The sequence below is a fragment of the Paenibacillus sp. ACRRX genome, from assembly GCF_022346885.1.
In the GTDB taxonomy this organism is placed as follows: Bacteria; Bacillota; Bacilli; order Paenibacillales; family Paenibacillaceae; genus Paenibacillus_B.
Genome location: NZ_JAKRNK010000015.1, coordinates 1 through 55,839, shown reverse-complemented (window position 1 = coordinate 55,839; position 55,839 = coordinate 1). Strand labels below are relative to the sequence as shown.

19 protein-coding genes and 8 tRNA genes are annotated in these 55,839 nt (G+C 39.9%); all 27 read right to left on the bottom strand.

All coding sequences use genetic code 11. From position 1 onward, the window contains the following. A partial coding sequence (locus MH117_RS25900) for an ATP-binding protein (protein WP_239333926.1) occupies nt 1-761 on the bottom strand: 761 nt, incomplete at its 3' end. Between the two features lie 13 nt (nt 762-774). Continuing rightward, a complete protein-coding gene (locus MH117_RS25895; RefSeq protein WP_239333924.1) occupies nt 775-2,031 on the bottom strand; it encodes a DNA methyltransferase in 1,257 nt (418 codons plus the stop codon). Between the two features lie 363 nt (nt 2,032-2,394). After that, nucleotides 2,395-3,939 (bottom strand): Tn7-like element transposition protein TnsE, encoded by a 1,545-nt coding sequence (locus MH117_RS25890; protein ID WP_239333922.1) that lies wholly within the window; start codon nt 3,937-3,939, stop codon nt 2,395-2,397. Next, entirely contained in the window at nt 3,929-5,677 is a 1,749-nt protein-coding gene (locus tag MH117_RS25885) for a TnsD family Tn7-like transposition protein (RefSeq protein ID WP_239333920.1), read from the bottom strand. Before MH117_RS25885 ends, MH117_RS25890 begins: the two co-directional genes overlap by 11 nt. Before the next feature lie 74 nt (nt 5,678-5,751). Continuing rightward, a complete protein-coding gene (locus tag MH117_RS25880; RefSeq protein ID WP_239333918.1) occupies nt 5,752-7,443 on the bottom strand; it encodes an ATP-binding protein in 1,692 nt (563 codons plus the stop codon). Next, nucleotides 7,421-9,589 (bottom strand): Mu transposase C-terminal domain-containing protein, encoded by a 2,169-nt coding sequence (locus tag MH117_RS25875; RefSeq protein WP_239333916.1) that lies wholly within the window; start codon nt 9,587-9,589, stop codon nt 7,421-7,423. Before MH117_RS25875 ends, MH117_RS25880 begins: the two co-directional genes overlap by 23 nt. After that, nucleotides 9,586-10,422, bottom strand: coding sequence for a TnsA endonuclease N-terminal domain-containing protein (locus MH117_RS25870; RefSeq protein WP_239333914.1), 837 nt, complete (start codon nt 10,420-10,422; stop codon nt 9,586-9,588). Before MH117_RS25870 ends, MH117_RS25875 begins: the two co-directional genes overlap by 4 nt. Nucleotides 10,423-10,600: 178 nt before the next feature. Next, entirely contained in the window at nt 10,601-12,436 is a 1,836-nt protein-coding gene (gene glmS, locus MH117_RS25865; protein ID WP_239333912.1) for a glutamine--fructose-6-phosphate transaminase (isomerizing), read from the bottom strand. 886 nt (nt 12,437-13,322) lie between these two features. Then, entirely contained in the window at nt 13,323-14,663 is a 1,341-nt protein-coding gene (gene glmM / locus MH117_RS25860) for a phosphoglucosamine mutase (protein WP_239333910.1), read from the bottom strand. A 166-nt stretch (nt 14,664-14,829) separates the two neighbouring features. Next, entirely contained in the window at nt 14,830-16,218 is a 1,389-nt protein-coding gene (locus MH117_RS25855; protein WP_239333930.1) for a CdaR family protein, read from the bottom strand. Next, on the bottom strand, nt 16,211-17,035 hold the full coding sequence (gene cdaA / locus MH117_RS25850) for a diadenylate cyclase CdaA (RefSeq protein WP_239333908.1): 825 nt from the start codon (nt 17,033-17,035) through the stop codon (nt 16,211-16,213). The genes MH117_RS25855 and cdaA overlap by 8 nt, the downstream gene beginning before the upstream one ends. Nucleotides 17,036-17,196: 161 nt before the next feature. After that, nucleotides 17,197-17,814, bottom strand: coding sequence for a polymer-forming cytoskeletal protein (locus MH117_RS25845; protein ID WP_028543349.1), 618 nt, complete (start codon nt 17,812-17,814; stop codon nt 17,197-17,199). A 149-nt stretch (nt 17,815-17,963) separates the two neighbouring features. Next, entirely contained in the window at nt 17,964-18,560 is a 597-nt protein-coding gene (gene sigW, locus MH117_RS25840) for an RNA polymerase sigma factor SigW (protein WP_275444859.1), read from the bottom strand. Then, a complete protein-coding gene (locus MH117_RS25835; protein ID WP_239333906.1) occupies nt 18,550-19,470 on the bottom strand; it encodes an EamA family transporter in 921 nt (306 codons plus the stop codon). The genes sigW and MH117_RS25835 overlap by 11 nt, the downstream gene beginning before the upstream one ends. Nucleotides 19,471-19,618: 148 nt before the next feature. Continuing rightward, entirely contained in the window at nt 19,619-22,411 is a 2,793-nt protein-coding gene (gene ppc / locus MH117_RS25830) for a phosphoenolpyruvate carboxylase (protein ID WP_239333904.1), read from the bottom strand. Nucleotides 22,412-23,001: 590 nt separating this feature from the next. Next, a tRNA-Gly gene (locus MH117_RS25825) sits at nt 23,002-23,075 on the bottom strand. A gap of 7 nt (nt 23,076-23,082) precedes the next feature. Then, nucleotides 23,083-23,159, bottom strand: a tRNA-Pro gene (locus tag MH117_RS25820). A 15-nt stretch (nt 23,160-23,174) separates the two neighbouring features. Continuing rightward, a tRNA-Arg gene (locus MH117_RS25815) sits at nt 23,175-23,251 on the bottom strand. An 8-nt stretch (nt 23,252-23,259) separates the two neighbouring features. Then, nucleotides 23,260-23,334 (bottom strand) — tRNA-Gly (locus MH117_RS25810). Between the two features lie 87 nt (nt 23,335-23,421). Next, nucleotides 23,422-23,495 (bottom strand) — tRNA-Gly (locus tag MH117_RS25805). A gap of 7 nt (nt 23,496-23,502) precedes the next feature. Next, a tRNA-Pro gene (locus MH117_RS25800) sits at nt 23,503-23,579 on the bottom strand. A gap of 15 nt (nt 23,580-23,594) precedes the next feature. Beyond that, nucleotides 23,595-23,671, bottom strand: a tRNA-Arg gene (locus MH117_RS25795). A gap of 8 nt (nt 23,672-23,679) precedes the next feature. Then, nucleotides 23,680-23,754 (bottom strand) — tRNA-Gly (locus MH117_RS25790). A 221-nt stretch (nt 23,755-23,975) separates the two neighbouring features. Beyond that, the gene (locus MH117_RS25785; protein WP_239333902.1) at nt 23,976-40,571 is read right to left on the bottom strand and encodes a non-ribosomal peptide synthase/polyketide synthase; all 16,596 of its coding nucleotides are present in this window, start codon (nt 40,569-40,571) and stop codon (nt 23,976-23,978) included. Next, on the bottom strand, nt 40,568-48,280 hold the full coding sequence (locus tag MH117_RS25780) for a non-ribosomal peptide synthetase (RefSeq protein WP_239333900.1): 7,713 nt from the start codon (nt 48,278-48,280) through the stop codon (nt 40,568-40,570). The genes MH117_RS25785 and MH117_RS25780 overlap by 4 nt, the downstream gene beginning before the upstream one ends. An 8-nt stretch (nt 48,281-48,288) precedes the next feature. Further along, nucleotides 48,289-53,571, bottom strand: coding sequence for a non-ribosomal peptide synthetase (locus MH117_RS25775; protein ID WP_239333898.1), 5,283 nt, complete (start codon nt 53,569-53,571; stop codon nt 48,289-48,291). Between the two features lie 53 nt (nt 53,572-53,624). Further along, complete coding sequence (locus tag MH117_RS25770; protein ID WP_239333928.1) at nt 53,625-55,631, bottom strand: non-ribosomal peptide synthetase; 2,007 nt, start codon at nt 55,629-55,631, stop codon at nt 53,625-53,627. Nucleotides 55,632-55,839: the final 208 nt, after the last annotated feature.

The window sequence follows — 55,839 nt, the reverse complement described above, 5'->3', positions numbered from 1 at the left end:
TCCTTAATATTTGTACTATCCGAAAGTTTAAATACAATTTTTTCTTTTGATATACGTGGATCATCAACTTCATATTTATACTCTAAAACGTTATTCTTTCTGTTATAAACAAAACTTACTTTCGCTGTAAAGTCTTCGCTAAAATCTTCAATATTTTTCATTTCCATATCTATATATTGTGAATCTTTAATCAATATCACCTTAGGTATACTTGAATTTTTTTTAAAGTTTCTAATTGAAATATGTTTTAGTTTTCTTAATTCTTTTTCTGATGATAATAACAACATCTCACTAAAATTAATTCCTGATATTGAAACCTCTGTCCCTTCTGAAATATTGCTGGCATCTATTTCATCATAGGAAAATTCTTTTCCCGACCTGATCCAATCAATTTTATATGCTTTATTTTCTGTATTTTTAGTTATAATTTTAACTTCATTTCCTAAAGAGAATGCTGAAAAAATGGCGAGCCCCTTACTTCCTAAAAGCATTTCTCCATCAGGATTTCTAAAATTCCCTTCCCTTTTCTTTCGCGATTCACTAGCAGTTCCTAAATCGGTAATTTCTTCTACTGTAAAGCCCTTTCCATCATCAATTATTTTAACTTCACCAAGAGTAGTATCAATTATTACGGTAACAGCATTCGCCCCCGCGTCAACACCATTTTTTAGCAATTCCGAAACAACTACGAATGGGCTTGTGACATTCCCTAAAACACTTGTTAGATTTTCAGCAGGCAAATTAACTGTGACAGTAGGCATTATTGTTCTCCCCTTATTTTTTTCGTAATATTAATACTGTTTCAGTATTCATTGATGACACTGCACCAAGATTCCCAACCTTGGAAATTCTCCTTGGTATTCTTTTATATGGTATCTCTCTTTTCAGTTTTGCTTCAAGAGTCATATTATTAGAAAGTGTGAATTCACTTGTAATTTCATCTAACTTTATTTCCTTATAATCAACTCGCCTATTTCCTAAAGTTAATATCATTAAATGATTACTCTTTAAAACTCTAATCATTTCTTCTAGTGCTTTAAAATAATCATTAAAAAAAGTGATTACTTTCATTTTTTTCGAATCACTAATACTGTTTAAATACCTACTTAATGTAGGCGTACTACAAATCAATTCTTCTTTTTTTCTACCACCTAAACTCAAATTATCAATAGCAGAATAATTACTTAATAAAGCGTCATCAGATATAGATAAATCAGATCTATCTATCCAAAATAAGCTCAATATCGAAAACTGTCCGTAGGTTACAGTGGTACCGTTATCTCCATATGGTGGGGAAGTACATATTAAATCAATGCTATTAGAATCAATTTTACGCATTTCAAATAAAGAATCTCCTTGAATTATTTTTTTATTAGTAGAAGATTCTGGATGTAAATCATGATGTCTTTCTTTTATGATTTTTATAAAATCACTAATTACCGTATTCTGCATTAAGTTAATTTTTTCTTGTTCTTTTATGTGTAATTTAAAAGTAGAGCTACGGGTGTTACTAAACTTTCTAACAATATCCGAAAAACATGACCAAAAATATAATCTGTTTTTTTCATTTTTTTCTAGTACTATGCTTTCTCTAATTATGGTTAGATCCTTAATAATGTCTTCCCTAAACCATTTGTTAATATTAGGGAAATTCATCGGTTCTATATCTATATTGGTAAATTTATTTATGTTTTTTATGACTTTCTCGATACTGTTATAAATAGTATTGAAGTTTACACCATATAACTTAACCTTAGTTATTAAGTTTGCAAGTGGATTAATATCTATTCCTACAAGATCCATGCCAAACTTATCTCCCTCAACCAGTGTGGTACCCGAACCATGGAAAGGGTCAAATATATTGTCTATATTCCCTTCGAATTCATACAAATCTTCAATCAATTTATGTTGCATGGGTGCCACCATCATTGCAGGGTAATTTGCTATTTTGTGTATTCCATTTGTTTTAAAGTTCTCAAAATCCCAAAAATTCCCTCCGTAACTGTCAAGTTTGTTTTGTATAACGCTCATAAAGGCCCTCCCAATAATCTGAATTAATCAGCAGTAACATCTTTTATCCAGGATAAAACCGTATACATACTTTGTAATGTCTGCATACGTTTTTTTGTACTTGACTTTCTACTCTCAGTATAAACAATATTTAATGAACAGAATTGCTCAATAATCGTCAGTGTATTGGTGATCCCTATTGCTCATAAATCAGTCCAATTTTTATCTGAATTTCATACGAAATCTCCTATTGGCATATTTCGTGTCCAATCTTTCATCTATTGAAACAAAATAAAAGTGATCTTAAGCTAAGATAAAACTATCTATATATATATTACCATAATTCCGATAATAAGTAGTCCAAATTTACTATATAGCTATAACCTACACAATAAGCATGATGTGTTTAATAATAGTGCTTGATCTATTCTCAGGCTTATTTAAGCCGTGCTTTAGTTTAGATATTTGTATTCCCATATCTCGAATAGAGTTCAAGGACTTAGACAACCAACTTCCTTGATCATGAATGAGATTAGCTAATATCTTCTGAATTACACTTTTATATTCTGAAATGCTCTCAGAGTGAATGAACAAAGTTGATAAAGAATATAGTTCTCTTTCTATTTCCAACACATTTATAAGCTTACCATTATGCAAAACAACTTCTGCCCATACATATCGCCTTCTAGTAACACCATCATTTAAATACTTAAATTTTCTTTCACCGCCAGTAGCGGGCAAGATATCTACATGTGCACGTACAGACTTAATATTTTGAACTTTTTCCAATAATTGCAGAGCTTGTATGAATTCATCTAATTCGCCCTGTACTTTTATCTCATGAAGTGGTTTGTGCTCTAGAGCACGCGCTATCTGATGACCACCAATATCTGCAGTAGAACGTTTACCTTCATCGTCTAAGTAATATACTTTGGTATTCTCATCTTCAAATGAACGTTGCTTATCAACATTTTTACGGATTCTTGTAATTTTAGGCTGTAAAGTGTACTCATGACTTTGGTTCTCCATATCTACAATATCAAAATCACTTGTTGTCCCATCGAATTCTTCACTGAGTTCAACTTCCTCATTTTCAGCATATTTACTTTTATTTTTCAGAATGTACTTTTTAGGCTCATTTGAACGTTGATGATTATTTAACTTCGGATGTGTGAATGTAATTTCCTTAAACGGCAATTGCTTATTCAATACACTTAGTATACGTAGAATGGTATATCCATAGGAGTTAGGCTTTACTAATGCTTTCACGGTTATAGACTGTTGAAATGCCCAGTCAAACATCAACTTACCGTTGTTCATATAACAGGGTTTTATACTCTCGAACACTTGCATAATATCAGGATGCGAAACTAACCAAGCTAGATGTAGTAAAAATTCTGGTCGAGTGTATTTGAATTCATAGAGTGAAGTAAATTGGAAATGTATTGTCTGGTCTTCAATTTTGTGATGGAAATATAGCGGAAAGGAATTTGGTTCAAAGATCTGATACAACAAAAATCGATTAGGTGCCAAAATACTTCGGATTACCTCAATTAAAGGGAGTGTATACTTTTCCCCTTCACATGTAACGGTAAAAGATTGTGAAACATCTTCGTCTCTAGCCCCTTGGATTCTCCATTCTTTCTCTGAATAACGCACCGATTGAGGGTTTATCGTAACTTCAATAATTTCGGAATCATCAGGTGAGAAAGCCTTCATTAGATTTCCATCTTGATAATAATGCTGTATAGCTAATAAAGGAAGAGTTCCCCAGTCAACTTCTATACACTTGGTAACTCCGTTAGCTCTAAAGTATGCTCTTATCATCTGCTTGCCATTTCTCTGAATTGGAGAACGAATCCAAATTAATTGCGCCAATTCTCCTTTGAAGAAAGGCCAGTTACCTTGCTTAACTGTTCTATAGCTCATCGGTGCACCATCCTTGTCTTATGTGTGTATATCTTTCAAGAAGTGGTTTTATTTGATGAAAATGATGGGTTTTTATGCCTCCAATTCTTTGAACTTTCCAAAGTAGAACCGGTTCCTGCTGAAGGATTATTTGATCAATAATCCTTTTACATCTTCTAATTTGAAACTGTTGAACACTTTCCGTAATTTCAGCGAGTAATTGTTTCGTCCGTGGCAGGTTATCTAATTTAAGGTTAAGCATTGTTGATTTTCCAAGTTTCCTTGCTAGAATGGATTTGGATATTCGAATAGAAGGGTGATGGTGAAGCAAATAGTTATACAACTCTGTTATCCTTTCAAAATACTCTTCATCCCGCAAATTCCAATTGACTCGATAAGTCTTTTGTGAGTTTATTATATTCTTCTTATTAGATTCCGTCGGGCTGGATCGGTCTGGTTCTGTATTAATAATTTCTTTATCCTTGTTGAAAAATACTTTCTCTTGAGATACATATTTCAATACAGTTTTACTATCTACACCCAACGTTCGCGCAATTGCTCTAATACTCATGGAGGTCGCTCTTAACTGCTGCAACTTATCCATCCATACTGATCCAAATTTTTTAACTCGTCCAATTCGATATCGATTTTGTTCGTTATGGTCAGGACCTTTGCGGGAATATACAAACCCACACGAACATGAGAACGTACCGATGGGATCGCCCGTTTTGTAATCTCTTGAAATTTGAATCTGCGTTATGACGTCATCACTATAATGAGCTGCTGCCTTATTCAAGCAGGGCCAGGGTTCCTGACCAAATATACCCTCTAAACTTCTAATATTCAGTAAACCCTCTACATCCTGACTAAGAAAAGACAACATGAGTAAATGTCGTAAAGGATGGACATGACGCTCACATTTTCTTGTAAGGATCCGAAGCCAATTGTATTCATAATTCATGTCAATTTCAGACTCAAGCTTCTTTAGCAGTGTTAATGGCATCTTTGAAATAAACATATGATGTAACTTCTTCTGTCTGATTGACATAGATGCTGTTACTAAATTTCGCTCCCTTAATAAAAGCAAAAATTTAGTACGTATTTTATCCCGATCCAGCACATCAATTGGTACTTTCATTAGCTGGTCTGCCATTCGCGCAAGTTCAAGTTCGGCCTTAATATCAGGTTCAGAATTATCTGTTGGGTTAATGCTCAAATCCATTACAGTGTGATTAAAGCGAATGAGCGCAATTCGACTACCAGTAGACCATGAAAGAGGGTACTTTCGTAACGCAAATGAATGTTTAGCACAATAGGAAATTCCCTCAAGCTGATGTTGTCGATGGATATACGTTTCTCCATACACTGCAACGTCATCTTGCACACATGCTGGACAATAAAACAAACCTACCTTTTTACAAATGCCACCTGCAACAACTCCTAGCCTTGTATACAGTCCTTGACCTTGACCAGCAACATCACATACAATAAGCTGCTGCTTTTCTCTAGATAAAAAAGGTGCATAGTACGGGTATATTGTATGCTTCTGTAATATCTCTCCAATTGTATAACTATTTCCAATTCGATTTATAAATCCTTCTAAATGAGTGCTTATTCCGGCACTCGGAATAACATTTCTTGATCCGAATACTTCCTCCAACGTATCTTTCAAATCTAGATTTCCAATATAGTAATGATATCTAGCTACTGCTGAGTATAATAATTCATCGGGATAAGGATTGGTAAAGAACGTAAGCAACCTGTTCACTCCTAGCAACTTTAGATTTATTACCATTTTTTCTAAAGTTGCTAGGTTTTAATCGATCTTCAACATCAACTTCCTACTTGATGAAAAAATTCAACTAATGGATCTTTTATATAATACTTTGCCTTAAGTACTTCATATGGGTGCTCCTTCTTTTTCAATGCCTGTTCATATATATTGAGTAAGGGGAGAATAGGTACTTTCACTTTTACTTTGTGTTGCATTTCTTTATAACACTTTGATAGCTCTTCTAAGCATTCCATCTTAAGAAGATCGTAGTTCGTATCAATCGGGTTACGTTCAACTATTTTCTTAACAATGATTTGAATTTCATTTGACTTAAGCGATGAAAACAAGCCTGCTGCAGCTAACTCAACAGCAATGCGTTCACTAATATCCTTCTGTTTATATTCAACAGTGTTAATTCTCTCTTTAAGAGCGTTTCTTACTTTTCCTTCATATTCAATTCCTTGTTTATGCTGGAGCATAAGATCATCCAAATTAACCATTATGTCTTCATATCGAATCATATCTCTAACGTTATTTGTACGAATTGCCTTGATCATCGGCTGAATAATTTTCATATCAACTTTCGCTGTAGTACGTATGTCCAACGGAGTGATCACTTCATTCGGATTATTTTCGTCAAACAACACTCTTTCCTGAGTAAGAATGAACAAGTTAACAGCTATAGCAGTAATCCCTTGGCATTCGTAGTAAAATGTTTTCTTAATTTCATCTGTCAACTCCGTACGCGACTTCAAACATTGAAGCTCCCAAAGTGTCTCAATGAAAAACTCCCATTCTGCACTTTCTTCACTCATTCGATCCCAAACAATAGACCCATCACTTCCTGCGCGACGAGCTTGTCTAAAATTCCCCTTAAATAATTGTTGTGCTTTAGAAGTACCTATTAGTACCGTTGGGATTCCGACAGTATTAGACAGTGTAACAAAAAAGTTTAACATCTCTTCTTGATCATTCTTAGAATTCAATAGGTGTTGAATTTCATCAATAACAAGTACTCCAATGCCATACAAACTCGCTAAAGACGTCATGTGCAATAGCATCGAGGATGTAACTCTCGTCAAATACCCAAACTTATCTAGATATCTAGTACCTAAGATACGATCAATCTCTTCAAAAAAGCTTTTGCATAAAGTTGATAGGTTCCCATCATAAGGACAATCGATTTTCAGCCAAACAATCTGTGTTCGATTCAGAGGTATATCACGATAAAATTCATGCTTTATAACCTGTGGGTACATCTGTAATAATCGTTCTATTGCCGTTGTTTTACCTATTCCAGATATTCCAATAATCGATAAACTATCTGCTGTTGAGCCTATGTAAGTTAATCGATCTTTCATATACAAATGTCCTTGATCTTTCTCATCACGCATCTCTGCAAGAACTCTTAATCGTTCGAGAAAATTAATGTTTAAAGGATTTCTAGCCAAGTATCCTCTACGTATTAACGTGGACAATCTCCGTTCGACTAAAAAGTGAATAGGCAATGGCTGAATAAAACTCTTTACTCGCTTTAGTACATGATAGCGAAGGTTTTCTGGTGATAATCGATCAGAATCAGAAATAATCGGAGTATACATAAAGTGCTCTAACACTTCATCTTCACTAAATATAGGTGGCAGTGCCTCGATAAATGGATTATTTGTATAGTCCTCTAATTCTTGCTCCTTGTACACAGCACGTTCCGCTACAATTTGATAAAGATAGTTATCGTTTTCCAAATTGTTCATCTCGCTTTTTCTTTAGTTTTTCCATTAAACGTGCATTATTAGAACTAGGTACCGATTGTTCGTCCGCTTGTACTCGTTTGCTTAATTTAATAACTTCAGCAGGCTTTTCTCTTATTGAATTTTTTGGTAGCAAATCGAACTTTTCGCGGGATCTTTGAAGTTCCTTTTCGACTTTACGGTTAACTCTAATACCTTTTAGCTTAGAAGCCTTGCTCAATAATCCATTATCATCCTGCTTTTTTTCTGATTCTGCTTGTCTGATTATAGTGGAAATTGCAATGTCCGTATTAATTGTCACTTCACTCTGCTTCGCTTGATCTGCTAACTTTGCCTCCTGAAGCAACTCTCGATAGAACTCTACTTCTTCTAATGCATCTCCTTTATACTCCTCATTTTTCGCCAGTAAATAGCACATATCATATGTTCGACCATTCTGATGAAGAATATATATTTGAGATACATCTCTAGGATCGTAAGCAATTTCTATACTTTTATTTTTTACTTTTAAGTACCACTGCTCCTGAATAGCCTTGTCAGAACTATAGGATAAACCTTTGAACTTAATGCCTGCTCGTGTAATACGAGCATTTCCCTTAGGCAGTAGATTAAGTCGATACACGTTTGGATCGGTAACTATTTGTAATCGACCTTTTTTGTTTTCTTTTCCCCAGTTCCATAAGTGAATAGGAGTTGCGGTCAATCCACTTGTAATCATCCCTTTTTCAAGTGGATATTTCTCAATGATAGTTTGATTATGCTCCAACACTATGTGAATCACTATCTTAGTGAATTCCTTTAAATTAAGCGTAGCATCTAAACGATAATCTCGATCGCCTCTTTGTCTAAACTCTTTCTGGATAGCGCCAGGAGAAGTTCGTTTAATTCTCCCATTCATTGTGCGAAAATGACGTTCAATGATTCCTTTAAGGTCACCTCGATAAGCAGAAGTATTTTCAATTTTAATTCTTAAATTATTTATCAACCCTTCAACTGCGTAGCCCTCAAACTCACCTCGATCAGCTAGTATAATATCTGGTAAGTGTTTTGCTGGCCATTGTGTTTCGTTAATAGGAATCTCATACTTTGAACAATACTCAACTTTATCTGTTATCATATTATCCAGTGCCATCATCGCTCCAACCCATGAAGGACCCTCTAGTCCTACATAAATTCCTGTTACCATTCGTGAGTATACATCAATGACACCGTAAACCACTGGTCGACCAATGATTAATGAACGATCAAACGAACTAACCAAATAGATATCAGCAATTGTCGCATCAACCTGATAACGAGCTCCAGGGCCATCAACTTCACTTAAGGAGTTACTCAGTAAAGGTCTTTTATTTGATTCAAAGTATTTTGTACTTTCTCGAAATAAAATATCTGCTTTATCGTCCTTATTTTTGTTATACCAATAATAAAACTGATGGTATGTAGGTATTCTTGTTCTATCCCATACCTTGAATTTTTTAACACCATTCTCGTAATAAACATCAGAATAAAAATCTCTCAAAAGAAGGTCATAAGTGTCTGCTAAAGATTGTTTTTCCTTTTGTCTGTAATATTTCTTTATAACATGGAAAAACTGAAGTTTAACCTCTTCAGTAATATTGATACCTTGATTACCATCTTGAGATCCGTATTTCCTTGGCCTGCCAACTTTAACATCAGTCAGAACCCTTGTTTTTCCTTTACCGCCAGAGTAAATATAATCTGGTAACAAAGCATTTTTCACTAGACCTCTTTGCCAAAAACGTGTAAAGATACGCTTGATCTTTAACTTATTTGTGTTATGTTGAACAGCTAATTGTTCGATTATTGCTTCTCTTTTCTGCTTTGTTAACAACTCAGATCTATAAGTATTCCAGCCATAACTAACAATATCCCATTCTGAATCACGCTTCATAACGATAGTGGAGGATAAATTTCGGTCATCATAGTTCCTTGCATAAGGATCTGGAATAGGCAGCAAAGTTTCAGCCATAATTTCAGTATCTAGAACAGATATCTCAACTTGTTTTGGCATAGAAGTATCACTGTCCAGATCTACAATATATGCATACGGTGAATTAAGCTCCACAATACGAAATCGATTATTTTTCTCAATATTTATGTACTGGTATACATGATTGAAATAAATCACATCGCGTCCTCCTTACTTGAGTAATCTCGAACAACAGCAAGAATAGAAACAATCTTTCTGATATCAATAGCTTCTTTTAAATCTACCTGAATACATTTTCGAACTAATAGATGCTTGTACAATGAGAATGCCATTCCGATCCTTAATCCAAAGTCTTCTTCAACTTGGTTAAATACTTCCTTTAGTGATAGTGTCTCTCTAAGTAAAAGGTTGATCATATGAATGCTCATATCTATGATTTCAATTTCCTCAAATTCTTGAAACCCTTCTATGTCTTTTAATTCATAGTAACGATGAATCAATGCGATATTTTGAGCTAAATTCTTAGGAATTTCCTCTTCCGTAACGATTCCCCAGTCAATACCTTGACGTTCCCAATACCGTCGCTCAATCTCAAACTTCTCTAAAACACGCTTATCAGCTAAGTCATTCTTATACTTTAAGGTTCTTGCAGTATGAAGTATTTGATCATTTCTTTCTGTGGTCACAATAAAGTCAGTCGTCATAATTATTGGTTCCTGTGTCTTAGGGTGTTTAGGATGGTCAAGGCTAAGTTCCTCTGCAATTAATAATGTATCCTCACCATTCAACGGGTACTGTTCTCGAATATCGACAACATAATCAGAAAACTCTAATATATAAAAATAGTTCCTTTCTAAATCTGAAAGAAACTCATATTGCCGTGGGACTTTGATACCTTTCAAGCGTGTAGAACGACCAAGTGATGATACATCTTGAATCTTTAGCCATGGTTTATAATCGATTCCCTGACCTTGACCCCGACCATCCTTAATTTTCTTTTCAATCGACTCTGTTCTTTTTCGCTTAGCCATTGTAATCACCCCACAAAACAAAATAAAAAAATAGCCCTCAAGGATAATATATCCTCAAGAGCTATTATTATCAAACATTATTATAAATAATCAAACTTTGTTCTAAATTATCAATACTTAATATAAATTATCAAACATTATTTTAAAGCTACAACAATTCTATTACAAGCCCCTTAACCTACTCAACCGTCACACTTTTCGCCAAGTTCCGCGGCTTATCTACGTCGTTGCCGCGAGCTAGCGATGCATAATATGAGATCAGTTGCAACGGAATAACCGACAATGCCGGGCTTAAATGTGAAAGTGTTGTCGGCAGCACAAACGTGCCATCTACCGCTTTCGACACAAGCTCAGCGTGAGCTTTGTCGGTTACGGCGTATACAACACCGCCCCTTGCTTTCACTTCCTTGATGTTGCTAATCATCTTCTCCACCAACGAAGATTGAGTGACCAACGCGATCACCGGAATCCCCTCTTCAATCAACGCAAGTGTACCATGCTTTAACTCACCAGCAGCGTAAGCCTCAGAGTGTATATAGGATATCTCCTTCAGCTTCAATGAGCCTTCCATGGCTACCGCATAATCAACGCCGCGACCGATAAAGAACATATTATCGTGTGTGGCCATTTCTTCCGCGACCCGCTTCAGCTCATCAGCTTGAGCAAGGATACTTTCTACCTGTTCAGGCAGTGCTTCAATCGCAGCAAGCTGATGGCGCAGTTCAGCAGTTTCTATGCGCCCTGTCGCCTCTGCCCAATACAAGCTCAACAGCATAAACGCAATCAATTGTGACGTATATGCTTTCGTAGACGCAACCGCAATCTCCGGTCCTGCCCACGTCACAATGGTGTCATCTGCTTCACGCGCGACAGAGCTGCCAACTACGTTCGTGATCGCAAGCACCGCAGCACCGCAGCGCTTCGCTTCACGGAGTGCAGCAAGCGTATCTGCTGTCTCGCCAGACTGGCTGACCACGATAACTAGCGTCTCTGGCGTAATGATCGGATTCCGATAACGGTACTCGGATGCAACATCCGTCTCTACTGGAATCCGGATCGCTTGCTCGATCAATGTGCGTCCGACCAAGCCCGCGTGATAAGCCGTTCCGCAAGCGACAATATGCACGTTACGAATTTCCCGCAGGCGTTCATTTGTCAGCACCTTCAGCTCCGTCAATTTGACACCGTTCAAACCTTCCTGCAAACGACCACGCATTGTGTCGCGATATGCCTTCGGCTGTTCGTGAATTTCCTTCAGCATGAAGTGGTCATATCCGCTCTTTTCCGCAGTCATCGAATCCCAATCGACAACAATCATTTCCCGAGAAATACTGTTGCCTTCAATCGTCATCAATTCGACAGCTTCCCTAGTCAATACAGCCATCTCATTGTCGTTTAATATATACACGCGGCGTGTATATTGTAAAATGGCCGGTATATCCGAACCAATAAAATTCTCGCCCTCTCCGATCCCAATAACAAGCGGGCTGGCACAACGAACTGCCACAAGTCGATCCGGCTCATACTCGGTAAGCACACCCAGTGCAAATGCCCCACGAATGTGAGTAATTGCGCGCTGTACCGCCTTAACGATATCACCATCGTATTCACGGGCAATCAGGTGAGAAATGACCTCCGTATCCGTCTCTGATATGAAGGGCACGCCTTGTGCCATCAATTCCTCTTTCAGTTCCATATAGTTCTCAATAATGCCATTATGAACAACTGAAAATTTCATTGTCGCATCTGTATGGGGATGTGAGTTCTCATCCGATGGTTTGCCATGTGTCGCCCAACGCGTATGACCAATACCAACTCCACCTGCAAGTGGCTCATCCTCTAAGCGCGTCGCGAGATTCGCCAATCTTCCTTGCGCCTTACGAATCTGTAGTCCTTCATTGGTAAACACGGCAATACCAGCCGAATCATAACCACGGTACTCCAACTTGCTTAATCCATCCAACAGTACTTCCTGCGAATTACGAGTTCCAATATATCCGACAATACCACACATAGTAAATAGCCTCCGATTATGTGTCTGCGCTCAGCAGCGCAATCGAATCGTTAGCCTGTCTGTTGGTCCTTATCCATCCAGATTAATGGCGCTCCATCAGACTGGAATCCTTATGCTGTTATCTTTATTACTCATGACCAAATAAAGCACTTGTCATGCTCAAAGGTCAACCTTCATCTGTTCCAGTCTGACAAAAACGAACATGGACACCGGAACCTGTCATATAGGCATATTTAAATATAGCGTCATCGACTGACACATTCGCCCTTTACACATCGTCCACCTGTTCCACCACTAAGGCATAGACAGCACCACCAAACAGAACGGCCCTTCCCCACAGGAAGTCCGCTTCGATTCATATTAGGCGCGTTTATGCAAGGCAGACCATTTAGTTTAGTAAATTATTAATCCTATATAAATGATTCCTTCGCGTATATGTGAACATACTTAATCACCAAGATCGAGCGCGTTGTCCAACAAGTTGCCTCATTGATTTCCGCTATCTCGTTACGGTGCCGGTGGCACACCGGGAGGTCCCCGCCGAACAGGTTCGAACACCTCCACCTCGTCCACTTGTCGCTGGTTGCCGTCCGTAGCGTACAAGTGCTGGCGCTTATATGGCAAAGCTTATCCTGCGATAAGCCTTCTAATATGCAGTACAACCCTACCTTTCTATAAATGAATAGGTATTACTTACTCCGACCATCGTCCGGCTTCTTGACTTGGAACAAGGCTGACACGGCAGTTCATCTCATGCTCCCGATAGGCGGAATATGCTCTATTATATGCAACCCGCTCCCGAATGGCAATACACAAGCTAAAAAAGCTGTATCCCTCTTAGCACTACAACCAAGAGAAATACAGCTTTTCAAATAATAATGATAAATTATTGCAATTCGTTAATGACTACATCTGCAATCCGTTTCACGTAAGCTTCCACGACATCCGCCTCAGGTCCCTCTGCCATAACGCGGATGAGTGATTCCGTACCAGATGGGCGTACCAATACACGGCCGTTATCTCCTAGCTCTGCTTCTACAGCGGCAATAGCCTCTTCGATAGCGGCGTTGCCCGCATACTTACTCTTGTCACCTACGCGGACATTAACAAGCACCTGAGGATACTTACGCATCATAGACTTCGCTTGAGACAACGATCTGCTACTGCTCACTAATGTATCGACCAATTGAATGCCGGATAACATACCGTCTCCAGTCGTTCCGTGATCAAGGAAGATGATATGGCCGGATTGTTCACCACCAAGCGTGTAACCACCGCGTCGCATCTCCTCCATGACATACCGGTCGCCAACTGCCGTCTTGGCAGACCTTAATTCATACTTTTCCGTCGCTTTGTAGAAGCCAATATTACTCATGACCGTAGAGACAATTGTGCTTGCAGGAAGGCGACCTTCACGGTTCATCGCATCACCGCAGATCAACAATAGGTGGTCTCCGTCCACTTCCTCACCCAATTCATCAATCGCAATCAGGCGATCAGCATCACCGTCAAACGCCAAGCCAAGATTCGCCTTATGGCGAACCACTTCCTCACGCAAGCGCTCAGGGTGCGTCGAACCACAGTGGTCGTTGATATTTAACCCATTCGGCTCTGCGGCTATTGTAATGATCTCTGCTCCTAAATCACGGAACAACTGCGGTGCAAGCTCGTATGCTGCACCATGTGCACAATCCAGCACAATTCGGAGTCCTTCGAATGAATTTTTGACTGTTGTCTTCAAATACTTCGAATACTCCCACTTCAAGTCTGTATTCACGGTAACTGTGCCTAATCCTTCACCAACAGGGCGAGGCAGCTCATCTGCTGCCGCATCAATCAGCGCTTCAATCTCCAGTTCCGTCTCATCAAGAAGCTTGAAACCATCGCGTCCAAAGAACTTAATGCCATTGTCCTCAACAGGGTTGTGGGAGGCCGAGATCATAACCCCTGCATCCACACCCAGTGTGCGCGTTAAGTATGCAACAGCTGGCGTTGACAGTACCCCCAACTGAATAACATCTGCACCTATTGAGAGCAGACCTGCTGTTAAGGAAGCCTCCAACATACGTCCGGAGATGCGTGTATCCATCCCAATTAACACCTTAGGTTTCGTTACTTCCTTTGTTAGCACATATCCTCCGCAGCGGCCGATCTTATAGGCTAACTCTGCGGTTAATTCTTTATTTGCAACGCCACGAACGCCGTCTGTACCAAAATATTTCCCCATATGGATAATCCCCTTCTAATTCATACTATTCTGACCCAAGATGCTTAACATATTTAACGCAAATCAAACCTGCATGGTGCCTGATCTTTTTATCTGTCTGTATATCTGTCTTTTTAAATATCTTTTTCTGTCTTATATATTAAATTCCATCACGTATATCTGGATGTCAGCCTTCTGGATGATCTTGTCCACCAGAATGCTCATTCTCATGGTTGTCTGTTTCCCTGACACTTCCCCCTGGCGTTGGGCGATCTCCCTCCGGCTGTTGGCCATCGGTTGTCGGATTAGGCGGCGTTACCGGATCAGTCGTGGTCGGTACATCCTTATCCTTAATCTCAATTGTCGCCGTATATCTCTCTCCATCCGCCAGACGGACAAATCGCGGCAGATTAACCTGCAACGTGACCGCATGCTTACCTGGAGGCAAATCATTGATGTTGGCAATCAGTTGAATGTCCTCCACTGTCAATGCGTCCACTACGCTTGGTGAGCCAACTACTGTTACGTTGAACTTACGGGAAGCCGGTTCCGTAATATTAGTAATCAGCTTATCGTTGACGCCAGTAAGTGCGATCGGTACGTCTCCGATGACCCGCTTCTTATCTTGAGCAATGGTCACCTTAACAAGTATCGTACTTGGCTCCATTTTCTCAATGTTTGGCGGCGACGTCAACTTGACATTTACGTTATAGGTACCCGGTGCCGCGAAGGTTGAGACATCCAATTGCGGAACATCATAGAACTCAATGGAGTCGAGCGCAGCTTGAGGTCCATATAAAGTAACCTGATTCACGTTAGGTTCCAGCGCAGCAACCGACAATCCAGCAGGCAAGTTTCCTCTGACGTTCAACTGGAGTGGAACGGTCTTAAACGGCTTCGTAATCGGGATCTCAACCTCTACGACTGATGGCGTGATAATCGCATTCTTGACCTCACGTCCCGCTGCATCAAAAGCCGTCAGCTTTACTTGTTTATGGAGAACCGACTCGTTAGCCTTGTGAATATCAACTATGGCACTGACTGACTTGATCTCCTGCATGCGGGAAGTAGGCAGCGTCACATGAACGCGGTTGGATGGCCTTACAATCGGTGTTCCTGCCTTGTAACCGTCCGCTGGTTTGCCCTCCGTCTTAATCAATACTTCATACTGCTTCGTCTGTACCTCTTCCAACACCACCGTAACGGAAGAAGGCTGCATAGAACGCATGTCTACTCCAAGCGGCACTTCATATTTCAAAGGGATACTATGCTTGCCAGGACCGTATCCTGTCAGATCAAGCACTACTTTATAATCTTCAGGCAGTGCGGAAGCGATGGTTGTACGCTTTCCGCTTACTTGAATGCGGACATCGCTAGGACTCATGCTGCGCATCGCCAACTGTTGATCATCTAATCCAATCGTATTTATTTTAACAGAATCAATCCAGCGGGTTTCAAATAAAGATTGCTGTGTCACCGTGTTCGGATCTTCCTTATGTACAACAGCAAACAACAATACTCCGAGCACAAGTGCGATAATCTTGGCTGCTGTATTGTTCATCAGCCACTTATCCATTTTGCTCACCCTTCCGCTTCCAGAACATACGCAGTTCTTTCTTTACTTTCGGCTTCAGTTCTCCGAACAGCTTCGAAATGAGCGATTCTTCCTTGATATCGCGAACTACCTGTCCGTTTAACGCCAGTGATACTTGTCCCGTCTCTTCCGAGACAATGATGGAAATGGCGTCTCCGACCTCACTTATGCCGATCCCGGCCCTGTGCCTTGTACCCAGTTCTTTGCTAATAAAAGGATTCTCCGATAACGGCAAATAGCAGGCGGCTGCAGCAATCGTATCACCACGAACTATAACAGCCCCATCATGAAGTGGTGTATTTGGAATAAAGATATTAATGAGCAGCTCCGAGCTCATTTGAGAGTGCATCGCAATACCGGACTCAATATATTCATTTAGACCTGTATTACGTTCAAACACAATTAATGCCCCTATTTTTCGACGTGACATATAATTGACTGCCTTAATTAACTCTCCAATAACACGCCCAGTCTCATCCAGCTCAGAATTGGAGCGGCCGCCAAATAACTTGCCTCGCCCGAGCTGCTCCAGCGCTCTGCGCAGCTCCGGCTGAAATATAATAACAATTGCCAATACCCCAAAGGTAAACATCTGGTTCATCAGCCACTTCAGTGTATACAAATCAAACCAGGTACTGATTGCCCAGGTTAATACAAGCACAAATATACCCTTGAGCAATTGTACCGCCCGTGTTCCACGGATTAGAACAAGTAATTTATAAATTACGTAACTAACGATTACAATGTCAATGACGTCCTTGATAGCGTCTTTCCAACTCATGTCTGCGAAATAATTCATGAAGGTACCCCCGGAGTTCCCTATAAGATCAGCCTTCTCTATATGTATAACTATAACCTTTTCGTCAGCTGGACGCAAAATTCCTGCTCTGTACACAAAAAACTCTCCCGCCAAAAACACGAGAGAGCAGTCATAAACTTTTAACCTCAATCCGCTCCACCTTACGGTGCAGTTGCATTACCTGGGAACAGACTTGAGATTTGATACCAGATCCAGCTCATAGCTTCATCTATTTGCTGTACCGATCCGGTGATGTGCGCCGTAGACGCCTGATATACTTTACCGTCAACAACAGTCACATTCCCTTCCACTTCACCATAAACCTCAGCGAGGCCATTATGAATGGTTAGGTCTCCTTTAACCACTTTGCCGTTCGGAACGATGACCTTGTTATCTTGAATGACAACTCCGTCGAGTTGTTGGCCTTTCACGAGCAATTGCTTATCAGCATTCCACATGCTTAGCGCACTCGTCATCATCACAAGTACGAAAACAGCGGCAACGGTTATGGCCGGATGGCGTCTCACCCACTTAAACATCGCGCTTTGCTTCTTAGGCTTCGGGATCACGCTCATAATACGTTCGGTCAATTCATCCGTTGTCGGCTGCAAACGATGATTGAATCCGTACAGCAGCTGTTCCGTTTCTTCCAACTGACGGAACCGCTCACGGCAAGCCGGGCATGCAAGCATGTGCTCTTTCAAGTCTAATGCGCATGATCGCTCCAGATCGTCATCCAGTAAGTTGTGCATCAATGAGACGGCTTGTTTGCAATCCATTTGAGCCAAATCCTTTCATCAGGTGTTCAAACGAAAGTTCAAGCTCACCTTGTCCGGATGTCCGCACAAAGACACAGCAAAGAACTTTTGTTGTTATACGATACGTCACGCACATCAAATCGTTTCAAAGTTTTAACCTGTTATTTATTTCATATTTTGCGTTCGAGCTTCTTACGCAAAAATTCGCGCCCACGATGTACTCGTGTTTTGATAGTCGTGACCGGCATATTCAACACATCACTTATCTCTTGAAGGGACATATCCTGCAAATACCTCAGGACCATAACCGACTTGTATTTGGCAGGCAGGCTGTCAATCGCTTCATGGATCATTCGCTGCGTCTCACTGACAAGCAAATATGTCTCTGGCGTCCTGTCATCGCTAGGAATCATGGAATAGCCATCAACACCCTCTTGGTCGTTCATTTCTGCATCTAGAGAGTAGCTTGGCTTTCGTTTTCGCAAACGATCGATACACAGATTCGTCCCAATCCGATAGATCCATGTCGAAAATTTCTGATTCTCATCATATCGATCCAAATTGCGATATACCCGCAAAAACGTATCCTGTACAACATCCTCCGCTTCATGCCTGTTGCTTAGCATACGATAAGCGAGGTGAAAGATCTTGTCTTTATACAGTTCGACTATCTCGGCAAACGCGCTTGTATCCCCCTTGCGGGCTAACATAGCAAGTCGTTTCTCTAACGTATCCACCAACAGTCTCCCTCCGTCCTCACTGCTCATGATCGACCGTAATTCGTTTTGCTTTCTGCTCTGCAATGACGATACCGGCCAAAATAAGCAGGATTCCAAGCCATTGGAGCAACGTAACCTGTTCGTGAAGCAGCACATATGCCACAACCGTGACAACAGGCAGCTCCATCGCACATATCATGGAAGCCAGGCTGCTTCCAATGCGCGGGATGCCTATATTAAAGGTAACTGTCGGAATAATATGGGATAACGATCCCAACAGTAATCCCCATAACAATAAGTGTCCCACGTCAGGTGGCAATTCCATACCAACCGCAATAAACGGCACATAAATACCGTAAATAACAGGCAAAGTTCCCGTCATCATCATCGCTGAACGCATGACCGGATCATGATGGGTCTGAATTTTGCCAGTTAAATATAAGAATAAACTATAAGTTATGGCTGATGCTAGTCCAAGTACTATTCCGGCAAATGTAAACCTCTCCAGGTTGTCAGACGTGATCCCTACAGCTAATACGGTGCCTAGCAGTACAATAAATATGGATAACCACTGATAACGATTAGGCCAAGTTCTGTGTGTCACACATTCCATAACCAACGTTATCCATGTAAATTGAAACAATAAAATAATCGCAAGCGATGCATCAAGCTGCTGAAGTGCACTGTTATAAAATATGGTGGTCAATGAAAGACCAAATATCCCAACAAACAATAGCTTCCATCCACCATGGGCAAATGGATTACGCCATGTATGCGGGCGTAGAAGCACCATAATCCATAGCACAGCCGCCCCTACAGAAATCTGACTTATAGTAACTTGAGCCGTCGAATACCCTTCTGCAAAAGCAAGCTTTACGATTGATGATACAAATCCGTAGCTAGATGCCCCTATAAGCACAAAGATGACGGAGAGCCAATACATGGCACTCTTTTTCATGGATGCACAACTCCTTTTATCAGTGACACAGGAAAGTCGAGCCCTGCATAGCAAGACTCGACTGCATCATAGCTGCACTTTATGTTCACGGTTGACCGATTCAAGATCTACAGGTGTAATACACTAAGCACACTCCCAATAGATACAATCAGCCTGTGTTTCGGAGACCCGAAGCAATCCCGTTAATGGTCAACAACACCTCGCGCAGAAGCTCTGGATCATCCTGCTCCTGTTCGCGAAGCTGACGTAATTCTGTTAGTAGTTGAACCTGCATATAACTTAGCGGGTCAACGTAAGGATTACGCAGCTTAATCGATTCTTGAATAACTGGCACATTATCAAGAATCTCTTGCTGACCTGTAATTTCCAGCAGCAGCTTTGAAGTGAGGTCGTACTCTTCTTGAATACACTTGAATATGCGCTCACGGATTGTGTCGTCTTTAACCATCGCGGCATACTCCTTAGCAATGATTAGATCCGCCTTGGCCAATGCCATTTGCAAATTATCAATCATGCTGCCAAAGAATGAGTAGTGCTCATACATATGACGGAGCGTGTCCATATTCTCCGCCTTGTTCTGGTAGAACGATTGCAGCGCTGTTCCAGCTGCATACCATGCAGGAAGCAAGTAACGACTTTGCGTCCATGAGAATACCCACGGGATCGCACGCAAATCTTCGAAGCGGTCGCTATTCTTGCGTTTGGAAGGCCTTGAACCGATATTTAGCTCGCCAATCTCCGGCAGCGGAGTCGACTCTTTAAAATAGGTCAGGAAGTCAGGATCACGGAAGATAAGATCCTGGTACTTCTGCTGTGCATCCTTTGAGATGTCAGCCATCCATTCTTCCCACTTCGGCTCACACGCTTCTCCCTGAGAGGAGCGTGCCATCACAGCCGCTTGCAGCAGAGCTGATGTGGCCTGCTCTAAACTGCGGTAAGCTATACCTTGCATGGAGTAACGGGAAGATAGTACTTCCCCTTGTTCGGTGATCTTGATGCCTCCACCAATCGTATGCGGCGGCTGTGCCAGTATGCTGCGATTAAGCGGCATACCTCCGCGACCGAGAGCTCCTCCGCGGCCGTGGAAGAACTTCAGCTTGATATCATAATCTTGTGCCACTTTCGTTAAATCATTAAGCGCTACGCGCAGCTCCCAGTTGGCAGTCAACATTCCGCCGTCCTTGTTACTGTCAGAATAACCAAGCATGATCTCTTGCAGGTTGTTCATCGCGTGTATCGCTTGACGGTAAACCGGCAACTCGAATAAGCTCTTCATAATGCCAGGCGCCTCATGCAGATCCTCAATCGTTTCAAATAGAGGTACTGCCTGTAATGTACAGTGTACGGTTCCGTCTGAATTCTTGCGGAATAAGCCTACTTCTTTCGAGAGCAGCATCACCTCTAGCACATCACTCGCACCCTGCGCCATACTGATCAAGTAACTCGTAATACAGTTAACCCCGAATTCCTGCTGTGCCTCAAACACTATACGATACACATCAAGACATTCTTTTGTTGCTTCACTGTAACGAATGTAAGGCGATGTTAACGGTCGTGGGTCGTTCAGAAGCTGATTTAACAACACGATCTTTTCTTGTTCTGGCAATGAGCTGTAATCATCTACAATATTCATGTTGGCCAGAATTTCAGTCATAGCATTCTCATGTTCCTTGCTATGTTGACGAATATCCAATGTAGCCATATGGAAGCCGAACAATTCAGCTTGTCGGATTAATTTCTTAATGTGCGTATCTGCCGCGTAATCCGCGAAATGATGGCGCAAGCTGCGATTAATGATGGATAGATCATCAATAAACTCAGTAACCGAGTTATATCGTTGGCTTGTACCCTTTGTTTCATCGACCAGCACATTGCGCAGCTTCTCTAACATATAGGACAGCTTGACACGATAAGGTTCCTTGTCGTTTAACCAAGCAGGAACATATTTTAAAGTGACTCGCTGCTTGTCAGATGCAATTGATTGAACTAACTCATCGCTTACTTGCACAATCGTTGTACTGAAGCTTAATGAACGCATTATCTCTTTCATACGTTCTTCATACTTTCGAATTGCTAAGCTGCGATGCATCTCAAGTGTCTCCCAGGTAACGGAAGCAACAACAGATGGGTTCCCGTCACGGTCTCCACCAATCCACGAGCCAAAGCGAAGGTAAGTTGGAACATGCCAACTACGACTGGCATAATATTTATCAAGGCAGCGTTCAAGCTCATGATATACATCCGGAAGTACATCAAATAACGTCTCGTTGAAAAAATACAAACCGTTACGCACTTCATCGATGACGGTAGGCTTGCGATCGCGCAGCTCGTCAGTCTGCCACAAAGTGATAACCTCGTTAAGTAACTGATCACGCAGTTGCTGACGTTCCCGGTACGTAAGCGTTGGGTTGTCCAATTGCATAACATCGTTTGCAATCCGCTTATTAATATCCAATATGGCACGACGCATCGCTTCCGTTGGATGGGCCGTCATAACCAGTTCTAAAGAAATGCTGGACAGAATCTCCTCCAGATCTTCTACCGCCAATTTACGTTCCTTAAACTCAAGGATAATACTTTCAATTGAACCTGGTTGAACCGTCTCTCCCGCAGATCGTTCATAATCGCGCTTACGACGAATACGATGATTCTGTTCTGCGATATTCACAAGCTGAAAATAAATAGCGAAAGCTCGAATTACTTGGTGACGAATTTCAGGATTTAACGTGTTGATGAGCTGCTTAAATTCATCGTACAACTCCGGCAAAAATACGGCACGCAGTGATTTACTTAATTCACGAATCTTCTCCACGATATTCAGCAACTCATTGCCGCCCTGATGGACGAGCACTTCGCCAAGGATATTCCCAAGGAATCGAACGTCTCGCCGCAACAGGTTGTTGGAATTCGCTTTGTTTGCGGTTAACGTTAAGTCAGTCATTCGTCTCCCCCTCTTATCCAACCCAGTTTGCACTGTTTTTTAGACTTTCTTACCATCATACTACAATCTGTGGCGAAAATCTTTACTTTTATTTGAAAAATCAAACCTGGTTTCATGACACTTTAGGAACGTGCTAAATTCCTATTTCCCCTGCTGTTCGTCTTTGTACAGCGCCTTTTCCTCGTTGTTTCCTTGTAACTATCATCGTATGTTATTTATGAACAAACGATGCATTTATTGAATTGGTAATCATTATATTTCACGTCTGGTAAGCGCATTCATTTTGCATTAAACGTACAAATTAGGAGGAATGTATTCCGAGGAAATACAATCTGAGCATACCCATTTGAGATTAATATGATTTGCAGTTGATTGGGGCTTTTGACAGCACATTGGATCTTCATCGATCAATTATGAATTTTCTTACTCCATCATTGTACAGTTAAAGTTAACAAGCAGATCATTCAAATCTGCACTGATAACCTCATACTAAAAGATAAAATAAGGGTAATATCAAGGGGAGCGAATCTTGTCTGGATACTAATCATAATAAAAAAAGCCACCTAGTAAGGTGGCATCACTGTAAAATATGGAGCGGGTGATGGGAATCGAACCCACGCTATTAGCTTGGAAGGCTAAAGTTCTACCATTGAACTACACCCGCATATAGATGGTCGGGACGACACGATTTGAACATGCGACCCCTTGGTCCCAAACCAAGTGCTCTACCAAGCTGAGCTACGTCCCGACATCAGTATGAAAATGGCGCGCCCTGAGAGATTCGAACTCCCGACCTTTTGATTCGTAGTCAAACACTCTATCCAGCTGAGCTAAGGGCGCAAATATTATGGAGCGGACAACGGGATTCGAACCCGCGACCCTCGCCTTGGCAAGGCGATACTCTACCACTGAGCTATGTCCGCAATATGTATTAGGTTAGATTTAGATCACACTCAAATATTATATCATGTTCTTTACTAAAAAGCAATATTAACATCATTGAGTATAAATGGAGCGGGTGATGGGAATCGAACCCACGCTATTAGCTTGGAAGGCTAAAGTTCTACCATTGAACTACACCCGCATATAGATGGTCGGGACGACACGATTTGAACATGCGACCCCTTGGTCCCAAACCAAGTGCTCTACCAAGCTGAGCTACGTCCCGACATTAGTATGAAAATGGCGCGCCCTGAGAGATTCGAACTCCCGACCTTTTGATTCGTAGTCAAACACTCTATCCAGCTGAGCTAAGGGCGCAAATGTTATGGAGCGGACAACGGGATTCGAACCCGCGACCCTCGCCTTGGCAAGGCGATACTCTACCACTGAGCTATGTCCGCATTGTGATCTCGACTTTCCTTACCGGAGAGGCGACAAGAAATAATATATCATAACAAAAATAAAAAAGCAACACTATTTGTTTCACCATATTATGGTTAATTATCTAGCCTCAAAGTGGGATTAATTAATGGTTACGTAAACATAGCCAATAATTTGGATAAAATAAAAATAATATCAGTATGTCGATTATTATAATCAACATACTGATATTTATCATTAATTACTTGCTTGTAGAGAATGTAGGCCTAACCGATTTATTATTGATATAATCAATTTCATCGGCTAATTTTTCTGCTATCCTATCTACTGCAGGCGAATTCATCATATCTGCATGTTTACCTTCTACATAATAAGTTTCCATACTTCCTGTCAACACTTCATTCCAATCGTGTAGCAGATCTTCCCCTTCTTGTGCTTTGAAATACACAACTTTACTGTTATATTTTACTGCTTCATAACTACATAAAAGCTGCATGTTATACCTATAAGTATCAATGATTCGTTCAATGCTACTTATTTCAGAGTCTTCCGGCAGCATTTCACTTCTTTTAGCCTGATCTAGAATGTTCTGATATCTATTTTGAATAGTCCGTTCTTCAAAAACATCCACTATCGGCGAGGGTTGATCAGACATCAATTCTTCGAGTTCCAAAATAGCTGCTTCCTCTGAGAATTCATACCGGTTCCCTTTAGCCAGCATCGTATCCATAAGCACAAGAAGACTCACAGACTCTCCTCTTTGCTCTAACTTACAAGCGAGGTCATATGCAATAGCTCCACCTAATGACCAGCCCCCAAGCATGTAAGGACCATTAGGCTGCACCTTTTTAATTTCATCTAAATAAAAATCCACTATTTCTTCCAAGCCTAAGTCTACACCCTCATTCTCTAAGAATGGGGATTGTATACCATAAAACGAACACTTGCCTTTCAACAACTTAGCTAGCTGGTTATAACAATAAATATTTCCCCCAGCTGGATGGATACAGAAAAATGGTTGTTGTGTTGTTGTTGACATATTAATCATAATTTCAGATGTGTTGCAGTCTTCAAATCTTTCCTGACGGATTAGCCTCGCCAATTTTTCGATTGTTGAATTTTGGAAGAAAGTTAACACCTGTAAAGATGCGCCCCAATGATTATGAATTTTAGATAATAACTTAATTGCCATCAAGGAATGGCCACCCAACTCAAAAAAATCATTTTTAATTGTGATATTCTCATGAGGCAGCAGTTCTTTCCACATCTGAACCAGTTGATACTCTATACTATCTCGAGGATTAATTGATTTGTTGCTTGTTGCATTTACTTCTGATTTATAATGACTCAAAGCATTTCGGTCGATCTTATTGTTTGGTGTCAATGGCATAACACTCACACTTACAAAGAGACCAGGAACCATATGACTCGGCAAACGTTCGACCAGATATTTCCTCCATGACTTTACATCTCCACTTCCAGTCACATATGCGATTAACTGCTTATCCCCTTCCTCAGTCTCCTCGGCTAGTACGACAGCTTGCGAAATATCGGGATGAAGGTTTAGGACAGCCTCAATTTCACCTAGCTCTATTCGAAAACCTCTGATTTTTAGTTGACTATCCGTTCGCCCGATATATTCTATACTTCCATCAGACCTATATTTCACTAAATCTCCTGTGCGATAAATACGATCATAGAGACTACGATTGAACGGGTTCTTAATAAATCGTTCTCCAGTCGCATCTGGACGGTTCAAATAACCTTTTGCTAGTCCCGCCCCGCCAATATATAGCTCACCTACTATACCACTAGGTACAGGCTGCAAATTACGGTCTAATATAAATATTTCAGTATTGCTAATTGGTCGGCCAATTGTAACTGGACCGTCCAGATTAACTCTCCACATCGTGGACCAGATCGTGCTCTCAGTAGGACCAAACATGTTATACACCTTGCTACCGCCCTTGACCAAGTCTTCGGCCAATGCAGCAGGCAGCATCTCCCCCCCCACTAGCAATGTCATACTTTCTGACGGTTGGTATCCGCTATTTAGCAATAGTCTCCATACCATCGGTGTTGCTTGCACGTAAGATATATGTTGCCGTTCAATCATTGTAATTAATTCTTTCCCGTCTAATACTTGATCTTTACTTACCACTACGACTGTAGCACCTGAAATAAGAGGGAAAAATAATTCCAAAATTGAAATATCAAACGAAATGGATGTTAAGGCAAGCCAGTTATCTCCAGATGTGAGATCAAATTTAATTTTCATAGCATACATGAAGTTCAGCAAGCTACCATGTTGCAGCATTACCCCTTTTGGATTGCCAGTAGAACCCGAGGTGTATATAACATAAGCTAGGTTATCCAAGCTAACACTTTGTTCTGGTGATATGTTGCTTTCAAGTGATATCTGTTCGAAATCCTGATCTAGTGAAATCACATCCATGCCTTCAGGTAACAATGTCAGTACGCTTCCCTCAGCAATAATGATATTAATTTCTGCATCTTGCAGCATATACTCTATTCGGTGCTTCGGATATGACGGATCAAGCGGAACATATGCCCCACCTGCTTTCATAATGCCTAAGAGACCAACTACCATCTTCAAGGAACGTTCGACACAAATACCGACTAAACAATCCGGGCCGACTCCACGCTTCCGCAAATAATGAGCCAATTGGTTAGCCTGCGAATTTAACTCTTGATACGTAAGAAGTGTATCTTCAAAACGTACAGCTACCGCTTCAGGATCTTCATTTGCCTGTTGCTCAATCCATTCGTGAAGTAACTTGTCCCTAGAATACTCCATTCCCGTATCGTTCCATAATTTGAGGACAGTATGTTTCTCTTCTTCACACATCATATCCAGGCCTGAAATCGGTTGATCTGGATAATCAATAACTTGGTGTAGCCAATGTTCAAAATGACCTGTCAATCTTTCTATGGTACTCGCGTCGAATAAGTCTGTATTATACTCAAAGGCTACATTTAAACCTTCATCAACTTCGCTCATACCAAGCGTTAGGTCAAACTTGGCAGAGGTCATCGAGCTCTGCAACCACTCCACTTTTTTCTCATTCAGATCTGTTATCTGGGTACCCTTTGCCCTCCAGTTAAACATAGTTTGGAATATCGGGGAGTGACTGAGATTTCTCTGCGGTTGAACCGCCTCTACAATTTTTTCAAAAGGTACATCTTGATATTCATGTACTGCTAATGCTTGTTTACGAACTTGTGCTAATAATTGCTTAAAAGTGGGGTTCTGTGACATGTCAGCCCGATAGACAAGTGTGTTTACAAAAAAACCTATTAAATTCTCAATCTCTTTATAATTGCGATTCGCGATTGGACTTCCTACCAAAATATCCAATTGACCTGTATAACGTGAGAGAAACCCTTGATAGCCAGCCAATAACGTCATAAATAAAGTTGTATTTTCTTGACGACTTAACCCTTTGATCTTCTCAAGCAAAGCATCAGGCATAAATACTTGATACGTTGCTCCGCGATAAGATTGAACACTTGGACGAGGTCGATCTGTTGGTAATTGCAATATTGGAAGTTCACCGGCTAGTTGATTGCGCCAAAACTCTAATTGCCTATCCATCAATTCGTCTGTCATCCATCTTCTCTGCCAAATAGAAAAGTCTGCATATTGAACTAGCGGCGCCTGCAATGCTGGAGGCTCATTTTTCGTTATCGCCTCATATAACGTTAACCACTCGTGCACAAGTATATCCAGAGACCATCCATCACTAATAATGTGATGCATCAAGCAAAGGACTACTAATTCTTCTTTATCCATTTGGATCCATTCGACTCGGATAAGCGGCCCGTTTTCCAAATCAAAGGGCGCTTCCAGTTGACTTTGAAGTAGTTGCTTCATTACCAGCTCTCGCTCATCTAATGAAGAAATAGATGTCAAATCATTTACACGCCATTTTTGTGGCATGTATGTTTTAATGAGTTGCACCGTAGTTCCATCAACTTCTTGGAAAACAGTCCTTAGGGATTCATGGCGTTCAATGATTCCATTAAACGCTTGCTGTAATGCTTCAATCTGCCACACTCCGTTTAATCTCCATGCACAAGGGATATGGTAAACCGTTCCATTCGGTTCCAATTTATCCATAAACCACATACGTTGCTGTGCATAAGACAATGGTAATAACTCCGTGCGCACTTCAGCCTTCAAAGCTGGCAACAACAATTGTCTTTCTTTTTTTCGAAGATGTGCAATGCGATCAGTCAATGATTCCACCGTTATATATTCAAACAATTCTCGCAGTGGCAGCTCAATATCAAACAACTCTCGTAGACGAGAAGCAACCTGCGTTGCCAACAAAGAATGGCCCCCTAGTTCGAAAAAGGAGTCATGAATCCCGATATTTTCAATACCCAGTATTTGGCCCCATACTGTAGCAACCAACTCTTCCGCAGCGTTGCGAGGGTGAACGAAACTGCTCTGACCACTATTAACCAACTGCATAGTCAGCAATAACTGCTTATCGATCTTCCCATTAGGTGTAAGGGGCATACTATCTAGTTTCACTATCTGTGAAGGAACCATATAATCTGGCAATCGTTCTTTTATATAGTCTTTCCAGATTCCCTCAGTCCCCTCGCCAACTACATAAGCCACCAATTGTTTAGACCCTGACCTATGCTCCCTTGCTACAATGGCAACTTGCTTCACACCTGGATTGTCACTTAAAACCGCTTCTATTTCACCGAGTTCAATCCTAAAGCCTCTAATCTTAACCTGGTTATCAATCCGGCCGAGGTATTCAATATTACCATCCGTCAAACGTCTGACTAAATCTCCTGTTCTGTATAATATAGAAGAGAATTCATCGACAAACGGATTTTTTATGAATCGTTCTTTGGTTAAGTCCTCCTGCTGATAATACCCTCTTGCCACAGCTCTTCCCGCAACAAATAGTTCCCCAGCCACTCCTATTGGAACAGGATGATAATTTTCATCCAATATATACAACTGAACGTTATCAATAGGACGTCCTATTGGAGGCAGTGTAGGCCATAAACTCTGATCGCCTGACAACGTGTAAGAAGTTACGACATGGGTCTCAGACGGCCCATAATGATTATGCAGCTTCATATCCGGATACTTTTTCATTAGACCTAATATTGATGCAGTTATACGCAACTGTTCTCCTGCGGTAATGACTTCTTTAAGATTAGAACTATTTAAGGTTGACTTGCATACTTCTTGTGCAAATTGGTCCAGCGCAACAAAGGGTAAAAACAACCTTTCCACACGATGGTCAATGATGTATGGCAACATACGAGCAGGATCTCGCCTTGTATCTTCGGATACAAGTATTAATGTCCCTCCTGAAGCCCAAGTTGAAAAAATCTCTTGAAATGATACATCAAAGTTTAATGAAGTAAATTGAAGTGTTCTTACTCCCCTAGATCTCTCCATTGTTCTCATCTGCCACAACAACAAGTTAACGAGAGGTCGGTGATGCATCGAAACTCCTTTGGGCCTTCCAGTAGATCCAGACGTATAAATGACATATGCCAAATTTTCTGGAGTAGCTTTGCTTGATGGTGAATCTGTGCTCTGCTGAGCTATTGCATCGCCATCCCTATCGAAGCAAATAAAATCCAACTCCTCAGGCAAAAATTGCAGCAAGTCTACTTGCGTTATTATTGTTTTAATACCAGCATCTTCGATTACCATCTGTAGTCGTTTCTGTGGATAGGTAGGATCCAAAGGAACATAAGCCCCACCCGCTTTTAAGATTGCTAGCACTCCAATTACCATATCTACTGAACGCTCCATACAAATACCGACCAGAAATTCTGGCCCAACACTATGTTTTTTTAAGAAATTTGCCAACTGATTCGCTCTTTGATCTAACTCATGATAAGTTAGCTCTGTTGCTTCGAAGATGACTGCCACTGTTTCCGGACATTTTATGGATTGCATATCAATCAAGTCTGTTATCAAATAATCACTTGGATGATCAATTTCCGTATGATTAAACTCTTCAAGTACAAGTTTACGCTCCTCTTCTGATATCAGTGAATGGGAACTTAATCGTAATCCTGCATGGGAGCAAACTTCATTCAGCCAATGTCCAAAATGATCCCCCATTCGTTCAATGGTACTCGTATTGAACATATCCGTATTGTATTCAAATAATACTTCGAGCCCTTCTTTTGTCTCCCCGAGCACAACTGATAAATCAAATTTGGAGATAGATATAAAACTATCCAATACTTCTATCTTCCGATCAGACCAATCTGGAAGCTCCTGTGGATCCATAACCCAATTAAACAATGTCTGGAAAATAGGAGAGTGACTCATACTACGCTCTGGCTGAATCGCTTCCACGACTTTTTCAAAAGGAACATCCTGATTATCATGTGCGTACAATGCTTGCTGACGTACTTGAAGCAGCAGTTCCTCAAAAGTCGGATCATCCGTTAGATCACTACGATATACAATGGTGTTTGAGAAAAATCCGATGACACCTTCAATTTCAGTCTGGTTACGATTTGAAATTGGACTGCCGACTAATATATCCTTTTGACCTGAATAACGAGATAAGAATCCTTGATACGCTGCTAACAACAACATAAACATCGTTACATTTCTCTGTTGACCAAAAGCTTTCAGCCGCTCTAGCAATGGCTTAGGTAACATCCGGCGATGTATTGCCCCTCGATAAGTTTGGATACCTGGTCGAGGACGATCTGATGGTAACTGGAGTACTGGCAAATTACCAGCAAGTCTAGTTTTCCAATATTCCAGTTGCTTACCTATCTCTTCTTCTTTTAACCGTTCCTGCTGCCATTTCGTAAAGTCTGCATATTGAACTGGTAAAGGTGAAAGATTTGGTAGCAATCCTGCCTCCAATCTTTCATATATATCTAACCATTCTTTTATTAAAATCCCCATTGACCAACCATCAGATATAATATGATGTAAAACACACAATAATATCCATTCCTCTGAGCCAACTTGAATCCACTGAGCTCTTAATAACGGGCCTTTTTCTAAATCAAATGGCTTTTCAAACTGTTCAGCCATCAATCGCTTCATTTCCACTTCTCTTCTCTCAACAGGAAGATAAGAAATGTCTAAAGTATCCCACTTTTGTGGTTTATGCTCACGTATTACTTGAATCGGAATTCCTTCCTGTTCGTTAATAACAGTCCTAAGAACCTCGTGGCGTTCTATCAATTCTTCTAGTCCAGTCTGCAGCAATTGAATATTCCACTCACCTTGTAGACGCCACGCATTCGGAATGTTATATGTGGCGCTATTCGGCTCTAAGCGATCAATAAACCACAATCGCTGTTGCGCATAGGACAGAGGCAGCCGTTCTTCTCGCGATACTGGCATTAATTTGCTTTCGTTAATTTTAAGACCTTGCTGCTCCAGCTCATTGATCCGCTTAGCCATCTCTTCCAAGGTGGGATGTTCAAATAACTCTCTTAATAGGATCTCAATGCCAAAAGCATCTCGCATCCGTGAAACAGCTTTTGTTGCCAAAAGTGAATGCCCACCCAATTCAAAGAATGAATCAGAAACACCAACCCGTTCAATTTCAAGCACTTGGGCCCATACAGAAGCAAGTAACAGTTCTTCTTTTGTCCTTGGGGCTGTATACGGATATTCGCTTAGCACCATATTCGGAACTGGCAAAGCCTTCGTATCCACTTTGCCATTGTGTGTTAATGGAATGGCATCCAATCTGACAAAATAGGCGGGAATCATATAGCTAGGCAGTTGGCCTTTGACATGCCCCCTCCAAATGCTCGAGTCTCCGCTTCCAACGACATAAGCAATTAGTTGCTTGTTCCCAGGCTGGTCTTCACGGGCCACAACAACTGCTTGTTTAATTGAAGCACATTCATTAAGGACTGCCTCAATTTCTCCAAGTTCAATCCTAAAACCCCTGATTTTCACTTGATTATCTATTCTTCCGATATACTCCAATTTACCATCAGGCAGATATTTAACTAAGTCACCTGTCCTATACATACGTTCACCAATGACATTGCCAAATGGATTTGGGAGAAAGCGTTCATTGGTTAGTTCAGGAGCGTTAAGGTAGCCTCTTGCCAATCCTACCCCACCAATATAAAGTTCCCCAGCAACACCGATAGGAACCGGCTGTCCAATTCGATCCAGAACATAGGCTTTTTTATTAGGATACGGACGACCGATATTAGGAGTACCCATCCCTCCATAAATACCTGCAGTTGCACAGACTGTGATTTCTGTTGGCCCGTAAGCATTAATGAACACTCGACCCTCAGACCATTTTCTAGCAGTTTCCTCTGCACATGCAGAACCAGCAGATATGATAACTTGTAATTCTGGAAAATCACTTTCATCTAACATACTAAGGACAGCAGGCGGTAAAGTTGCATGACTGATATGATTTTCTTTTAAAAATTGTGTTAAGGGTTCAACTGGCATCAGATCTTGTTTGCTCCCTAAAAATAAGGTAGCACCAGATACAAGAGTTGAAAAAATTTCAGAAACAGATGTATCGAAAGAAAATGAAGCAAATTGAACTACTCTACTGCCCAACTTTAAATTAAATATTTCTTTTTCACTTAAAACTAAATTACACAACCCATGCTGTTCTAGCATTACTCCCTTAGGTTTCCCTGTAGAGCCAGACGTATATATTACGTACGCTAGGGAACTAGATGTTGAATAAGAGATTGGTGTATCCTTATTTTCATTTGCTACTCTTTCTAAATCTTGATCAAGATTGATTACTTTCGTTGCAGTAGGAATCCATTCTTGACGTTGTCCACCATTTATTATTAATCCGATGTCGGCATTTTGCACGATGTGCTGCAACCGTTGAACAGGATATGTTGGATCTAACGGAACATAAGCCCCACCAGCTTTTAATACAGCTAATATACTTACTATCATCTCCAATGAACGCCCTACACAAATACCAACCAATTCTTCTTTTTGGATCCCATTTTTCCTTAGATAATTCGCAAGTTGGTTAGACTGCTCATTTAAGGCTTTGTAAGTGAGCGTTTTGCCTTCATATATAAGCGCAAGAGCTTCCGGATGATATGTGGCATGCTCCTCAATATAGTCCTGAACCAATTTGTCTTGCTTGTACGCCACAGATGTTTGATTCCATCCTTGTGTAATCAACTCAACTTCGGCTGCAGACATTATTTCCAAATCTGAGATTCGTTCAGAAGAACGAGTACAAATTTCTTGTAGCCAATTTTGAAAATGACCAGCTAATCGAACGATACTGGATGCGTCAAACAAATCAGTATCATACTCAAAAATGGCCTCAAGTCCATTTTCATGCACTCCCATCGTAAGCGTAAGGTCAAATTTTGTAGTAGACACTTCGCTTCCGTAGATCTCAATTGCTCTATCTGAAAATTGTGGCATCATTCTAGATTCTGTCTGCCAGCTAAACATGGTTTGAAAAATTGGAGAATGACTCATGCTACGGTCAGGCTGAATTGCCTCTACAATCTTTTCAAATGGGACGTCCTGATGTTCATACGCTTCGAGCGCTTGGCGTCGGACTTGCGATAGTAATTGTTTAAAAGATAAGTCGCTAGTCACATTGGATCGATATACCAGTGTATTTACAAAAAAACCGATTAATCCTTCAATATCCTTATGATTCCTATTAGCAATCGGACATCCTACCAGAATATCTTCTTGCGACGTATATCTAGAAAGGAAACCTTGATAAGCAGCCAACAACAACATAAACATAGTTACATTCTCTTGCTCGCATAACGTTTGCAACTTATCCATCAAACCAGACGGGAGTTCCAGACGATAATTTGCACCCCTATGTGTTTGTACAGTCGGGCGTGGACGATCTGTAGGCATCTGCAGTACCGATAGATCACCTGACAATAGTTCTACCCAATATTTCAACTGCCTTTCCATGGCCTCTTCTTTAAGCCATTTACGCTGCCATACTGCAAAATCCGAATATTGAACAGGTAGAGGCGAAAGTAAAACCGATCCTCCTTTTAATGATGCTTCATAGAATGACAGCCACTCTCTAAGCAGAATATCCATTGACCAACCATCAGAAATGATATGGTGCATTGTACACAGGAGTATCCACTCTTCCACTCCAACTTGAATGTATTGCGTACGAATTAATGAATCTTGTTTCAAATTAAAAGGTGCTTCAGCTTCTATTTGAACCAAGCGATTTATTTCAGCTCCTCTTCGATCTACGGGTAAAGACGTTAAATCCAATACCCTGCATGCTTCCAGTTGGAAAGTGTTAATCTGCTGAACAGGCGTACCATCATATGCTTTAATATTGGTACGAAGTGACTCATGACGATTAATAACCTCATTCAGCCCTTGATGCAAAGCTTCAATATTCCATGTCCCTGTTAAGCGCCATGCGCTTGCAATATTATAGGATGAACTATCCGGTTCAAGTTGATTAAGGAACCATAGACGTTGTTGCGCATAAGAAAGAGGAAGTGGACCTTCCAGATCAACAGGTACTAATTCTACAGATGGTGAAGAAGTCCCACCTGAACGCAATTCTTCTATAACTTTAGCCAACTCCACTATTGTCGAATGCTCGAACAACTCACGTAACGGAACCTCAATATCAAATGTTTCTCGTAGTCTTGAGGCAACTTGGGTTGCCAGCAACGAGTGACCGCCTAAATCGAAGAACGATTCGAAAATTCCTACACGATCAATTCCCATCACTTGAGTCCAAATAGAAGCTATTAATTGTTCCACAGGAGTGCGGGGAGCAGTAGAATGCTCATACATAACCTCGTGGGCAGGATCAGGCAATTCTTCTTTATTAATCTTCCCATTTGAGTTTAGTGGAAGGGCATCCATTTTCACAAAAAATGCGGGTACCATGTAACTAGGCAGTTGCAACTTTACGTATTCTCTCCATTCTGATACATGCCCCTCACCTGAACCAACAATATAAGCAATCAGTTGCACTTCATCTGATCCATTCTCGCGAACTACAACAGCCACGTCTGTAACCGTAGGATGTTTGCTTAGAACTTCTTCGATCTCTCCCAATTCGATTCGATAACCACGCAGTTTTACTTGATTGTCTATCCGACCAAGATACACTAATTCACCAGTCGGCAGTAGTTTAACTAGATCACCTGTTTTATAAAGTCGGGAAGGTGTCAGACTGCTATCATATGGATTCAATATAAATTTTTCAGCGGTTAATGCAGCTTGTCCAAGATATCCTCGAGCAACACCCGCCCCACCAACATATAATTCACCCGCTACTCCAATCGGCAATGGTTGAAGATTATCGTCAAGTACATAAGTTGTCATATTTGCTATCGGTCGGCCAATTGGAGGCTGATTATGCCCACAATAAATACCTCCAGTTGCGCAAATTGTAACCTCTGTTGGGCCATAGGCATTGATAAAAATATGATCTTTAGACCATCGTGTTGCTAATTCCTCTGTGCAAGTTGAACCTGCTGAGACAACAACTAAAAGATCAGTGAGTCCTTTATCATTAAGCATCCCCAAAACAGTAGGCGGAAGAGTCGCATGAGTAATCTTGTTGTTCCTCAAAAAATTTGTAAGTGGCTGAGTTGGCATCACATCTTCTTGACTGGCGATATATAAAGTCGCTCCTGCCGCTAAACTAGTAAAGATTTCAGATACAGCAGCATCAAAAGAGAATGAGGCAAATTGAATCACTTTACTTTCCGATGTTATTTGGAATAAGTCTATTTGCGCCAATACAAGATTAAATAAGCCTTTATGCTCAATCAAAACTCCCTTAGGATTTCCTGTGGAACCTGAAGTATAAATAACATACGCCAAACTATTACATGTAATTTTGCTGTCAGGTATGAACACACTTTCTTCTGCAATCCTTTGTTTTTCAAGATTGAGACAGATGCAATCCGTTTCTGCAGGTATCCATTCATTCAGATGATCCTGTGTGAGCACCCATTTTATCTTTGCATCCTGAAGCATGTATTGCAGACGCAATGGAGGATATGCTGGATCCATAGGCACGTAAGCACCACCAGCCTTTAGCACTGCCACTATTCCAACAATCATGTCTAAAGAGCGTTCTAAGCAAACTCCAACCACTTGTTCTGATACGAGACCCCGATTCAACAAATAGTGTGCAAGTTGATTAGAGCGTTCGTCTAGCTCCTTATAGGTAAGGTACTCTGATTCAAATACCACTGCGATATCATCGGGACGGAAATTGGCCTGCTTTCCAATCAGGTCTGTAACTACCCCTTGTGGATAGTTCACAGACGTACTGTTCCATTCTTCTAATACAAGCTTCAGTTCAGGTTTAGACATCAATTCTAACTTGCTGAGTGGTTCTTCAAACTTCATAGTCACTTCATTAAGCCAGTTAACAAAGTGATCTCCCATACGAACAATCGTCGCATCATAAAATAAGTCCGTATTATATTCAAACATAACACTCAGACCATCACTGAGTTCAGCTATCGTCATAGTTAAATCAAATTTAGATACGGATGACGGCTCGTCAATCAACTCAAGAGTCCTTTTATCCCACTCATATCTTTCTCTTACATCCGTGACCCAATTAAACACGGTTTGGAATATAGGGGAATGACTCAAACTACGCTCAGGCTGTATCGCCTCTACAATTTTCTCAAACGGAACATCTTGGTAATCGTGGGCCAGTAGTGCTTGTTGACGCATCTGTCCTAACAAATCTTGAAAAGTAGGGTCATAGGAAAGATTAGCTCGATATACCAGAGTATTTACAAAAAATCCAATGATACCTTCTGTACCCTTATGATGTCTATTGGAAATCGGACTTCCTACCAAAATGTCTTTTTGCCCTGTATAACGTGACAAAAAGCCTTGATAGGCAGCTAATAGAGTCATAAAAAGCGTTGCATTTTCCTGTCGACTTAATGCTTTTAATCGTAAATAAAGATCTTGCGAAATAACAGTTCGGTGTGTAGCACCACGACCAGCTTGAACACTAGGACGCAGACTGTCTATTGGTAACTGCAGGACTGGTATGTCACCAGACAATAGCTGTCTCCAATACTGCAGTTGATGCTCTAATTCCTTTTCAGTAAGCCATTCCCTTTGCCATACTGTGAAATCTGCGAATTGGAGTGGACACGAAGAAGCTTGGACTCCCTTCCCAGTAACCTCTGCTTCATATAAAGAGAGCCACTCTTTCATAAAAATATTCATAGACCATCCATCTGAAATCAAATGATGCAGCGAAGATAGAAATACCCAATCATCCGATGCCACTTGTATCCACTGAATTCTAATAAGTGGCCCTTTGATCAAATCAAATGGTTTTAGCGCTTCTATTCCCATCAAACGCTTGATCTCAGCCTCTTGTTCCTCAGAAGATATCTTAGATAGGTCAATAACATCCCATGTCTGTGCCTGATAATTCTGGATGGACTGTGTAGGAATACCATCTTGTTCTTTAATAACAGTCCGTAGTATTTCATGGCGCTCAAACATGCCGTTTAATTTATTCTTCAGCACTTCGACTTCCCAAGCTCCTTTAAAGCGCCATACATTCGAAATATTATATTGTGCACTGTTCGGATCCAAACGATCGAGAAACCATAAACGTTGCTGCGCATAAGACAGAGGGATTACCTTGTCCCTCCCTACTGTCTGGAAATTAATTAAAGGCTCTGTTCTTGCTACTCTACGCAGTTGAATAATCCGTTCTGTCAATGCTTCAACCGTAGTATGTTCAAATAACTCGCGTAGTGGCAGGTCAATTTCAAATGCTTCTCGGATTCGAGAAACAACTTGCGTTGCTAAAAGAGAATGCCCACCTAAATCAAAAAACGAATCATATATACTGACTTTTTCCTCACCTAAAATTTCCCCCCAAATAGACGCGACTAATTCCTCCAATGAATTTCGAGGGGCTACATAACAGTTTTGGGCCAACTGCATATGAGGTACCGGCAAGGCTTTTGTATTGATCTTTCCATTAAGAGTAAGTGGAAATGATTCAAGTGTTATGAAATTAGTAGGGAGCATGTAACTTGGTAACTTTGATTTCGCAAATCGTATCCACTCTTCATAATGTTCTCCAGCATTGTTAGCTACGATATAGGCTACCAAGCGCTTATTTCCTGGCTCATCTTCGCGTGCAAGCACCACTACTTGCTTCACAGTAGGGTGTTGGCTCAATACCGCCTCGATCTCTCCTAACTCAATCCTATACCCTCTAATCTTGACTTGATTATCTATTCTATCCACATACTCTAAGTTACCATCTTGAAGCCGACGAGCAATATCCCCTGTCTTGTACATTTTTTGGCCGTCTACAAAAGGGTTAGTGATGAACTTTTCCTCTGTTAATTCCGGACGGTTGAGATACCCTCTTGCTAATCCATCGCCAGCAATATACATCTCACCATATACCCCATACGTAACCGGCTTTAATGAATCATCTAATACATAAATGATTACATTGTCAGCAGGAACCCCAATAGGCACACTTTCCATTAAAGTTGCCTGATTATCAAATATATAAGTCATACAGCCTACAGTCGTCTCCGTAGGACCATACTCGTTATAAATCTTCACAGTTTGATTAAATTGATCATAAATTTTATGAGCAGATTCTGTCGTTAGCTTCTCTCCCCCAACGATTAGCTTTTGTAACTTAGTAACACTTGAGGATCTAGGCACGCCCTCTAATGCCTTCATGTGTGCAGGAGTTAACTTGATAATTCCTATGCGCTGATCCTCAATAATGTCATACAGCTTTAATAGGGGATCCCCTTCCTCATATATAATAATTTGATTTCCTGAGATTAAAGGTACATATATCGACGTAACCGTCAGATCAAAAGCCAATGAGGTATACAACGGAAAATGGAGCTTCTTTTCTCCTAAATATATTTTATTAGCCCACCAAACATAGTTCACCAAGCCTCGATGAGTAACCATTGCTCCCTTAGGATTCCCTGTTGTTCCCGAGGTATATATAACGTAAGCTAAATTATCCGCACTCACTTGAATAGGAGGATTGTGTGCACTTTCCTTTAATAATTGATCTCGAATGTTATCTATACATATCAAATCCGCACATTTTGGTAGAACTTCACATAACTTCTCTTGTGTGATTACGATACTAATAGTGGCATCATCTACAATATAACGTAGACGTTGTTCAGGATATGTTGGATCTAAAGGTACATAGGCCCCTCCAGCCTTCAAAATACCTAATAGGCAAACAATCATGTCCAACGAACGTTCCATACATATCCCCACCAAGGACTCCGGTCCTACACCTTTTTTTATCAAAAAGTGTGCCAAGCGGTTTGCTTGTTCGTTTAGCTCATTATATGCAAGCCCTTCCATGTCCTCAAAAATTGCCGCAATTGCCTGTGGTTGTTGTAGAACTTGTTGTTCAAATAGTGCATGTACTACACTTTGACGAGGATATTCTGAAGTTGTGTCATTCCAATATTCAATTACCTGTTTCTGTTCCGTCGGAGTTAGATAAGAAATATCCCCAAGCGTCTCCTTATTATTAGTAACTATCTCAGTTAAAACTTGATTTAGGTGGCCATAGATACGATTTACAGTATCTTGGTCAAATTTACTCCTATCAAACATAAACTTTAGCGATATTTGATCTCCAGGAGTTACAATTAAACTGAATGGATAGTTAGTTTGTTCACGTCCTTGAAAATCATGAATTTGAAATGTAGTAGATAATTCTCCAATCTCAATCGGATAATTCTCAAATACAAATAAAGATTGGAACAAGGGAGTTCCTCTTTCTATCTCACTCCACCCTTGGATATCTATCAGCGAAGTGTACTCGTATTGTCTACGATACATATCTTTTAATTGGAGACTACGCATCCAATCTCTTATTTTTGCTTGATTTGGTGCTTGAATACGTGCGGGTAGTGTACTAATAAATAACCCTACCATTTTATCTATATTAGGTAACTCTGATGTCCTACCTGAGCTGGTTACACCATATACTACATCTTTCTCACCACTATATCGGCTTAATAGAAATGCCCAGGCACCTTGGATGACTGTATTTAAAGTAACCTGATTTGTCCTGGCCCATTCTGTCAGCTCTTTTGTCTGTTTTAGAGTCAAATAATATGTCAGCTCGTCATAGCCATAGATCTTATCTGTGTTTGTCTGAATCATCTGTAATGACGTTGGTGTCTTAAATCCATTTAATTCGTTACGCCAAAATTTCTCCGCTTGATGGCTATCCTGCTGTTTAAGCCATTTAATATAATTCTTATAGCTAGGAAGAGTTGGCAAGCTGAGTGCAGTGCCTCCGCTCACACTATCATAATAACGAACCACCTCACTCAGTACTAAAGGTATACTCCAGCCATCTAATAAAAGATGATGATAAGTCCAAATCACTCTGTAAGACAGCTCACCCTCAGTAATTATCGTAACGCGCATTAAGGGTGCCTCATCCAACTGAAACCCCTCAGCCCGGTCGGACTCCATATATTGTCTTGTTTTTTGATTTAAGTCTACCTTAGATAAGGTAGACCAATCTTTTAACTTCAATGAAAAACTTGCATCATGAAACACAACTTGGAAAGGTTCCTCTGATTCTCCCCATTCAAATGTAGTTCGAAATATATCATGTCTTTCGATCATCAGTTTCCAAGCCTGCTCAAATGAATCAAAATCAAGACACCCTTTAATTTGGAAGCTTAATTGAGTGATGTAAGAAGATGAATGTTGTTCATGTTGATCATAAAGCGTATGGAAAAGCATTCCCTTTTGAATGGGTGACAAGCCATATATATCTATAATCTCACTCATTTTCTTCCTCTTTTCTTTGACAGTTTGTTCAAAAATTTGTTCAAAGACTTCTCGGAAAGGTCCGCATCCGCAAAATCTGATACTGTATAGGCAGCTTCCATAAATGAACAAGCACCAAACAATTTAAGGTGCTCCAACATCTTCTTGGCAACCGCTTCTATAATTGCAGGACTCCATTGATGATTGCCGCATTTCCATGTGATTAGCAGTTTATTATCTATTACCAGTCCATTAACATCAATTGAATTTGATGATTCAGGATTATGACTAACAACATCGAAATCAAATTGTTCCATAAATAAGGAATTAGAAGCGATCAGTTTGTCAAACTGCCCAAAATAATTCAAACTTATTAAAGGCTCATGCTCTTGTAGTAACATTACTGCTATATCATGTCTTCTATAGTGCGTAGCATGTGTGTCAGTGCCACCGTTGGGAAGACGACGGATTGATTCCTTTACACACTTTAGTACTTCCACCGGTGTAGAAGCATTCAATAAGTTCAGTTGAACAGGATATGAGCGTGCAAAACAGCCGATCGTTCTGGTAATATCCACCCCCGTTATCGTGTTCATACGCTCATGATCTTGTAAATGAATGATCATTGAGGATTTTTTCGTATACTCATATAATGCGCTCACCATTGATGCAAGCAGTAACTCACTCATATTTGCCTTATACATGGCTAAAGCGTCCTGCAGTAACGTTTTTGTTTCAACTTCACTCAACAGTACAGTAATTTGATTATCGTTTTTATTTGTTTGGTCTTCATCCACAGCAGACACTATTACCTGTTCCGCTTTTATTTCTACATCATCTATGTTACTTGCTTGGACTAAGTCAGTTACACTTTCAGCCCACTCTTTAAATGAAGTGCTTTTCACAGGTAATTTTATGCGTTCTCCATTGTTCAACTGGCTGTAGGCTGTCTGTAAATCCTCAATAAATATACGCCATGAGACCTCATCTACTACCAACTGATGAATCATGATAAATAACCGTCCAGATGAAGCCTCCCCTTCATCAAAATAAATAGCTCTCAGCAGGGGTCCTGTTTGAAGGTCCATACATTCTTCTTGTTCCTGAATTTTTTGTTTAATCTCTTGGTCCCACCCTTTTTTTTCCGTTCCATCAAGCTTAATAATCTCTAGTGGAACCTCTTGTCCAGTGCCATTATGAATTTGGATCCATTTGTCAGCAGACAGCATCTCATAACGAAGCCGCAGGGCATCATGATGATCAACTATATGTTGGAATGCCTTACGCAGATGATTAACATCTAGTCGTTCACACGGTAACAACATTACAGATTGATAATATCTATGAAGATGAGAATAATCGTGCTTAAAGAACCGGTATTGGAACAGTGTCAATGGAATTTCCCCTGTTACTTCCCCTTGCATTAATGGGGCTGGTTCGGATTGTTTTGCCACAAGAGCCAGCTCAGCAATTGTCTGGTGCTCAAACAATTGTTTTAAACTAAGCTGCAAACCCGCTTTATTAGCAAGCGATATAACTTTAGTACTTATAATGGAATCACCGCCGTGTTCAAAGAAATTATCGTCAATGCTAATGTTGCTGATGCCTAGAACTTGCTCCCATATGTCAGTTAATACTCTCTCCTTAGCATTGGATGGGGCTATATAACCTTCCTCCGTGCGCTGAAAGTCAACTGCAGGCAGTGCATTACGATTAATTTTTCCATTCGGTGTCACCGGAAGTGTTTCCATATTGACAAAATGAGATGGAACCATGTAGTAAGGCAGATGCTCCTTTACATATCTCCTCCATATTTTCGCATCTCCATCTCCAACAACATATGCTACAATCCATTTCCCTCCATTTTCATTATCACGAACGATAACGACCACTTGTTTCACCGAAGGATGCTTACTTAATAATGCTTCAATCTCGCCTAACTCAATACGGAATCCTTTAACTTTGACTTGATGATCCATTCGTCCTATATACTCTAGATTTCCATTATCCAAATATTTTACCAAGTCCCCTGTTCTATATAAGCGAGCACCATTTTGGCTGCTAAAAGGGTGTCCAATAAATCGATCAGCAGTTAACTGAGGATGATTCAGATAGCCCCTAGCAACACCAGCACCACCAATATAGAGCTCTCCCACCGTACCAATTGGCATAGGTTGTAGATTAGCATCTAACACATAAACATCCGTATTACATATTGGTCGGCCAATAGAAATTGCTTGTCCTGGATCCACTTTCCACATGGTTGACCATATTGTACTTTCAGTCGGACCAAACATATTAAATACTTGTCCCCCACCTTGGGTCAACGCTTCTGCCAGTACTTCCGATAAAGCTTCTCCACCTACTAATACCGTTAAACTAGTGGAAGGTACATACCCACTATCAAGCAACAAATGCCACATCATCGGTGTTGCTTGCATATAAGTTGCACTGGAATCCTCAATTAACTCAACAAGTTTGTGACCATCCGAAATTTCTTCCTGACTAGCTATTACTACTGTTCCACCAGCAACAAGCGGGTAGAAAAGCTCCAAGATTGAAATATCAAACGAAATAGAGGTACAAGCCAACCAAGTATCTTTATTATTAAAAGTAAGACGCCGCTTCATAGTAAACATAAAATTCAGCAAATTCCCATGTTCAACCACAACACCTTTGGGATTACCTGTCGAACCCGAAGTATAAATAACATAAGCTGCATTGGATAAAGCAGGCTTACTTTCAGGTACAGTAGTCATCGAGTTTGAACAGTACTCTTCTCTATTCAAGGAAACAATCTCAGTGCCTTCTGGTAACCACGCAGTTAAGTGATCAGGGGCTATAACAATCTTTATTCCTGCATCTTGAACCATGTATTGTAGTCGATGTATCGGATAGGTTGGATCAAGAGGCACATATGCACCGCCTGCTTTTAGGACTCCTAGAAGTCCAACAACCATTTCTAATGATCGTTCCATGCATATCCCTACTAGGAATTCAGGACCAACACCCTTTTTTTTCAAATAATGTGCTAAGTTGTTTGAACGTTCTTGAAGTACTTTATACGTTAACTGCATATCCCCAAATACTAAAGCTACCCCATCTGGCTGACTAATCGCTTGTGCATCAATTAATTCATGGAGTAGTAGTTCCTTTGGATATTCAATTACATTGTTATTCCAGTCTTCCAGCATTTGTTTCATAGCGTCTGAACTCATGAGTTCTAGACTTCTTAGTGGCAATTCTGGATTAGTGGCTACCTGTTGTAACCAATATCCAAAATGCTCTGACATTCGTTTTATTGTGCTCAATTCAAATATATCTGTATTGTATTCAAAAGCAGTATAGAGCCCTTGCTCTGTTTCTCCCATTGTTACTGTCAGATCAAATTTGGCAGAGGCTAATGAAGTAGCCATCCATTCCATTTGTCGATCTGTAAACTCTAGTAACACAGGAAAGTCTGTTTGCCAGTTAAACATAGTTTGGAAGATTGGAGAGTGGCTCATACTTCGTTCAGGTTGTAATGCTTCTACTATTTTTTCAAATGGAACATCTTGATGATCATGCACTTGAAGTGCCATTTTCTGAATATTTGCTAGTAATGCTTTGAAGGTGGGGGCATTAGATAAGTCTGCTCGGTATACAAGAGTGTTTACAAATAGACCCATAACTTCTTCAATCTCTCTATGGTTACGATTCGCAATTGGACTACCTACTATAATATCCATTTGCCCTGTATACCGAGATAAGAATGCTTGATAAGCAGCCAACAATGTCATAAACAATGTGCAATTCTGTTCGCGTCCTACCGATTTCAACTGACTTACAAGTGATTTTGGAAGCAAAAAATGGTGAACCGCGCCTTTATATGATTGCTGGCTAGGACGAACGTAATCAGTTGGTAATTGTAGCACTGGCAGTTCCCCTGCTAGCTGTTCTTTCCAGAATAGCAATTGATCTTCAAGAATCTCATCCTTTAACCATTCCTGTTGCCATGTTGCAAAATCAGCATACTTAACAGTTGGTGCTGAAAGTAACGATGGTATCCCATGCACATTCTCATCGTAAATGGCTGTCAATTCCTTGATGAAGATATTCATTGACCAACCATCTGAAATAATATGATGCATCGTACATAGGAAGATCCACTCTTCTTTATCCATTTGGATCCACTTCATACGAAATAACGGACCTGCTTCCAGATTAAATGGAGTGTTTGCCTCCTCATATGTTAACCGCTTGAGTTCTAACTCTCTTGCTTCTTTTGAAAGGTGTTGGAGTTCCTTAATGTCCCAAGTGGTTGGTACGTGAGCTTGTATGAACTGCAAAGGCGTTCCGTCTGTCTCTTTAACGATAGTTCGAAGTACTTCATGCCTCTTAATCAGTGTATGAATACTATGTTGTATCGCTTCTATATCCCATTTGCCTGTCAAATGCCATGAACTTGGTATGTTATATAAAGCACTGTTTGGCTCAAACTGCTCAAGGAACCATAACCGTTGTTGTGCATATGAAAGTGGATAACCTCCCTCGTTTACACGGGACTGCAGAATTGGAAGTTTCCGATTCCCTTCTCCCTTTCGCAGCTCTGTAATCCTGTTTGCAAGTCTTTCTACAGTGGAGTGCTCAAATAACTCCCTCAGTTGCAAATTAACATCAAAAGATTCACGTAAACGAGAAACCACCTGTGTTGCTAGTAGTGAGTGCCCACCCAATTCAAAGAATGAATCATAACAACCAATATCCTCAATTCCGAGTACTTGGCTCCAGATTGAAGCAACTAATTGTTCCGAATGACCCCTAGGAGCTGTAACCTGGTTGTCATTGACTTGCCATTGTAAAGCGAACAAAGCTGCAGTATCAACCTTTCCATTTGATGTAAGCGGCACCATCCCCTCTAACTTTACTAAGTATGCGGGGACCATGTAACTTGGTAGTAAAGCCTTAATATGCTCCTTCCAAGATAATGGATCACCACTACCACAAACGTAAGCCACTAAATACTTATCTCCAATCTGATCCTCACGTACCAGCACAATAGCCTGTTTAACTTCAGGATGTTGGATTAAAGCAGCCTCTATTTCACCTAACTCTATACGAAATCCCCTGATCTTTACTTGTGTATCTGCTCGGCCTATATATTCAAGATCACCGTTACAGGTATACTTCACAATATCTCCCGTTCTGTAAAGCCTTCCACCATACTTTCCCTCTATTTGATGGTCAATAAATCGTTCCGATGTTAGATCTGTTCGGTTAAGGTACCCTCTTGCTACCCCGGCTCCACCAACATATAATTCACCCGCTATCCCTACTGCTACAGGCTTTAAGTCCGAATCCAACACATATAGCTGCAGATCAGGTATGGGTCGACCAATAACATTGTTTAGCCCATGCTCAACGTCATATTTGGTTACTGGATAATAGGTTACGTGGACAGTTGTTTCTGTAATACCGTACATGTTCACAAATTGAATAGAACCCTCGTTGTGTTTCTTAAACCAAGGTAACAAACTGGAAGCCTCTAATGCTTCGCCACCAAAAATAACATAACGTAACGACATATGAACTGAATTATTGTTGTAAGCCTCGTAAACTTGAGTCAATTGCTTAAATGCTGACGGTGTTTGATTTAGAACAGTTACTTTTTCCTGCAGCAGAAGTTGATAAAATTCTTCTGGTGAACGACTCGTCAAGTAAGGCACCACAACTAGACGCCCCCCATATAGAAGAGCCCCAAAAATCTCCCATACCGAAAAATCAAAGGCGTACGAATGGAATAGTGTCCATACATCATCTTCATTAAAATGGAACCACTTTTCCGTAGCATGAAATAACCGAACAACATTACGGTGTTCCACCATAACCCCTTTCGGATTACCAGTAGAACCTGAAGTATATATAATATAAGCTAGTTGATCAGGCTTAACTTCACTAGTTGGAGCTTCAATACTTTCATGACTAATAAGCTCCCTGAAATTATTCATACTTATAATATCAACACCATCTGACAACCAACTATGTGAATCCAACTGCGATAATATTAATTTGATCTCGGAATCCTTTATGATATATTGCAACCGTTGCTGTGGATTTGTAGGGTCTAGTGGCACATACGCGCCACCAGCTTTTAATATTCCTAAGATACCTATAACCATGTCTACAGATCTTTCCATGCAGATTCCAACCAATGTCTCCGGTCCTACTCCACGTTTTCTCAAATAATGAGCCAACTGATTTGCAAAATTATTTAACTTTGCATAGGTAAGTTCTTGTTTTTCAAATACAACGGCCACTGCATCAGGACGAGCTGCTGCCTGTTTTTCAAACTGTCTATGAATCATATCGTTGCTTAAATATGGTTTTGATACACTATTCCATTCTTCAAACAGTTGCATTTTTTCTTCTGGTGTTAAATAAACAATTTCTGATAAAGTTCGATCCTTATCCATTATCAACTCACTTAAAACTTGTTTAAGGTGCCCCTGAATACGTAATATGGAGTCTGAATCTATTTTCCCTTTATCGTACATCAGTTGAATGGATATTCTTTCACCAGGAACAACTACTAGACTTAATGGATAGTTAGTTTGTTCTTCTCTCTTCATATCAACAATTTCGAAACCTAGGTTGTCATTAAATGACGTCATAGGATAATTTTCATAAACATATAAAGTATGAAACATGGGTGTTCCGCGCGGAACTTCACTCCAACCTTGAATATTCGTTAAAGATGTATATTCATACTCTCTTCTAATCAATTCTTTATTCTGTATCCCCTGCAGCCATTCAAGAATAGTTATGTGATCTGGTATAGATACACGTGTAGGCAACGTATTAATAAACAAACCGATCATCTTTTCTACACCATTCAAATTTGCAGGGCGTCCAGAACTCGTTACCCCATACACCACGTCGTTATCACCGCTGTAACGAGATAGTAAATATGACCATGCACCTTGAAACAGAGTATTCAAAGTCAGCTGATTCATTTTTGCCCATTTTTCTAATGCTTGCGTTTGTTCTCTTGTCAGTAAGGTTACACTTTCAGCAAAACCTATTTCCTTTATAGCAAACCTATTAGAAATTCCTAGTGGTGTAGGAGCTGAAAAACCTTTTAATTCTTCTCGCCAAAACTTTTCCGCTTGGCTATGATCCTGTTCTTTAATCCAGCGGATATACTTCTCATAAGAAGGGGGTCTTACAAGAGACAACAGCTTACCGCTTTTAATATTTTTGTATGTGTTCAATAATTCATACAAAATCAAAGAAGAGCTCCAACCATCTAACAATAAGTGATGATACGTGACAACCAATCTGAATTTGTCTTCGGCTTCATTAATGATGGTAACTCTCATTAGAGGAGCTTCATCCAATTGGAAGCCTACGAAACGATCTACCTCCATTAGCTTTTTCAGTTCTTCCACTTGTTCATCTTGAGATAAATGCGTCCAGTCTTCATTCTTTAGTGTAAATTGGGTATTTTCATAAACTGCTTGTACAGGTTGTTCGATATTTTCCCATACAAATACAGTCCGAAAGATATCATGTTTCTGAACTAGATGGTTCCATGACTCGGCAAAAATCCCCACATCCAATGGCCCTAGCAAAAGTAAACTTAATTGGTTGATATAAGCAGAAGAATACTCATCTTGACTATCATAAAGAGTGTGAAACAGAATTCCTTCTTGAAGAGGGGATAAGGCATAAATATCTACGATAGCGCTCATTTCAGTCCTCATTTCTTTAATAGCTTTGTCATTACCATATCTAACGATTTTTTTGATATGCCTGCTGCTGGAAAATCGGAAACGGTATATGCACAATGTTTATTCTCGGATTGATTCAAATATAAAATTCCCTCTTTCATTTGCTCTGCAATATTATGGATCGTCGAATCTTCATAATGCTTGTGGCTATACATCCATATGAGGTGCAGCTTTTCTTCGAGTATGACCCCTACAACATCAATAATGTGCAATCGTTTAGATGAACCAGCAAAATTAGATTCATTAAATGCTAGGTTCTTAACGAACATTGATGTAGAAGAAAATAGTTGATCGAAGTTGCCTAAATAATTAAAACTGATTGCAGGTTTTTCCTGCCTCTCTAACAACGGTTTAAAGTGAGAATTTAAATACCGTAATATCCCATAATCTATTCCTTTGTTGGGGATACGTCGAATCTCATCCTTGACCATTTTTAATACTTCTAGCAATGGCTGCTCATTTTCCATCCGCAGGTACACAGGATACAGACTCGTAAACCAACCAACTGTACGAGATATATCTATGCCTTCCATAATTTCTTCTCTCCCATGGCCTTCTACATTAATAGTAAGATCTGACGTCTTCGTCCATTTGGTGATCGCCTTCGCTAACCCCGCTAGTAGTATTTCATTCATGCTTGCCTTAAAAGTAACCTGAGCATCCTGTAATGCACTCGTTTCCTCTTTGCTTAATACCACAATCACTTGCTCGGTGCTTGCTTCTGTTACTACCTCATTAACAGTCCTCTTCGGAATGTCTCCTGATCTCTTGTTAGACTGTTGCTCCCAGTATTTTTTCACATCAAGGCAAACTTTTGTTCGACCATAATCATTTAACTGTTCAGCCCATGTTTTAAATGAGGTACTCTTGGCAGGGAGTCTTAAAGGTACTCCATCTTTACCTTGTTCATATACTTGTTGTAAATCTTGTAACATGATCCGCCATGACACTCCATCTACCACTAAATGATGAGTTGCCAGAAATAACTTTCCAGGGGAGGACAACCCTTCATCAAAATACACAGCTCGCATTAATGGTCCGTTTTGTAGATTTAGACTTGCTTGTCGAACCTGAACGATTTCCTGGATTCGTTGTTCCCAATCTGGTCCCACTAATCCATCGGGACTAATTACCTCTAACGGAACTTCTTCTCCCACGCCATGGTTAGTCTGTTTCCATGATCCGTCAGGTGAAATTTCATAGCGCATACGTAAAGCATCATGATGTTGAACAATCTTTTGAAGTGCTTCATAGAATAAATTAATATCTAGTCGCTCCCGGGGGATTAAAAACATCGATTGATTCCAATGATGGAAATCTGGATGCTCTTGCTCAAAAAACCAATACTGAATTGGTGTTAATGGAACATCACCCGTTATTTCCCCTTGCTCAACCTTATTCTGGTTGATCTGTGTTGCTGCTTGGGCAAGCTCAGCAATTGTTTGATGCTTCAGCATTTGCTGTAGATTAAGTTGCAATCCTGCTTGATTTGCTTGCGCAATAATCTGAATGCTAAATATGGAATCTCCACCAATTTCAAAGAAGTTGTCGTTAATCCCTATATTATTCGTACCAAGTACTCTCTCCCATATAGCTGTTAATTGCCGTTCTTTTTCATCTCTCGGCGCCTCGTAATGATCTTCAACTGATTGATAATCGGGATCGGGAAGTTCATTACGATTAATTTTTCCATTAGGAGTAAGTGGTATCTCCTCTAATTGCACCACATATTGTGGGACCATATAATCTGGCAGATTCTTTTTCATGTATTCTCGCAAATCAGTCAGATCCATTAACTCTGAAGCTACTATATAAGCGCACAAATATTTTTTACGCTGCGAATCCTCCCTATCGAGGACAACAGCCTGGCTTATTAAATTGTGCTGTAACAGTACACTAGAAATTTCCCCTAATTCAACACGATAACCGCGAATTTTAATTTGGTGGTCTTTTCTACCTAGAAACTCAATATAACCTTCTTGAAGCAAACGTCCATAATCTCCAGTCCGATATATGCGTCCTAAACTCGGATGCTGAATGAATGAACTACGGCTCTTCTCTTGATCTGCAAAATAACCATCCGCCAATCCTATGCCACCGATATAAAGTTCACCTGCAACACCAACAGGGCATATTTGACTCTTATTATTCAAAACATAAAAAGATTGATTTGCTAATGGCATGCCATAAGGTATACTTTTCCACGTTATATTTTCATTAATAATTGGATAATAAATAGACCATATTGATGCTTCAGTAGCTCCACCTAAGGAAATAACCTCACTTCCTTGAAAATAACGTTTGATCTTTTGCGGTAATGAAAGAGGAATCCAATCGCCACTTAGCAGTACCAAACGTATGGTATTATTCAAATCCATTGCTTCTGAATTAATCTGTTCTAGAGCTAGGTCCAATATCGCCGGCACGGAATTCCAAATTGTTACTTTCTCTCTCTTAACTGTATCAAGGACGTTACGTATATCTCTTTGGTCATCTATTATTACTAAAGCAGCCCCCGTACTAAGTGCTCCAAATAGATCATACACAGATAAATCAAAACATAAAGACGACAGTCCTATAATACGATCATCTTCACATACATCAAACTTTTGATTGATATCCAAGATTGTATTACACACTGCACCATGAGATATTACAACTCCCTTAGGTTTACCTGTGCTTCCTGAAGTATAAATAATATAAGCAATATCCTCCGGACCTACAGAACTTTGAATATTATCGTGATCTTCTTCCCTCAGTTTGATACTGTGATATAAACTAGGAGCAAGAAGCATCTTACAATCGCTGTTCAGCATAATATAGCTGCGTCTTTCCTCAGGGTACTTTGGATCTATAGGAACATAAGCTGCGCCAGTTTTTATAATGCCAATTACATTAACAATTGTCTCTATTGTTCTTTCTGCAATTACTCCTATTCTATCTCCAGTCGCTATTCCTTTTTTTTGTAAATAGCGAGCTACTTGGTTTGACATCATGTCCAGTTGTTCGAAAGTAATGGATTTATTATTATGAATGACGGCTGTGTTATGTGGACTTCGGCTTGCCTGTTTGGTAAACAAATCATTTAATGTTGTAGGGGTGTATAGCTGTTCTGTACAATTATACTTTTCGATCATATCAATGTTATATTTGTCTAAACACAATTCATGTTGATCATTTGTCTCATGTGCGATTTGCTTCAAAAGATCAATATATTGCGAAAACATCGTTTCAATAACTCTATGTTCAAACAGTTGGCTGACATAATTCCATAGCAAATGCAGTTCGCCATTTCTTTCGACAGCTATGTTATCAAGATATACTTGTGGTGTTTGATACACTTCCCAACAAGTATCTCCGATCATCTCCCATCCTTCATTCGTCTCATTAGTAAGCATACTGGTAAACACAATTGGCATCATAACTTTGGACTTTACTCCATGATACTTAACAAGATCTCTTAGAAATTTAACGCCATCATAGTGTCTATGCTGTAATCCTAGTAATAGTGTTGTTTGCAATTGTCTAATTTGATCCATTATTGGTATCTCATGAGTTAAATCTATGTCCAACATAACTAATGATGTAAAATCACCAACAATTTGCTGGACATCAGTATGTAGGGGAGAGCGATTAAATACAGTCAGATTCAAGCCTAGTCTTGCTTGATTGCTCCAATAAGAAAGTACCTTAGCATACGCAAAACATAAGACGCTAGAGACGGTTACTTTATTTAAACGAGCAGCCTCTTTTAAGCGCTTCCAATCATGAGGATCGATTCTCCTGGAGATGGGAATAAAGGTAGGTGTTTGGACTTTACTTGGGTCCATCTTAACAGGCAACATCGGCGATAATGGAAAGTCCTCTATTTTGCTTTGCCAATAAGATTCAGCCATCCGGTGTGCTCTTTTTTGTTTTACCCTTTCCTGGGATAAAATATAGTCTCTAAAAGAATACTTGATTTCCGGTAACTCCAAATCATCGTTACTATAGTATTGGAACAGTTCACTTCCTATTATCTCCATGCTAGCTCCATCTACCATCATGACATCCCAGCCCATACACAATAGATGTTCATTTTTGTTTAATTTAAATGCCCTTAAATCAAATAACGGCCACTTTGCGACATCAAATACATAATGTGACATAAGTTCACGTTCTTGTTCCAAATATATTTGACGTTCAGTTTCATTCATGCATGTTAGGTCAATCGTTTCTATCACATAAGGATTTACCTCATTCAAAATACATTGTTCCCCATTCTCCAGTACAACCGCTCTGAGCATTGGATGTCGATTAATTACTTTGAGAAAACTTTTATTTAATCTTTGAATATCAAATTTTGTTTTAATCTCAAAATAACCATGTGTAGAAAATCCACCCATCTCAATTTCTTTGTTTCGTCCCAGCCAATAAGCCATTTGAATTTCAGTCAATGGAAAGGGGTGATATAAATGATGCTGATCTGTTGGTAATGAAGATATGGAAAATGGTTTATCGCTTAAAAAGTATTTTTCTTTAATTGTTTCAATTAAAGTAATAACCGATATATCTAAGTTGTCCACAATAAAGTTAAGTGTGTACGTCATGGCCTCCGTTACTTTTAAAGCTAGGCCCTCTGCAATTTCATTTTGGAGATAAATACAATTTAAGCTTAACTCATACTCACTATCCTCTACATAAATTGCAAGCTCACCTTTCATCGACTGTTGCAAATACTCAACATCATATAGATTATGAATAGAACTTAAAGCTAGTATATTTTTAAAACCATACTCGCTAAAAAATGTGAAGTCACTGTGTTCCCCTACATTACCTACAAAAAATTGATGATGTCGATAACCATCTTTTGTGGTCTTCGCTACACTTAGTAGCAAATCGCTGAACTTATCTTCTGTAACAATCGTGTCATACAAAACAATGCCATTCACATGATTACTTTCTTGAATTTTTATTCCTTTCATTAACGGTGCGGCTATCATTACTCCTTTTTGTGAGTAACAGGCACACAACACTACTTTAAATGCAGTTTGCAGTAGTACAAACAACGATGCAGGGTTGCTTTTACAAACCCCTTTTAGTGTTTTTGTTGTTTCTTTTTCCAATAGAGTCTTCATATTAGAGTATTTATACTGCGAAGAACTTACCCTGGTATAAAATGAGGCTTCTATTTGGTTGATAGATTCCCCCTGCTTTTGTTTCCAATATATATTAGATTGATCTCTATCCGAAATACTGTCGAAAACTGACATTCTCACACCTCTTTTAATATAGATATGGCATGTTTCTCTTTTAATCATTCAGTTTATAATTCAAATTCAATTTGTAGGCTATCTTGTACGACCTTTTGAGTTCGGCCACTCTCTTTTTCTTCAATAAGGTATGCCATTGATCGAAGCGTTGGAGCACCATCCATTAGAGAAGTGACTTCTAGATCGATTTGAAAAGTAGAATTAATTTCTTCAATCAACTTTATCGCTTTTATGGAATCACCACCAGCTTCAAAGAATGGGGTATTCATCCCCACTGCATTCACCTCGAGTGCGTTTATCCACATACGATGCAATTTCTTTTCAAGTGGGGTTTGTGGTTCAAATGGAGGCTGTTCACAAGATCCTATAATAGTATCCAATTGAGATAATATTTCAGAATAATTCCCTCCTAGATAGTTATCCCGAAGTTCAAAACGTTGTAATTTTCCACTTGTAGTTTTTGGAATACTCCTAACAGGAACAACATGTTTTACTTCTATTCCAATCTGTCTGTTGATATATTTTTTCAATGCTATACTGAGAGGAACAAAGCTCTCTAGTAATCCCCTATGCAACACGAATAAAATAAGTTCATCTTTTTGTGATTCATTATTGTAAGCACCTGCAGCAACAATTTTATTGAGTTCGATTCCCTTAACACCTTCCGCAATACGTTCAATGTCATGTGCATAATAGTTTTGACCGTTAATAATAATAATATCCTTAACTCTTCCTGTTATTGTTAGCTTTCCAGCATCAACAAAACCAAGATCACCTGTATTTAACCAATGATCATCTAAAATAATTTCTTGTGTTGCTACTAGATTGTTATAATAGCCACTTGTAACATTATCTCCTTTTATTTGAATATATCCTATAATTTGATCATCTAGTACATTCCCTTCTGCATCACATATGCGAATCATTGTATTATTAAGGCATGTTCCTATTTCCACAAAAGAGACAGAATTAATATCGCTATCTTCTGTTTTTGTTATTTTATGGCCAATAGACATACTATTGCGGTTTATATACGTTACCTTGATTGGTTTACCCAACTCATGTCCTGCTACGCCCACAGTAGCCTCAGCTAACCCATATGCTGGTAGCATACAAAGTGGATCTAAACCATATCCCTTCATATCATCAATGAATTGATTACACAGCTTCGCAGAAATAGGTTCTGCGCCAATTAGAATTGTACGAACTTTTGATAAATTTATTTCGTCTATTTTCTTAGTAGCATAAGATGAAATAATGAGTTTAAGTGCAAAATTTGTAGTATATAATTGCGTTACACCGTGTTCCGATGCCTTTTCAAGCCATAATAATGGTCTTTTCAAAAATAGGGTGGGTGTCATAATATATTGTTGGATACCTGCACGCATACTACTGAGATGATTTGATATCAAACCCATGTCATGAGTGAGTGGCATCCAATTTATTGAACAATCATTAGAAGTAGTTTTTAAATATTCTATAGTGTCGGTGATATTAACTAAAATGTTATGGTGAGTTAGTACAACCCCCTTAGGTATGCCTGTCGAACCTGATGAAAATTGAATAAAAGCAATATCTGATGGTTCAGGAAAATGTAATTCCCCTTTTTCTGTATTTCCGACTAAGTCATCTAAAAAAATTGTTTTTTCTGTCATATTGTATCCTTTTTCAAAGGAGTACTTCTTCTCTATATAAGATGCTAGGTCATCCCATCTCTTTAAAGTTGTAATCATGAAGGGACTGTGCATTATACCTACAATGCGAAGTAACTTCTCCTTCTGCTCATCGTTACTACCAACCGTACAAGGAACAGGAATGATTCTACCCATAAGGCAAGCCCAATATACAGTAATAAAGTCCTGATTGTCTTCGATCTGAAAGATTAGTTCTGTGCCTGGACTTAAACCTCTTTCCTGTAGCTTAAATAAAGTCTTCAGTGCATTCTCGTATAACTCTTTGAACGAAACAAAGACTTCCATAGCCCGAGAATGTATAAATGTAATTCCTCTGTCTTCAACCTCCTTTAACGATTGAATCAGTTCTACCAGTGTTTGGTACATAGACAAATAAGACAACTCCTTTAAGTTTTCTAGTTGGACCATATTATTAATCTTGTTTCTCTAGAATAGAACTTATCTAGGGAAACAAAAAAGTATTTAAATAAACGAAGAATGATTCTTCATTTAAAACTTAAATAATTTATGATTATCTGATTATATATTCATAATTATGTCACGTATAGTTTATTCATGGAGTTAGTATTTAAGC

What these genes read in the sequence shown, in the direction of transcription:
- MH117_RS25895 (WP_239333924.1), bottom strand. Translation starts at nt 2,031, where the DNA reads ATGAGCGTTATACAAAACAAACTTGACAGTTACGGAGGGAATTTTTGG.
- MH117_RS25890 (WP_239333922.1), bottom strand. Translation starts at nt 3,939, where the DNA reads ATGAGCTATAGAACAGTTAAGCAAGGTAACTGGCCTTTCTTCAAAGGA.
- MH117_RS25880 (WP_239333918.1), bottom strand. Translation starts at nt 7,443, where the DNA reads ATGAACAATTTGGAAAACGATAACTATCTTTATCAAATTGTAGCGGAA.
- MH117_RS25870 (WP_239333914.1), bottom strand. Translation starts at nt 10,422, where the DNA reads ATGGCTAAGCGAAAAAGAACAGAGTCGATTGAAAAGAAAATTAAGGAT.
- glmS (WP_239333912.1), bottom strand. Translation starts at nt 12,436, where the DNA reads ATGTGTGGTATTGTCGGATATATTGGAACTCGTAATTCGCAGGAAGTA.
- glmM (WP_239333910.1), bottom strand. Translation starts at nt 14,663, where the DNA reads ATGGGGAAATATTTTGGTACAGACGGCGTTCGTGGCGTTGCAAATAAA.
- MH117_RS25855 (WP_239333930.1), bottom strand. Translation starts at nt 16,218, where the DNA reads ATGGATAAGTGGCTGATGAACAATACAGCAGCCAAGATTATCGCACTT.
- cdaA (WP_239333908.1), bottom strand. Translation starts at nt 17,035, where the DNA reads ATGAATTATTTCGCAGACATGAGTTGGAAAGACGCTATCAAGGACGTC.
- MH117_RS25845 (WP_028543349.1), bottom strand. Translation starts at nt 17,814, where the DNA reads ATGGATTGCAAACAAGCCGTCTCATTGATGCACAACTTACTGGATGAC.
- sigW (WP_275444859.1), bottom strand. Translation starts at nt 18,560, where the DNA reads ATGAGCAGTGAGGACGGAGGGAGACTGTTGGTGGATACGTTAGAGAAA.
- MH117_RS25835 (WP_239333906.1), bottom strand. Translation starts at nt 19,470, where the DNA reads ATGAAAAAGAGTGCCATGTATTGGCTCTCCGTCATCTTTGTGCTTATA.
- ppc (WP_239333904.1), bottom strand. Translation starts at nt 22,411, where the DNA reads ATGACTGACTTAACGTTAACCGCAAACAAAGCGAATTCCAACAACCTG.
- MH117_RS25785 (WP_239333902.1), bottom strand. Translation starts at nt 40,571, where the DNA reads ATGAGTGAGATTATAGATATATATGGCTTGTCACCCATTCAAAAGGGA.
- MH117_RS25780 (WP_239333900.1), bottom strand. Translation starts at nt 48,280, where the DNA reads ATGAGCGCTATCGTAGATATTTATGCCTTATCCCCTCTTCAAGAAGGA.
- MH117_RS25775 (WP_239333898.1), bottom strand. Translation starts at nt 53,571, where the DNA reads ATGTCAGTTTTCGACAGTATTTCGGATAGAGATCAATCTAATATATAT.
- MH117_RS25770 (WP_239333928.1), bottom strand. Translation starts at nt 55,631, where the DNA reads ATGTACCAAACACTGGTAGAACTGATTCAATCGTTAAAGGAGGTTGAA.